Origin of the sequence: Pseudomonas benzopyrenica (assembly GCF_036884265.1) — a bacterium.
Lineage (GTDB): Bacteria > Pseudomonadota > Gammaproteobacteria > Pseudomonadales > Pseudomonadaceae > Chryseomonas > Chryseomonas benzopyrenica.
Window position 1 is genome coordinate 389,261 of record NZ_CP145723.1, and the last position, 55,740, is coordinate 445,000.

A 55,740-nucleotide genomic window follows, 5' to 3' on the forward strand; every position below is an offset into this window, starting at 1 on the left:
GGCTCCGGAAACAAGAAGGCCGCAGGGGATGCCCGCGGCCTTGGGGTTACTGCTTGATCTCGACGTAGGCTTCGTCGCGGATCTGGCGCAACCAGGTCTGCAGCTCCTGGTCGTACTTGCGATTGCGCAGGAGATTCAAGGCCTGCTGCTCGCGCGCCTGCTGGGTATTGTCGGTGGCCCGACGGCCCAGGACTTCCAGGATGTGCCAGCCGAACGGCGTGTGGAACGGCTGCGGCAGCTGGTTGACCGGCGAGCTGTTCATCACTTCGCGGAATTCCGGCACCAGGGATTCCGGATTGATCCAGCCCAGGTCGCCGCCATTGAGCGCCGAGCCCGGATCTTCCGAGAAGCTCTTGGCCAGGGTGGCGAAGCTCTCGCCATTCTGGATGCGCTCGCGCAGGCGCGCGGCCAGCCGCTGGGTCTCGGCGTCGCTGCGTACGGCATTGGGCTTGAGCAGGATGTGCCGGACATGCACCTCGTCGACGATGCTGGCCTCGCCACCACGCTTCTCTTCCACCTTGAGGATCACGAAGCCGCCGGGAACGCGCACAGGCTGGGTGATGCCGCCGACGCCGACGCTGCCGATCAGGCGGTCGAAGGGCGGGGGCAGCTGGGCGGCCTTGCGCCAGCCGATCTCGCCGCCGTCGAGGGCGTTGTCGCCGGCCGAGCGGGCGATGGCCAACTGGTTGAAGTCGGCGCCCTGACGCAGCTGGTTGTAGGTGTCCTGCGCCTGGCGTGCGGCGGCGTCGAGACCGGCGGTGCCGGCATTGTCCGCCACCGGGATCAGGATGTTGGCCAGCCGATACTCTTCGGACAGCTGCAGCTTGCCCAGATCCGAGGCGAGGAAGTTCTGCACCTCCTGCTGGGTGACCTGCACGCGTTGGCCGACCTGACGCTGGCGCACTCGGCTGATCATCATCTCGCGCCGGACCTGCTCGCGAGCGGCATCGTAGGAGAGACCATCACGGGCCAGGGCCTGGCGGAATTCGGCCACGCTCAGGCCATTGCGCTGGGCGATGGTGGCGACGGCCTGGTTGAGCTCCTCGTCGGAGATCTTCACGCCCATGCGTCCGGCCAGCTGCATCTGGATGTCTTCCAGGATCAGCCGTTCGAGCACCTGCTGACGCAGTTCGCTTTCCGGCGGCGCCGAGGCGCCCCGGCGGGTGATGTTCTGCTTGACCTCGTTGAGGCGTTGATCGAGCTGGCTCTGCATGACCACGTCGTTGTCGACGATGGCCACGACCTTGTCCAGCGGAACCACGGCAGCCTGAGCCAGAGGGGAGAGAGCGAGCGCCGCGCCCAGGGCGAGCGGGCGCAGGGCGTTACATAGCTTGGTCTTCACGTTCACGATAGCCTTGAATGCCTCTGTCCAGGAAGCCTTCGGTCTTGCCGCCGAAGACGTTGCCGAGTCCCTTGAGCACGATCTGCAGGAAGATCCCGCGATCGGCTTCGGAGCTCTGGGCGGTGTAGAAGACGTCGTCTTCGCTCTTGAGCCAGTAGCGGCTGATCAGGCGCAGCTTCCAGCAGCAGTTGTCGTACTCGAAGCCACCGAAGGCTTCTAGGGTACGGCTCTTGTTGTAGTCGAACTGCCAGCGGGCGATGGCGGACCACTGGGGCACGATCGGCCAGATGAAGGAAATGTCGTGCTGGTCGATCTTGTAGTCGTCGCTGTTGTAGGTGAAGCGGCCGATGTTCGGATCGAACACCCGGACGTTGTCACGATAGCGGTAGCCGACATTGAGGATCTTGCCCGGCTCGGCTTCCGGCTGATAGTGGAACATGACGCTGCCGGAGTCGGTCTGGTGCAGGGTCGGATCCCAGTTGAATTCGCCGTTCGCGCGCCAGTCGCGGTTGAAGCGATACATGCCGGCCAGGGCATAGGGCGAGCGCGAGGTGGTGGCCTGGGGATTGTCGATGTTCTGCCCCAGGCTGCGGGCGTAGGCCAGGTCGTCCTTGGTCAGGCCGGGCAGCTGCACCTCACGGTCGCGGAAGTAGAACAGCTGACCGAAGCTCACGTTGGCGCGCTCGAAGCCGTTGGGCTCGATGAAGCGGCTGGTGGCACCCAGGGCCAGCTGGTTGGCATCGCCGATGCGGTCGCGACCGGTGAAGCGGTTGTCGCGCCACAGCGAGCTGTAGCTGAAGGTGTATTCGCCGGTATCGAACACCGGCAGATCGTCCTGGTCGCGGTTGGGTACGTAGAGGTACTTGGCGCGGGGTTCGAAGGTCTGCTTGCCACCTTCGCCGAACAGATTCGAGGTGCGGTCGAAGTAGAGGCCGCTGTCGAGGCTGAAGATCGGCACCGAGCGGGTCGGGCTGTCGTTGAAGCTGGTCACGCTGGAACCCGCCGAGGCGCGACGACTACCGCCGACCAGCGGCGAGTTCAGGTCGTTCTGGCCGGTGCTGTCCAGGTCCAGGTCGTAGCGGGTGTAGGCATAGCGCAGCGACGGCGTCAGGAAGCCCCAGGACGCGGTCATCGGGCGGGCGATGCCCGGCTCGATGTGGTAGCGATTGCCTTCGGCGCGGGTCAGGCCGAAGAGGTTGACATCGGGACGGTTGCGTACGTTGGTGCGATTGCCGTTGTCGTCCAGGTCGAAGTAGGTGTTGTCGTCGAAGCTGCGGGTGAAGCGCACCGCCTCGGTGTCGTAGGTGAAGTCCAGACCGCCCGGGTTGTAGGGCAGGGCACCGCTCAGGGTCAGCTGCGGCAGGCGGTTGTAGGGCGTCACGTCGGAGACGGTAGCCAGCTGGTAGGCCTGGGCGTTGAGGCCGGCGACGAAGGTGTCGCCACGGTAGGTCAGGCGACCCTGCTGGTTGACGTAGGTCGGCTTGTTGATGCCGAGGTCGGTGTCCAGGTCCTGGAAGTAATAGGGATCGCTGATGCGGGTGTAGTCCACCTCGGCCATCAGGCGCGAATCCAGGCCGCTGCGGTTCTTCCAGCCGTACAGCCAGCGGCTGTCGGTGGCTTCCGGTTCGCCTTCGTGCTCCGGATCGGTGTCCTTGAGGTAGGAGCCGTAGACCTCGCCTTCGCTGCTGCGGGTCAGGTAGCGGAAGTCGCCCTCGGTCTGCAGGCCGTGCTTGGCCATGTAGCGCGGATAGAGGGTGGCGTCGTAGTTGGGCGCCAGGTTGAAGTAGTAGGGCGTGGTGATCGCGAAGCCGGTGTCGCTGGAGGTGCTGATCGAAGGCGCCAGGAAACCGGACTGGCGACGGTCGTCGATCGGGAAGTAGATGAAGGGCGTATAGAGGACCGGAATGTCCTTGACCCGAAGCGTGGCGTTGGTCGCGTAACCCAGGCCGGTGGCCGGGTTCAGGGTCACGGTGTTGCCCTTGACCTGCCAGGCGTTGCTGCCCGGTTCGCAGGTGGTGTAGGTGCCATCCTTGAGGCGGATGATGGCGTCGTCGCCGCGTTTGGCATAGAGCGCGCTGCCGCGGGCACGGCTCTGGTGCATAACGAATTCGGCGTTGTCGACCTGGACCTGGCCGTTGTCCAGCTGCAGATCGGCCTTGTCGCCGACCATCAACAGGCCGTTGTCGCGGAATTTGACGTTGCCCTTGAGCTCGCCGCGATTTTCCAGCTGGTGCAGGTTGGCTTCCTGGGATTCCACCTGCATGCCGCCCTGGCGCAGCACCACGTCACCGGCCAGGGTGGCGACCTGCTGCTCCTGCTCGTAGCGCGAGGCCTTGGCGGAAACGTAAGTCGGGGCCTTGGCGGTCGGGGTGTCGTCGTACATGCCCGGGCGCTGCGGCTCGACATAGGCGCCGCTGCAGTAGGGACCGGTCTCGGCCAACTGGGCCGGGGTCAGTTGCTCGCGCGGGACCCAGTCCAGGTGGCTGTAGTCGGCGCTGCGGGACTTGAGGGCACGACCCTTGCTCTCGGTGACCAGCACGGCATCGTCGCCCTTGCGTGCGGCAGGCTCGACGGCGGCGACACCCTGGGTCTCGCCCTTGCTGGGGCGGGGCGGGATGGCCGCGGTCGGTGCCTGGGTGTTGCACGACCAGCCACCACCGGCGCCGGCACTACAGCTGAACTGCTCGGCGGGGGCGGCGATAAGGGCGGTGACGGGCTGCATGGCGAGCAGGCTGCCGGTTACCAAGAGGGGAAATTTTCTGCGAAACGCGGGGGTTTTCACGGCCATCCTTAAAGTCGTCCTGCACGCCGGCCATTAAGGGGCCGCGGCCTCTCGATGGGCTCAAAAAGATAGCGGATAATAAAACATGACCTGCGCATCGGCTAGGGCCGAGGGATCCGCTGCAAATGACTGAAGATGTTCGCTTAAACCAGATAGAAGACTGGCTGACCACCGTTCTACCGGAAATTTTCCGGGAGCAGGCCTGGGGCGAGGTGCCCACGGGCAGCCTGACCGCGGCCAGCAGCGATGCCAGCTTTCGCCGTTATTTCCGCTGGGCGGGCGAGGGCCGCAGCCTGATCGTGATGGATGCGCCGCCGCCGCAGGAGGACTGCCGTCCGTTCGTCCGGGTGGCCGGGCTGCTGGCGGAAGCCGGGGTCCATGTGCCACGCATCCTGGCCCAGGATCTGGAACGAGGCTTCCTGTTGCTGAGCGACCTCGGCCAGCTTACCTACCTGGAGGTGATCAACGCGGCCAATGCCGATGATTATTTCCAGGCGGCCATTGATGCCCTGCTGGCTTTCCAGCGCAAGCAGCCGACGAACGGCAGCCTACCGCTCTACGATGAGGCTCTGCTCGCCCGCGAGCTAAGCCTGTTTCCGGAGTGGTACGTTGGGCGGGAACTGGACACGGCCTTCAGTGCCAGCCAGCTCGAACGCTGGCAGGCCGTCTGCCGGCTGCTGATCGACAGTGCCCTGGCGCAGCCCCAGGTGCTGGTCCACCGGGACTTCATGCCACGCAACCTGATGCTCAGCACGCCCAACCCTGGCGTGCTGGACTTCCAGGACGCGGTCATCGGGCCGGTCACCTATGACATCACCAGTCTGTTCAAGGATGCCTTCCTCAGCTGGCCGGAGCCGCTGGTACAGCGCTGGCTGCTGGGCTACTGGGAACAGGCGCGCGCCGCCGGCATACCGGTGCAGGCCGAGTTCGCCGACTTCCAGCGGGCCTCGGACCTGATGGGCGTGCAGCGTCATCTCAAGGTGCTGGGCATCTTCGCCCGCATCTGGCACCGCGATGGCAAGCCGCGCTACGTCGCCGATAGCCCGCGCTTTCTCGCCTACATCCGGACCGTGGTCGCACGGCGACCCGAGTTGGCGGACCTGGGCGCCTTGCTGGACGAGTTGCACGCCGAGCGAGCCCATCCATGAAGGCCATGATCCTGGCGGCGGGCAAGGGCGAACGGATGCGTCCGCTGACGCTGACGCGCCCCAAGCCACTGATCGAAGTGAACGGTCGCCCGCTCATCGAGCACCATATCCAGGCGCTGGCCGCCGCCGGTATCACCGACTTGGTGATCAACCACGCTTGGCTGGGCGACCAGTTGGAAGCCGTCCTGGGTGACGGCAGTCGCCTGGGTGTCTCCATCCGCTTTTCCGCCGAAGGTGAGCCGCTGGAGACCGGGGGCGGTATCTTTCGGGCGCTGCCACTGCTGGGTAGTGAACCCTTCATGCTGATCAATGGCGACATCCGCACCGATGTCGATTTCGCGGCCCTGGCACTGCCCGCCGGCTGCCTGGCGCACCTGGTGCTGGTCGACAATCCCGTTCATCACCCCAGCGGCGATTTTGGTCTGGTGGAGGGGCGGATCACCCTGGAGGCCTCGGAAAAGCTCACCTACAGCGGCATCGCCGTGCTGCACCCGCAGCTCTTCTCCCGCTGCACGGCAGGAGCCTTCAAGCTGGTCGATGTGCTGCGACCGGCCATTGTCGCCGGGCAGGTCTCGGGCCAGCGGTTGGCGGGACGCTGGGTGGACGTAGGCACCCTGGAACGCTTGGCCGAGGCGGAGCAACTGTTCGGGATGGCTTCTTGAAGCTCTGGTTCTGGCCGCTGACGCTGCTGGGTTTCCTGGCCGGTTGGGCGGTGGCCAGTATTCCCGGCGCCCTGCTGGTGGCGTTGCTCGCCCATGCCGGCGAGCGCCAGCTGGGGCTGACCTCCCTGGCGGGCTGGAAGGCACGCTGGCAGGGACGCCCTGGCCGCTTCGAGCACCAGGCACAATTCCAGATGCTCGGTCGGCTGGCCAAGCGTGGTGGCCGGGTACTCACCGCCCATATCCGCCAGGCCGAAGGCGAGATCGAACGGCTGGGGCTGGGGGCGGACGACCGCAAGAAAGCCATCGCCGCCTTCGAGCAGGGCAAGGGTGGCACCCTGCCGTCAGCGGCAGACCTGCAAAGACTCAGCGAGCGCAGTGAGCTGATTCTGCGCGCCTGCTGGCGCATGGTCTGGATCAGCGGCAGCGTACGCCCCGGTGATCGCGATGAAATCCTGGGCTGGGGGCAGGCAATGGGGCTGGCTGAAGCCCAGGTGCTGGCCCTGCAGCCGCCCGTACAGGCGGCGCCGCGGCAGCCCAGCAACGAAGAGAAATACCGCAAGGCCCTGCAATTGCTCGGCGTCACCGACGATGCCGACGCGGCCACGGTCAAGCAGGCCTATCGCCGATTGCTCTCGCGTCACCATCCCGACAAGAAGGCCGGTGCCGGAGCGGGCCAGTCGGCGGTCTATGCCGCTGCCCAGCGTACCGCCGAGTTGCACGCTGCCTACCAGGTGATCAAGAAGCGGCGGGGCTTTCGCTAGCGGCTGGCGGTAGTCGATCCAGCCAGGCGCGCAGGCGGCGGATGGTCTGTTCCTGCTCCGCGGCCCGGTCGCCGGGAATCACCGGCAATTCGATCTGCCGATAGCCTTTGTTAGCCTTTTGCGCTGCGCGCGTCTTGCGCCGCTGGGCGGCCGGTCCGGGTGCGTGCACCAAATCGGCGATCTGCAGGTCGGTCTTGCCCATGGTGGCGTCCAGCCGCGGCGGCAGCCCCTCGGGCTCGCGACCATCGATGAGCACCAGTTGCTTGATCTCGGCTGGCTCCTTTTCGGCGAGATAGCGCGCCGCCCAGTAGGCGCCGGTGCCGTGGCCGACCAGCACGATGGGATTGGCGCCCTGTTGCAGCGCCAGGTCGATGCCAGCGGCGATGCGCGCCAACACCCGGGTGGCCTGGGCATTGGCCGCGGCTTCGGGATCGACCGGCGCGACCGCCGCCTGGGCTGGTTCGCCGCTGCCGGCTTCGGCCTGGGTCGGGGCGGCGGGCGCCGTGCCGCTGCCGCCGGTAACCGGCGGTGCCGCCTGCTCGCTGTTGGCCTGGGCATCGGTATCCGCCGGTGCGGTATCCCGCTCGATCGCCACCACGGGGTCATAGGGATCGGGCAGGCTGAGGCTTATGGTCTGCCAGCCGTAGGTGGGTAGTTCCTGGCGCACGGGGGCTATCACGTTGGGCCAGTCGGCCGATTCGCCAGCGCCCGGCACCAGCACCACCGTGCCGGCGGCCTTGGCGCGGGTAGCGGGCAACAGCAGGGCGAGAAAGGACTCGTCGCCGGCCTGAAGGGTCTTCTGCTGCTCGGCGGGCAGCTGCCGCATGAGCGCCTGCTGCTGCTCCTGGCTGCGCGTCAGCGCTGGCGCCGGGGCTGTAGGAGCCACAGGCGGTTCCGGCGCCGGGCTGGGAGCCTCTTCGGCAAGCACCGGGGCGGCAAGGCCGAGCAGGAGGAGGCAAAGCGGCAGCAGGGCAGGTGACGACATCGACGGGAATCCTCAACAAGGGGATGGTTGACCCTGGCGAGCCTACCGCCGTTCGCCCCGTCGGGGCAGCGGGAACGCCCGAGCCGCAGACGGATCTCCGTTACAATGCCGCCCCTCAACCTTCGCCGAGGCTATCCCATGCAACCCTTCGCCATCGCCCCCTCGATCCTGTCCGCCGATTTCGCCCGCCTGGGCGAGGAAGTCGACAAGGTCCTCGCCGCCGGTGCCGACATGGTCCATTTCGACGTGATGGACAACCACTATGTGCCCAACCTCACCATCGGTCCCATGGTCTGCAAGGCGCTGCGCAACTACGGGGTGACCGCGCCCATCGACGTGCACCTGATGGTCAAGCCGGTGGATCGCATCATCGGCGACTTCATCGAGGCCGGCGCCACCGACATCACCTTCCACCCCGAGGCCTCCGAGCACATCGATCGCTCGCTGCAGCTGATCAAGGATGGCGGTTGCCGGGCCGGCCTGGTGTTCAACCCGGCCACCTCGCTGGATGCGCTGAAGTACGTGATGGACAAGATCGACATGGTGCTGCTGATGAGCGTCAACCCCGGCTTCGGCGGCCAGAAATTCATTCCCGGCACCCTCGACAAGCTGCGCGAGGCCCGCGCCCTGATCGACGCCTCCGGCCGGCCGATCCGCCTGGAGATCGATGGTGGGGTCAACGTCAAGAACATCGGCGAGATCGCCCGCGCCGGGGCCGACACCTTCGTCGCCGGCTCGGCCATCTTCGGCCAGCCCGACTACGCCGCGGTGATCCAGGCGATGCGCGCCGAGCTGGCCAAGGCCCGCTCGGTATGAGCGCCCTGGTGCGGCTCGGTGGCGGGCATCCGCCCGCCCTGGTGATGTTCGACCTCGACGGCACCCTGCTGGACTCGGCGCCGGACCTAGCCGCCGCGGTGGACGCCATGCTCGAACGCCTGGGCCGCGCGCCGGCGGGGCTGGACAAGGTGCGGCTGTGGATTGGCAACGGCGCCCGGGTGCTGGTGCGTCGCGCCCTGGCCGATGACATGCAGCACGACGCCGTGGACGAAGCCGCTGCCGACCAGGCGCTGGCACTGTTCATGGCGCTCTATGGCGGCAGCCACGCCCTGACCCGCGTCTATCCCGGCGTGCTGGACAGCCTGGCGCTGCTGCGCACCCTGGGCGTGCGCCTGGCGGTGATCACCAACAAGCCGGAGCGCTTCGTCGCGCCGCTGCTGGCCGACATGGGCCTGGGCGACTTCGACTGGATCGTCGGCGGCGATACCCTGCCGCAGCAGAAGCCGGACCCGGCCGGCTTGCTGTGGGTCATGCAGCAGGCGGGGGTGGCGGCCGGCCAGGCCCTGTTCATCGGCGATTCGCGCAACGACATCCGTGCCGCCCGCGCCGCCGGGGTGCGCTGCGTGGCCCTGAGCTATGGCTACAACCATGGCGAGCCCATCGCCAGCGAGCAGCCGGATCTGGTGGTCGACGATCTGCGCGAGCTGTTCATCTAGCACGCCGAGGTGGCCGGCCGGTTGCCATGCCGCGCCGGCTAGGCTAACGTGGCCCTTCAACCCCCGCCTCAAGAGCAAGAGATCGCATCGTGGTGGTCACCCGCACAGGCTCCTCGCGAGCATGGATGAAAGTCATCAAGGCCCTGGCCCGTTGGCGCTGGCGCGCCTGATTTCGTCCTGGCCGGTATCTGACCGGCGCGCTGTGCACCCGACCTTTCGTTTTCCTCGCCACGAGGCTGATCATGACCCGCGACGATTTCCTGCGCCTGGCCGCTAAAGGCTATAACCGCATTCCCCTGGCCTTCGAAACCCTGGCCGACTTCGACACCCCCCTGTCCATCTACCTGAAGCTGGCCGACGGCCCCAATTCCTATCTGCTGGAATCGGTGCAGGGCGGCGAGAAGTGGGGGCGTTACTCCATCATTGGCCTGCCGTGCAGCCGTGTCCTGCGCGTTCATGGTCATCGCGTGGTGGTCAGCGATGCCGGTCGCGAGGTCGAGGTGATCGAGCACTGCGACGATCCCCTGGCCTTCGTCGAAGCCTTCAAGGCGCGCTATCGCGTGCCGACCCTGGATGGTCTGCCCCGCTTCAACGGTGGCCTGGTGGGCTACTTCGGCTACGACAGCGTGCGCTACGTGGAACGCCGCCTGGCGGCCTGCCCCAATCCCGATCCGCTGGGGACGCCCGACATCCTGCTGATGGTGTCCGATGCCGTGGTGGTGTTCGACAACCTGGCCGGCAAGATCCATGCGATCGTGCTGGCCGATCCAGACGAAGCCGAGGCCTTCGACGCCGCCCAGGCGCGCCTGGCCGACATCCTCGACCGCCTGCGCCAGCCCATCGTGCCGCGTCGTGGCCTGGATCTTTCCGCCCCGACCGGTCCGGAACCGAGCTTTCGTTCCAGCTTCAGTCGCGAGGATTTCGAAGGCGCGGTGCAGCGCATCAAGGACTACATCCTGGCCGGCGACTGCATGCAGGTGGTGCCTTCGCAGCGCATGTCCATTGCCTTCCAGGCGGCGCCCATCGATCTCTATCGAGCGCTGCGCTGCTTCAACCCCACGCCCTACATGTATTTCTTCAACTTCGGTGACTTCCACGTGGTGGGCAGTTCGCCCGAGGTACTGGTGCGGGTGGAGGACGGCGAGATCACCGTGAGGCCCATCGCCGGGACCCGTCCGCGCGGCGCCACCGAGGAAGCCGATCTGGCCTTGGAGCGTGATCTGCTGGCCGACGCCAAGGAGCTGGCCGAGCACCTGATGCTGATCGACCTGGGGCGCAACGACGTGGGCCGGGTCTCCACCACCGGCAGCGTGACCCTGACCGAAAAGATGGTCATCGAGCGCTATTCCAACGTGATGCACATCGTCAGCAACGTCACCGGCCGGCTCAAGCCCGAGCTGAGCGCCATGGACGCCCTGCGCGCCATCCTGCCAGCGGGCACCCTGTCCGGGGCGCCGAAGATCCGCGCCATGGAGATCATCGACGAACTGGAGCCGGTCAAGCGGGGCATCTACGGCGGCGCCGTGGGCTACCTGGCCTGGAACGGCAACATGGACACCGCCATCGCCATCCGTACCGCGGTGATCAAGGACGGCGAGCTGCACGTGCAGGCCGGGGCGGGGATCGTCGCCGATTCGGTGCCGGCGCTGGAGTGGGAAGAGACCCTCAACAAGCGTCGCGCCATGTTCCGCGCCGTCACCCTTGCCGAACAGTCCGTCTGAGGAGCCTGCCATGTTGCTGATGCTGGATAACTACGATTCCTTCACCTACAACCTGGTGCAGTACCTGGGCGAACTGGGCGCCGAGGTCAAGGTGGTGCGTAACGACGAGCTCCCGGTCGAGGCGCTCGAAGACCTGGCGCCGGAGCGCATCGTCGTCTCCCCCGGTCCCTGCACGCCCAACGAGGCGGGCATCTCCCTGGCCACCCTGGAGCGCTTCGCCGGCAAGCTGCCGGTGCTGGGCGTCTGCCTGGGTCACCAGAGCCTGGGCCAGGCCTTTGGCGGCGAGGTGGTGCGGGCGCGCGAGCCGATGCACGGCAAGACCAGCCCGGTCTACCACAACGGCGAAGGCGTCTTCGCCGGCCTGCCCAATCCCTTCACCGTGACCCGCTACCACTCGCTGGTGGTCAAGCGCGAGACCCTGCCCGACTGTCTGGAGATCACCGCCTGGACCCAGCATCCGGACGGCAGCCTGGACGAGATCATGGGGCTGCGGCACCGCGAATTCATGATCGAAGGGGTGCAATTCCATCCCGAGTCCATCCTCACCGAACATGGCCATGACCTCTTGGCCAACTTTCTCCAGCAGCAGGGAGGACGCCGCTAGATGGACATCAAGCAGGCCTTGAATCGCATCAGTGGCCAACTCGACCTCAATGTGGCCGAGATGCAGGCGGTGATGCGCCAGATCATGACCGGTGGCGCCGACGAGGCGCAGATCGGTGCCTTCCTCATGGGCATGCGCATCAAGAGCGAGACCATCGACGAGATCTGCGGCGCGGTCAGCGTGATGCGCGAACTGGCGACCCCGGTGGTGCTGCCGAGCCTCGACCATGTGGTCGACGTGGTGGGCACCGGCGGCGACGGCGCCAACATCTTCAACGTGTCCTCGGCCTCGGTGTTCGTGGTGGCGGCCGCGGGCGGCAAGGTCGCCAAGCACGGCAATCGCGCGGTGTCCGGCAAGAGCGGCAGCGCCGATCTGCTGGAGGCCGCCGGTATCTACCTGGAGCTGAATCCGGCGCAGATCGCCCGCTGCGTCGAACAGGTGGGCGTCGGCTTCATGTTCGCCCAGTCGCACCACAGCGCCATGCGCCATGCCGCCGGGCCGCGCCGTTCCCTGGGGCTGCGTACCCTGTTCAATATGCTCGGGCCGCTGACCAATCCGGCCGGTGTCCGTCACCAGGTGGTCGGGGTGTTCAGCGCCGCCCTCTGCCGACCCCTGGCCGAGGTGCTGCAGCGCCTGGGCAGTCACCATGTGCTGGTGGTGCATTCCCGCGACGGCCTGGACGAATTCAGCCTAGCCGCGGCGACCCAGGTGGCCGAACTCAAGGACGGCAGCATCAGCGAATACCAGGTGCTGCCGGAGGATCTGGGGATCAAGAGCCAGACCCTGGTCGGCCTGACCGTGGACGGTCCCGAGGCCTCCCTGGCGCTGATCCGCGACGCCCTCGGTCGACGCAAGACCGAAGCCGGGCAAAAGGCCGCCGACATGATCGTGCTCAACGCCGGCGCGGCGCTCTATGCCGCGGATCTCGCCCATAGTCTGCATGAAGGGGTACTCTTGGCCCACGACGCGCTCTACAGCGGCCTGGCCCGGGAAAAGCTGGACGAGCTCGCCCATTTCACATCCGTCTATCGCGAGGAGGGTCGCCCGTGAGTGTGCCAACCGTGTTGCAGAAGATCCTGGCCCGCAAGGCCGAGGAGATCGCCGAGCTCAAGGCCCGGACCAGCCTGGCCGAGCTCGAGGCCCAGGCCCGCGCCGCCGATGCCCCGCGCGGCTTCGCCCGCGCCCTGCAGGCCCAGGTGGCACGCAAGGAAGCGGCGATCATCGCCGAGGTGAAGAAGGCCTCGCCGAGCAAGGGCGTGATCCGCGAACACTTCGTGCCGGCGGAGATCGCCCACAGCTATGCCCTGGGCGGGGCCACCTGCCTGAGCGTGCTCACCGACGTGGACTTCTTCCAGGGCGGCAACGCCTATCTGCAGCAAGCGCGCGCCGCCTGCCAGCTGCCGGTGATCCGCAAGGACTTCCTCATCGATCCCATCCAGGTAGTGGAAGCCCGGGCCATCGGCGCCGATTGCATCCTCTTGATCGTCGCCGCGCTGGACGACGCCCTGATGGGCGAACTGGCCGCCACGGCCAAGGCCATCGGCCTGGACGTGCTGGTCGAGGTCCATGACGGCGCCGAGCTTGAGCGCGCGCTCAAGGTGCTGGATACCCCGCTGGTAGGCGTCAACAATCGCAACCTGCATACCTTCGAGGTCAGCCTCGAGACGACCCTGGATCTGTTGCCGCGCATCCCACAGGATCGCCTGGTGATCACCGAGAGCGGCATTCTCAATCGCGCCGACGTGGAGCTGATGGAGATTAACGAGGTGCGTGCCTTCCTGGTGGGCGAAGCCTTCATGCGTGCCGAGGAGCCGGGCCAGGAGCTGCAGCGGCTGTTCTTTCCTGACCGGCGCTTCCCGCTCATGGATGCCTGACCGTTCAGGCGCCTGAACAAGGCCTCGGGGGCGACCACCGAGGCCTTTTTTTATCTGCAAGGTGACCCAGGTCGACTCACGCCCGCCCCAATCGGCGGGAACGACCTCCGTGTACCCGCTGCCGACGCGGGGCTTTGTTTCCTGACCCCTAAACCCGGTTAATGACCTCCGACCCGCTGAACCGTGGCGGGTCGAGGAGTCGATCGGCCATCGCGAGGTGCGCCGGGGCTCCGCCGCACCAGGCCATCCATAACCAGGGCAAGCAAGAACCATGGCAACGGAAGAAAAAAGCGAAACACTTGATATCAGCGTCACCGATCCCTCCCGGACCGAGGAGTCGCGGCGCGATCGCCGACTCGCCGGTACCACCGACTGGGTGGTCTTCGGCGTCACCAGCATCGCCGCGCTGGCCTTCGTGATCTGGGGCTTCGTCAACCAGGCCGGTCTGGCCAGCAGCGCCTCGACCGCCCAGGGTTGGGTGATCACCCATTTCGGCTGGCTGTTCGTGCTCACCTCCACCGGCTTCGTGGTCTTCGTCATCTGGCTGGCGGCCAGTCGCTATGGGCGGATCCCCCTGGGGCGCGACGACGAACAACCGGAATTTCGCACCCTTTCCTGGGTGGCGATGATGTTCAGCGCCGGCATGGGCATCGGCCTGATGTTCTTTGGCGTCGCCGAACCGCTGTCGCACTATCTCAACCCGCCACCCGGCGGCGCTGCGGGGCAGAGCAGTGCCGCCCTGCAGGTGGCCATGGCTACCACGCTGTTCCACTGGACGCTGCATCCCTGGGCCATCTATGCCGTGGTCGGGCTGGCCATCGCCTATGGCACCTATCGGCGCGGTCGCAGCCAGCTGATCTCGGTGGCCTTTCGCCCCCTGATCGGCGAACACGCCAATGGCCCCGTCGGTCGCGTCATCGACATGATGGCGATCTTCGCCACCCTGTTCGGCTCGGCGGCCTCCCTCGGTCTGGGCGCCCTGCAGATCGCCGGCGGACTCGAACACAACGGCTGGATCGAGCAACCCGGAAAAATGCTGTATATCGGCATCATCACCGTGCTGACGGTGGCCTTCGTCATCTCTGCCGTGTCCGGCGTGGAAAAGGGCATCCAGTGGCTGTCCAACACCAACATGGTGCTGGCGGTGGCCCTGGCCCTGTTCGTCTTCGTCGTCGGCCCGACCCTGCTGATGCTCAATCTGTTGCCCACCGCCATCGGTGACTACATCGACCTCCTGCCGGAGATGATGGCGCGCACCAGCGCCAGCGGCGGCGAGGCCATGGGCAACTGGCTGTCGAGCTGGACGGTGTTCTACTGGGCCTGGTGGATTTCCTGGACACCCTTCGTCGGCATGTTCATCGCCCGCATCAGTCGCGGCCGTACCATCCGCCAGTTCGTCACCGGGGTATTGCTGGTGCCGAGTCTGGTCAGCGTGGTCTGGTTCGTCATCTTCGGTGGCGCGGCGATCGACGCCATGCGCCTGGGCGCCTTCACCCTGGTCGACGGCGCGGTGAACAGCAACTTCGCCCTCTACGATCTGCTGGCCAGCTATCCCTGGGTCTCGGTGACCTCGGTACTGGTCATGGTGCTGGTGGCGATCTTCTTCGTGTCCGGCGCCGACGCCGCGTCCCTGGTGATGGGTACCCTGTCCGAGCGCGGTACCACCGAGCCCTCGCGACGCACGGTGATCTTCTGGGGCGCCCTCACCGGCGCGGTGGCGGCGATCATGCTGGCCATCGGCGACCCGGGCAATCCAGGCGCCGCCCTCAATGGTCTGCAGAATCTGACCATCGTGGTCTCGCTGCCTTTCGTGGTGGTCATGGCGCTGCTGTGCCTGGCGCTCTATCGTGACCTGCGCTGCGATCCGCTGATGCTGCGGCATCTGCGCGGCACCGAGTTGATCGAGAAGGCGGTGCTCTATGGCGCGGTCAAGCACGGCGAAGAATTCCACTTCGTCGTGGGTGAGCCCAAGGCCAAGGGGAACGGCGAGAAGACCGTCGACGAGAAAGCCACGGTGCGGGTGGAGAAGGTACAGCGGAAGGTCGAGATCTGACGCGCTGGAAGGGCGGGGGCAGCGGCCCCCGCCTGCTGGCAGGGGCGCACCGGGCGGGGCTCAGCGGGTGCCGAACACCACCATGGTCTTGCCCTTGACGTGGACCAGTCCCTGTTCTTCCAGGGACTTGAGCACGCGGCCGACCATCTCGCGAGAGCAACCGACGATGCGGCCGATCTCCTGACGGGTGATCTTGATCTGCATGCCATCCGGGTGGGTCATGGCGTCCGGCTGCTTGCACAGGTCGAGCAGGGTGCGCGCCACGCGACCGGTGACGTCGAGGAAGGCCAGGTCGCCGACCTTGCGGGTGGTCTGGCGCAGCCGCTCGGCCATCTGGCGGCCGAGGGAGAACAGCATGTCCGGATCATGCTGGCTCAGTTCGCGGAACTGGCCGTAACTGATCTCGGCGACTTCGCACTCGGTACGGGCACGGACCCAGGCGCTGCGCTCGGGCTCGCTGCCTTCCTTGGAGAACAGACCCATCTCGCCGAAGAAGTCCCCAGCATTGAGATAGGCGATGATCATTTCGCGGCCCTCATCGTCTTCGATAAGGATGGTCACCGAACCCTTGAGGATGAAGAACAGGCTTTCGCTGTTGTCGCCAGCGTAGATGATGGTGGTTTTTGCCGTGTAGCGGCGACGCGAGCAGTGCGCTAGCAGCTTGTCGATGTGCTGTAACTTCGCGGGTGGGATGATAGCGGCCATGCTGATTCCTGAGGTTGAAAGCTAACCTGAGTCGGGGGCACCGATGTCCGAACCGGTGCATGCATAGGCTGCGCCGGTTCCAATTCAAAGACCGGATAAGAACATGCGCAGCTTAAATGCGAGCTGAATAGCCCTTCACTGGTCATCAGTTTACGCCATCCAGCATGTTAAGCTGATCACCATTTGCATATATAAGTAGGACGAAAGCGATGAAAGCGCGCATCCAGTGGGCAGGCGAGGCCATGTTCCTCGGTGAATCCGGTAGCGGTCACGTGGTGGTCATGGACGGCCCGCCGGAAAGCGGTGGGCGCAACCTCGGCGTACGGCCGATGGAAACCGTGCTGATCGGCCTGGGCGGCTGCGCCAGCTACGACGTGGTCAGCATCCTGCGCAAGGCGCGGCAGCCGGTGGAGAGCTGCGAGGCTTTCCTCGAAGCGGATCGTGCCGAGACCGAGCCCAAGGTGTTCACCCGCATTCACCTGAAGTTCGTGGTCAAGGGCCGCGGTCTCAAGGAAGCCCAGGTCAAGCGCGCCATCGAGCTGTCGGCGGAGAAGTACTGCTCGGCCTCCATCATGCTCGGTCGGGCCGGCGTCGAGATCACCCACAGCTACGAACTCGTCGAACTCGCCTGATGCTCTTGCAGGCGACGCCCGTGCAGACGTCGCCCTCCGCGTCATCCCTTCCCGTCGACATCAATTCATCACCTGAGCCCGGCAGACTCTGGCCCCAGCCGCTGCCGATCTGCATAATGCGCCGCTCTTAAGGGGCAAGCCCCCGACAAGTACAGCCAATCGCCATCGCGAAGAGGTGTTCGCCGCCCTACGCAGCTTGCGCAATCCGCAACTGACGGGCACTCAGGACCGCGGTCAGAGACCGCACGACGGGAGCTTTACCACCGTGAAAAGCAAACTCAGGCTTCATGGTTTCAACAACCTGACCAAGACCTTGAGCTTCAACATCTACGACATCTGCTACGCCGAGACGTCGGAAGATCAACAGGCCTATGTCCAGTACATTGATGAAGAGTACGACGCCGAGCGTCTGACCCAGATTCTGACCGACGTGGTCGATATCATCGGGGCCAACATCCTCAACATCGCCCGCCAGGATTACGATCCCCAGGGTGCCAGCGTGACCATCCTGATCTCCGAGCAACCGGTCGAGCCGACCGAGAGCCAGATCGAGGAATCGCCCGGTCCGCTGCGCGAGACCATTCTCGGCCACCTGGACAAGAGCCACATCACGGTGCACACCTATCCGGAGATCCATCCGGACGACGGTATCGCCACCTTCCGCGTCGACATCGACGTCTCCACCTGTGGCGTGATCTCCCCGCTCAAGGCCCTGAACTACCTGATCCACCAGTTCGACTCGGATATCGTCACCGTGGACTACCGGGTGCGCGGCTTCACCCGCGACATCGAAGGGCGCAAGCACTTCATCGACCATGAGATCAACTCGATCCAGAACTACCTGTCCGAGGACACTCGCGCGGCCTACCAGATGACCGACGTGAACGTGTACCAGGACAACCTGTTCCACACCAAGATGCTGCTCAAGGAATTCGAACTGGACAACTACCTGTTCGGTGATGCTTCCCGCAGCCTCTCGACGGAACAGCGCCAGCAGATCACTCAGCGTCTCAAGCACGAGATGCGCGAGATCTTCTCCGGCCGCAACCTGCCGCGCTGATCGCTCGGCTGTTGCTCAAAGAACCCCGCCACGGCGGGGTTCTTCGTTTCCCGATTCAGTGATGCTCGTCGCGCACGACCGGTGCGCCACCGGTGACGCTCTTGACCACCCGGCCGATGGTCAGGCCCTGGCCGAGGATCGAGACCAGCACCACGATGTAGGTCAGGGCCAGGATCAGATCCCGCTCCGGACCGGCCGGCAGACTCAGCGCCAGGGCTACGGAGACGCCGCCACGCAGGGCACCCCAGGTGAGGATGCGCGCCGTGCCGCGGGTCATGTTGCGCCAGTGCGGGCTGAGCAGCACCACCGGTGCCACGCTGATCCAGCGGGCGAAGAGGATCGCCAGGGTCACCAGCAGCGCCGCGCCCAGGTGGGCCCAGCTGAAGGGCAGCACCAGCAGCTCCATGCCGATCAGGGCGAACAGCAGGGCGTTGAGGATCTCATCGATCAACTCCCAGAACCCGTCCAGGTAGCGCCGGGTGAAGTCGTTCATCGCCTTGGTACGGCCCAGGTTGCCGATGATCAGACCCGCGACCACCATGGCGATGGGGCCCGAGACGTGCAGGTGGCTGGCCAGGGTCGAGCCGCCGATCACCAGCGCCAGGGACAGCATTACCTCGATCTGGTGCTGCTCGATGCTCAGCATCAGCCAGTAGCAGATGAAGCCGATCAGCAGGCCGAAGAGGATGCCGCCGCCGGCCTCTTCGAGAAACAGCCAGAGCGCGGCGTTGACCGTGGGCGTCTCGCCCAGCTGGATCACCCCCAGCAGCACCGAATAGACCACCACGGCCACGCCATCGTTGAACAGCGCCTCGCCGACGATGGTGGTCTCCAGCGACTTGGGCGCGCCGGCCGAGCGCAGGATGCCAAGCACGGCGATGGGATCGGTCGGAGAGATCAGGGCACCGAAGATCAGGCAGTAGAGCAGGTCGACGTGCCAGCCCAGCCAGCCGAAGATCAGGTGGCTGAGATAGCCGATCAACACCGTGGAGATGATCACTCCGAGGGTGGCCAGGCCGCCGATGGCCCATTTGTAGTCGCGCAGGTCCTTGAGATTGACGTGCAGGGCGCCGGCGAACAGCAGGAAGCCGAGCATCCAGTTCATCAGCAGGTCGTTGAAGTCGATCTGCCCGAGCAGTTCGCCGATGCGGTGCTCGAGGCCGGGAAAGCCGAGCCAGGACAGGCTCTGCAGGCCGACCGAGAAGATCAGCGCGATGACCATGACGCCGATGGTGGGCGGCAGGCCGACGAAGCGGTAGTTGAGGTAGGTGAGCAGCGAGGTGAAGCAGATGAAGGCAGCAGCGAGTTCGAGCATGGGCGTTCCAGATCCATCAGACAGCGAGTCCCGGCGGAGGCAGGGGCTAGGGTAGGATGGGGTGGAGGCCGCAAAAGTTACATTTTCGATAGCTGCCTAGCCAAGTGTCTGGCGCGACAAGATCAGCAGTCGCCCTGGCCCGCACCTCCAGTGCCGGTGCCAGGGCGACCTCTGAGACGAACGGTCAGGCGCGCTGACGGCTAGAGCGGCGCGGCCATTGCCGGGGTCGTTTCACGCAGCGGCAACGGATGGGGCGCAGCGATACGCGCCTCCAGCGTTGCCACGTAGCTGCGGGCGTCGGCTTCATTGAGAAAGGTGATGGCCTGTTTGTCGAGACAGACCTGCCAGGCACTGGTGGTGGACTTGCGCAGGGGGCGAACCACGATCTTCATACTGGTACCCTCGGGGACAGACGAAAAGTGGAAACCCGATTCTAGAGCGCTTTTGATTGCAGAATGGTGACATTCGTCGGTAAGCGCGCTAGGCACGCGCCCGCTGCCGTTCGGCATACCAGCCTTCGAACTCTTCCGGCGGCAACGGTGGGCTGAATAGGAAGCCCTGGCATTGCTGGCAACCCAGCTTGCGCAAGATATCCCATTGCTCGGTGGTCTCTACGCCCTCGGCCAGGACGTCCAGATCCAGGCCCTGCCCCAGGGCCACGATGGCCGCGGCGATGGCCTGGCTGCTGTGGGTGCCGCTGTCGCTGCGCAATTCGTGCATGAAGCTCTGGTCGATCTTGAGCTTGTCGAGGGGGAAGCGGCGCAGATAGGCCAGGGAGGAATAGCCGGTGCCGAAGTCGTCCACGGCGATGCGTACGCCCAGTGTCTTGAGGGTAGCCAGGGACAGCAGCGCCTCCTCGACATTGTTCATCAGGGTGCCTTCGGTGATCTCCAGCTCCAGGTGCTCGGCCGGCAGGCGACTGCGCGCCAGGGCGCGGGAGATGGTGCTGGCCAGATCGCGCTTGGCGAACTGCCGGGGCGAGATGTTGATCGCCAGGGTCTCCAGTTCGAGTCCCTGGGCGAGCCAGCTGTGCATCTGCTGGCAGGCGGTCTCGATGATCCAGTCGCCCAGGGGCACGATGAGCCCGGTTTCCTCGGCCAGCGGAATGAACTCGGTGGGCGGGATGAGGCCCAGCTCCGGGTCCTGCCAACGCACCAGGGCTTCCACGCCAATGGTCTGGGCGGTGTTGACGCTCATCAGCGGTTGGTAGTGCAGAACGAAGTCACCGCGCTTGAGCGCGGTGCGCAGCCGCGATTCCAGATTCAACCGCCGCCGCGACTGCTCGGTGAGGGCCTGGGTATAGAAGCGGAAGGTGTCGCGGCCCTGGTCCTTGGCCTGGTGCATGGCCGTGTCGGCATTGCGGATGAGGTCATCGGCGGTCCCGCCATCGTCGGGAAAGAGGCTGATGCCGATGCTGGCATTGAGATAGATGTCGTGCTCGCCGAGGTGGAAGGGCTGCTCCAGCTTGCCGAGCATGGCCTGGGCGATCTGGGCGGCGAATTCCGGCCGGTCTATCCGCTCGATGATGACCAGATACTCATCGCCACCGATGCGCGCCAGGGTGATGTCCTCGCTGAGCAGGGCGCGCAGGCGGGCGGCGAATTCCACCAGCAGTTCGTCACCCAGGGCATGGCCATGGCTTTCGTTGACCGTGCGGAAATGATCGAAGTCGAGGATCAGTACGGCGACCAGGTATTCCTGGGGTTCGGCCAGGGCCAGGGCGTGTTCCAGATGGGTGCGCGCCAGCAGGCGGTTGGGCAGGTCGGTCAGGGGATCGTGGTGCGCCAGATGACTCAGGCGCGCCTCGCTCTCTCGCAGGCGGGTGGTATCGCTGACGGTAACCGTGTACTGCCGGGTCTCCCGGGGGTAGAGGGTGTCGATGGCGGTCCAGGCCGGAAAGGTACTGCCGTCGAGTCGTGGCCAGAGCAGCTCGCCTTCCCAGCGGCCCTCGCGGCGCACCGTGCGCCAGAGTTCGCGGTAGAAGCGCTGGTCCTGGCGCCCACCGCCGGGAAGTCCCAGGCGCTGGCCGAGCAGAGTGCCTTCCTGGGCGCCCAGCAGCCGGGCGAAGGCCGGGTTCACCGCCAGGATCCAGCGGCGCTCGTCGAGCAGCAACAGGCCGTCGCGACTGTTCTGGAACATCGCCGCGGCCTGGCGCAGGCTCTCTTCCTGCTGTTTGCGCAGGGTGATGTCCTGGGCGGTGCTGATGAAGTATTGCGGCACGCCCTGATCGTCGCGGATCAGGCGCGTGGTGACGTTGGTCCATACCGGCTGGCCATTGCGATGCAGATAGCGTTTTTCCAGGGTGTAGCGGTCCTGGCCGGTGTCCACCAGCTGCTTGCGCAGCGCGGCGCCCAGCGCGCGCTCGTCCGGATGGGTCACCGACGCGGTGTCCTTCTGCAGCAACTCCGGTTGCGAGTAGCCGAGCATCTGGCAGAAGTGGTGATTGACGCTCAACCAGCGACCTTCCAGGTCACTGAGCATGATGCCGGTGTAGGCCTGTTCGAAGATGCCGCGATAGCGCGCCTCGCTGGCACGTTGCGCCTGGACGACACGCTGCTGCCGGATGGCCAGCACCGCCAGACGGGTGAATTCGGTGATCAGCGCCTGGGTTTCCGCTTCGGGCAGCCGCGCCTCACCGTAGTAGATGCCCAGGGCGCCCACGGCACGTTGCTGCTCGTCCTGCAGCGGCAGGGCCCAGGCGCCGCGAATGCCCGCCGCCTGGGCCGCCGGCAACAGCGGCTGCCAGGCCGGGTCCAGTGCGACATCGATGGTGAACACCGGCGCATTGCCCGTGACGGCGCTGCAGCAGCCCTGGTCGTGACGGCTGCGAGGCATGCTTTCCAGCGCCGCCTGGAAGGCCGGTGGCAGGCTGGGCGCCGCGGCGATCCGCAGATGCTCGCCCTGGTCGTCCAGCAACAGGGCGACGCGCATTTCCGGATAGATCTGCTCCAGCCGCAGGGCGATGCCCTGCTGGATCTCCGCCAGCGGCAGGCCGGTGAGCAGGTCGTCGAGAACGTCGCTACGGGCCTGTTGCAGCAGTTGTGCCTGGTAGTCGTGATGGATGTCGGTCAGGGTGCCCTGGATCTCGCCATCGAGGCCGGCGCGCAGCTCCATCTGCATCCAGCGATGACTCTCCACCGACAGCCGCAACCGCACCACGCCATTCCAATGCAGGCGCTGGCCCGCCGCGAAATCCGCCACCAGCTGGCGCAGGCGGGCACCGTCCTGGGGATGGAAGGCCTGATCCAGGGGATGGTTGAGTTGCTGGGCGGCGGGCTGGCCGGTGAGGCCTTCCCAGGCTGGGTTGAGAAATTGCCAGCGACCGCGGTGATCGCTGGCGAAGATCACCAGCGGCAGGTGCTGGACCAGTTCGCGATAGCGCCGCTGGCTGTCGTGCAGGGCCTGTTCGGCTAGCTTGTGGCTGGTGATGTCGACCAGGGCACCGCGGGTGATGCCGGCTTCGTCGAAATCGCTCTGCCAATTGAGCCAGCGCCAACTGCCTTCGCCATCGTCGAAATGCGCCGAGAAATTTAGCGGGCCCTGCATGTGCTGCAGGCGTTCCAGCATGCTGTGCACATGGTCGCGGTCATCGGCACGGGCGCAGGCGGCAATGGTGGCGAAATCCAGCGGATCGCTGCCCTTGGGCTGGCGCAGCATCACCAGGGTGCGTTCGGAACACAGCAGGCGGCCATCGTCCAGCAACTGCCAGTCACCGGTATTGGTCAGCCGCTGGACGAAATCCTGGGTGGCGCGCTGGCTCTGCAGCTCTTCAATGAAGCCTTCGCGATTGCGGGCTTCGCGCCGCAGCAAGCCATAGAGCACCAGCGATAGCAGGCTCATGAAGGCCAGGCCCTTCAGGGTGTGCCACAGATGGACACTGTCCTGATCGCTGAGCAGCAGATACAACAGCCCATCGGTGCCGATCACCCAGAGGGCGCTCAGCAACAGATAAATCAGGGCAATGCGCGCAGGGGAGAGAGGCCGCATCCCGGATCCTCGAGGCCCGATCGTAGGTGTCGGGTTCAATTCAGCATTGACCGGATAAAGGTGCGGCAGTTCTGGTTTGGCCACCTCGACGTCCGCCTTTCGATGTCTACCCTTATCCCAGAGCGCACGGGAGGCTCCTGCCCCAGACACCGGTGCCAGAGTCGTCTGACCTCGTGCAATTTACCAGACCTTTTTGCGCATTACATGCATTTTGCCCGCCTGTTATTTTTGGTGAATTGATCTAAATCATTGATTTTTAACGTCTTTAATCGGCTTTGGAATTCGGCGCAGCCGTTGCGCTCTACATAGGAGTCGCTGCTGCCAGGACCTGGGCGCAGTACAACCAAGGAAAACAGGAGTCATCTCATGAAAAAGACTTTCGGTACTTTTGCCCTCGCTGCCGTTACCGCTTCCGTACTGAGCCTGCCGCTGGCCGGCGGTGCCTTTGCTGCCACCAGCCAGAACATGACCCTGGCCGCCAACAACACCATGGACAAGACCGAAGAAGCCGCGTCCGACACCTGGATCACCAGCAAGGTCAAAGCTTCCTTCCTGGCCGACGAACACATCAAGGGCACCTCGATCAAGGTCGAGACCAACAAGGGCGTCGTTTCCCTGTCCGGCACCGTGGCGACCGAAGCCCAGCGCGACCTGGCGATCAAGGAAGCCAAGGCCATCAAGGGCGTCAAGGCCGTATCTGCTGATGCGCTGAAAGCCGCTCAGTAAGAACGCCTGGTAACACCCGGCACGATGGCAGCGCTGCTGCCATCACCCTTGCCCTTCACCCCGGAGAACTGCCATGACCAGCACGACCGAAACCCTCAACGATCTGATCGAGATCGCCCGTGACGGCAAGAATTTCTACGAGCATGCCCTCACCGAAGTGAAGAACCCCGAATTGAAGGCCCTGTTCACCGAGATCGCCCAGAGCAAGGCCGAGATCATCAGCGCCCTGAGCAGCCAGGTATCGGCCGCTGGTGAAAAGCCCGCTGAGCAAGGCACCTTTGCCGGCAGCTTCCGCAAGTACTACACCGACGTCAAAACCTCCTTTGCCAGCAAGGAAAAGGAAGAAGTCACCTACGTCAGCGAACTGGAAGAGCAGGAAGACCGCTTGCTGCACGCACTGGAGCGCGCCGTCAACGAACACGCCACGCCGGATGCCCAGGCCAACCTGCGCAGCCAGCTGGAAAAGGCCCGTGCGACCCACGATCGCATGCGTGACCTGAAGCACCGCATGCAAGCCGCCCACTAAGGTTGCCTGCAGAAAAAAGCCCCGCCTAGGCGGGGCTTTTCTTTGGGCTACAGCTAGCCCTGCGGGGCGCGATTGAGCCGGGCATCGATCAGGTTGTCGACCACCGAAGGATCGGCCAGGGTCGAGGTATCCCCCAGGCTGTCCAGCTCGTCGCAGGCGATCTTGCGCAGGATGCGTCTCATGATCTTGCCGGAGCGGGTCTTGGGCAGGGCGGGTGCCCATTGCAGGAATTCCGGCTTGGCGAAGCTGCCGATCTCCTCGGCTACCTGCTGGCGCAGGCGGGCCTTGAGTTCGTCGCTTGGGGTCACCCCGCCCTTGGTAGTGACGAAGGCATAGACCGCCTGGCCCTTGACCTCGTGCGGGCAACCCACCACGGCGGCTTCGGCCACGTCCGCATGTTCGGTGAGCACGCTTTCTACTTCGGCGGTACCGATGCGGTGGCCGGAGACGTTGAGCACGTCATCTACCCGCCCGGTGATCCAGTAGTAGCCGTCTTCGTCCCGGCGGGCGCCGTCGCCGGTGAAGTAGTAACCCGGATAGGCACTGAAGTAGGTGTCGATCAGTCGCTGGTGGTCGCCATAGACGGTACGGATCTGGCTCGGCCAGCTGGCCTTGATGGCCAGCACGCCGCTGCCGGGGCCGTCGATTTCCTTGCCCTGCTCGTCCAGCAGCACCGGCTGGACGCCAAAGAAGGGCAGGGTGGCCGAGCCCGGCTTCAATGCCAGGGCGCCGGGGGGCGGGGCGATGAGGATGCTGCCGGTCTCGGTCTGCCACCAGGTGTCGACGATGGGGCAGCGACCCTCGCCCACTACCCGGTGATACCACTCCCAGGCCTCGGGATTGATCGGCTCGCCGACGCTGCCGAGCAATTGCAGGCTCTGCCGCGAGGTGCGCTGTACCGGCTCGTCGCCTTCACGCATCAGGGCGCGCAGGGCGGTGGGAGCGGTATAGAAGATATTGACCTGATGCTTGTCCACCACCTGCCACAGGCGACTGGCGTCGGGATAGCTCGGCACGCCTTCGAACATCAGGGTGGTGGCGCCATTGGCCAGGGGGCCATAGACGATGTAGCTGTGGCCGGTGACCCAGCCGACATCCGCGGTGCACCAGAAGACCTGTCCCTCGTGGTAGTCGAACAGGTACTTGAAGCTCAGGGTGGCGCCCAGCAGATAGCCGCCGGTGGTGTGCAGCACGCCCTTGGGCTTGCCGGTGGAACCCGAGGTGTAGAGGATGAACAGCGGATCCTCGGCATCCATGGGCTCTGCCGGGCAGTCGGCCGCGGCCGCGGCCACGGCCTGGGCATAAGACAGATCACGGCCCTCCTGGCGCGCCACGGCGGCGCCGGTCCGCTCGACCAAGACCACGGTGTGGACGTCCGGGCATTTGGCCAGGGCCTTGTCGACATTGGCCTTGAGCGGCACGCGCTTGCCACCACGTACGCCCTCGTCGGCGGTGATCACCACCCGGCAGTCGGAATCGAGGATACGGTCGCGCAACGCCTCGGGCGAGAACCCGCCGAACACCACCGAATGCACCGCGCCGATGCGGGCGCAGGCCAGCATCGCATAGGCGGCCTCGGGAATCATCGGCAGATAGAGGCAGACGCGGTCGCCCTTCTTGACCCCTCGCTCCTTGAGCACATTGGCCAGACGACAGACGTGCTCGTGCAACTGGCGATAGCTGATGGCCTGGCTGTCGGCGGGATCGTCGCCTTCCCAGAGGATGGCGGTCTGCTCGGCTCGGCCACCGAGGTGGCGATCGATGCAGTTGTAGGCGACGTTGAGCTGGCCGCCGCTGAACCAGCGGGTCTGGCCCTGGCGCATGTCGCCGCTATGGACTTCGTCCCAGGTGCGCGACCAGTCGAGTAAAGCGCTGGCCTGTTCGCTCCAGAAGCGTTCCGGCTGTTCCACCGAGCGCTGGTAGAGCTCGCGATAACGGGCTTCGTCGAGGTGGGTGCGGGCACTCAGACTCTCGGGCACGGGATAGCGGTGGCTCATGGCCGGCTCCTTCTTGGTGTTGTTGTGCTCCTAGTTTAGGCCGCGGATGGCCTGTCGGGGTTCAGCGAGGCGATAAAACGAAAAAGCGCCGCAGAGCGGCGCCTTTCGGAACGGACCGAGATCGATCAGCCGCGGTGACGACCGCGGAAGTAATCGATCAGGCCCTGAGTCGAACCATCGTCGGCCTTGCCTTCGCTGCGGCCGATGATGTGCTGATAGACGTCCTTGCCCAGCTCCTTGCCCAGCTCGACGCCCCACTGGTCGAAGCAGTTGATGCCCCAGATGACGCTCTGCACGAACACCTTGTGCTCGTACAGGGCTACCAGCGCACCCAGGCGTCGGGGCGAGATGCGTTCCAGCACCAGGGTGTTGCTCGGACGGTTGCCCGGGATCACCTTGTGCGGCGCCAGCTTGGCGATCTCGGCTTCGCCCAGGCCCTTCTCGCGCAGCTCGGCCTCGGCTTCCTCGCGGGTCTTGCCCAGCATCAGCGCCTGGCTCTGCGACAGGCAGTTGGCATAGAGCCATTGCTGGTGGTCGGCCACCGGATTGTGGCTCACCACCGGCACGATGAAGTCACCGGGGATCAGCTGGGTGCCCTGGTGCAGGAGCTGGTGGTAGGCATGCTGACCGTTGCAGCCGACGCCGCCCCAGATCACCGGACCGGTTTCCATGCTCACCGGCGAGCCGTCCTGACGCACGCTCTTGCCGTTGGACTCCATGTCCAGCTGCTGCAGGTGCTTCACAAAGTTACGCAGGTGGTGGTCGTAGGGCAGGATGGCGTGACTGGTCGCGCCCCAGAAGTTGCCGTACCAGACCCCGAGCAGGCCCAGCAGCACCGGCATGTTCTCTTCGAAGGGGGCGCTGGTGAAATGCTGGTCCATGGCATAGGCACCGGCCAGCAGGTCCTTGAAGTTGGACATGCCGATGGCCAGGGCGATGGGCAGGCCGATGGCCGACCACAGCGAGTAGCGCCCGCCGACCCAATCCCACATGGGGAAGATGTTCTCTTCGGCGATGCCGAATTCCACCGCCATCTTGACGTTGCTGGAGACGGCGATGAAGTGCTTGTGCAGCTCCGGCTCCGGGCAGCCCTGGGCCAGGCACCAGGCGCGGGCGGCCTGGGCGTTCTTCAGGGTCTCCAGGGTGCCGAAGGACTTGGAGGAGACGATGAACAGGGTGGTGTCGGCGGCGAGCTTGGAAGTCACCTCGCGGAATTCGCTGCCGTCGATGTTGGCCAGGTAGTGGCAACGCACGCCGCGCTGGGTGAAGGGCACCAGCGCCTCGGACACCAGCTGCGGACCGAGGAAGGAACCACCGATGCCGATGTTGACCACATCGGTGATCGGCTTCTCGGTGTAGCCGCGCCAGAGGCCGTTGTGGATGCGGGTGACCAGCGCGGTCATCTGGTTCAGGACCCGGTGCACCTCGGGCATGATGTCCTGGCCATCGATCTGCACACTGTCGCCCACCGGGCGGCGCAGCGCGGTATGCAGGGCGGGACGGTGCTCGGACGAGTTGACGTAGGCACCGTCGAACAGGGTGCGGATGGCGCCTTCCAGACCCGCTTCGCGAGCCAGGTTCACCAGCAGCTCACGGGTCTGCTCGGTGATGAGGTTCTTGGAGTAGTCGAGGAACAGACCACTGCTGCTCAGGGAGAACTGCGAGAAGCGCTGCGGATCGGCGGCGAAGGCGTCGCGCATGCGGAAATTCTGCATGGCCTTGCGGTGTTCCTGCAGGGCTTTCCAGGAGGCGAGCTGGGTCACGTCGAGGGGGTGTTGATAGTACTCCATGGCTAGGCTTTTCCTTGGTGGCTCTTGTTTGCTGTTGTGCCCCACAAGCCGCTGGCTTGCAAGGGAAAGTCGGCGACCGCGCGACGCCTGACGTGGCGTCGCGCTTCGAGCATGAAAAAGCCCGGTATGTTCCGGGCTTCCAGGATTCAGACGGGTTTGGGTGAGCTAACCTTCGGTTGCATCACACTCCGGGCCTGCGGCGAAAGCTCAGGTTGTCGATCAGGCGGGTCTGGCCCAGATAGGCCGCCACCAGCAGCACCAGCGCGGTGGTGGCCGGCCCGGCCGGTTGCAGGCTCAGCTGCTCGCGTAGTTCCAGGTAGTCGACTCTAAGCCCCTGGGCTTGCAATTCGGCGACACCGGACGCCAGGGTCGGCTCGACCGCTGCGCCGGCGGCTAGCTGATCGGCGAGCCGCCTGAGCAGGCTGTACAGGCAGGGCGCGCTGGCGCGCTGGCCGTCATCGAGATAGCCATTGCGCGAGGACAGCGCCAGGCCGTCGGTGGCCCGCACCGTGGGTTGGGCGACGATCTCGATGGGCATGTCCAGGTCCTGGACCAGCTTGCGGATCACCGCCAACTGCTGATAGTCCTTTTCGCCAAACACCGCCACGTCCGGTTGCGCCATCTGGAACAGCTTGGTGACCACCGTGGCCACGCCTTCGAAATGGCCGGGCCGACGGGCGCCGCAGAGACCTTCGGACACCTCGGGGACGTTCACCCGGGTCAGGCCGTCCATGCCCTTGGGATACATCTCGGCCACCGCTGGTGCGAACAGCAGGTCGCAGTGGGCCTCGTTCAGCTGGCGGCTGTCTTCCGCCAGGGTGCGCGGATAGGTCGCCAGATCCTCGCTGGGGCCGAATTGCAGCGGATTGACGAAGATGCTCGTCACCACGAAGTCGGCGTGGCGGCGCGCGGTCTCCACCAGGGCGATATGACCGGCGTGCAGATTGCCCATGGTGGGCACCAGGCCGATGCGCAGGCCCTGGCGGCGCGCAGCGGCAACGGCGGCGCGTAGTTCGCGGACGCTATGGACCGTCTTCATGCGGAAAATCCGTGTTCGGGAGTGGGAAAGCTGCCGTCCTTGACGGCGGCGACGTAGGCCGCCAGGGCAGCCTGGATGCTGTCCTGACCGGCCATGAAATTGCGCACGAATTTCGGCGTGCGCCCGCGCAGGGCCAGGCCGAGCATGTCGTGCAGCACCAGCACCTGGCCATCGGTGGCGGCACCGGCGCCGATGCCGATCACCGGCACCCGGGCGGCGCGGGTGATTTCCTCGGCCAGCGCCGAGGGTACGCATTCCAGCAGCAGCATGGCCGCGCCGGCTTCCTCCAACTCGCGCGCCGCCTCGCGCAGCTGCTGCGCCCGGACTGGATCGCGGCCCTGCACCTTGAAGCCGCCGAAGACATTGACCGATTGGGGCGTCAGGCCCAGGTGGGCGCAGACCGGTACGCCATTGGCGGCCAGCCGACGAATCGGCTCGGCCAGCCAGGCGTCGCCCTCGAGCTTGACCATCTGCGCGCCCGCCTGCATCAGGCGGCCGGCGCTGGTCAAGGTCTGCTCCAGGGTGGCATAGGTCATGAACGACAGGTCGGCGACGATGAAGGCACCGGCCTGGCCGCGTTTGACGCAGGCGGTGTGGTAGACCATGTCGTCGAGGGTCACCGGCAGGGTGCTGTCGTGACCCTGCAGCACCATGCCGAGGGAATCGCCGATGAGCAGCATCTCGACGCCGGCCTGACTGGCGGCCTGGGCGAAGGTGGCATCGTAGGCGGTTAGCATGGCGATCTTTTCGCCACGCTGCTTGAGCCCCTGAAGGGTCGTGAGGCTGATATCAGGCATGCAAGAGGTCCTCGTGGGACGGCGCTATGGTTATTGTCTGGGCGCCGCGGGCGCGGGTTGGCCGCGCGCAAACGGCTGCTATAGTCCCGGCGCATCCGACACAAGTCAATGTTCGGTGTTACGGCAGTGTTACCGCGCAGGTGACGACGGTACCAGTCGTTCCAGGCCCTCGAAAGGACAGGCGGACAGCAGGTCCGGCAGCCGGCGGCCATCGGGCAGGTGCAGCTCGGGGGCCAGGTCGGCCAGGGGATAGAGCACGAAGGCGCGCGCCTGCAGGTGGTAGTGCGGTACCTGCAGGCGCGGCTCGTCGATCAGCCGCTCACCGAACAGCAGGATATCGATGTCCAGGGTGCGCGGACCCCAGCGCTCGTCCTTGCGCACGCGCCCCTGCTGCTGCTCGATGGCCTGGGTGGCATCGAGCAGCGCCAGGGGGGCGAGGGCGGTGTCCAGCTCGGCGACGGCATTGACGTAGCGGGGCTGTTCGGGCGGCCCCAGGGGATCGCTGGCATAGAAGGCGGAGACCGCCACCAGCTGGCTGTCAGGCAGCTGGGCCAAGGCATCCAGGGCGGCGTCCAGCTGCCGCCGCGGCTCAGCCAGGTTGCTGCCCAGGCCGAGATAGACCCTTTCCATCATTCGTCGCCGGACGTGGGCGCATCCGAGGTGCGCCGCTTGCGATTGCTGCCGCCACGGCGCCGCCGCTTGGCCGGCGCGCCGTCTTCCCGGCTGAGGTTCTTGATCATCTCGCGTCGCTGGCTGTCACCGACTTCCTGGTAGCGCGTCCACCACTCGCCCAGGCCACCGGTTTCCTCGCCGGCGCTCTCGCGCAGCAGCAGGAAGTCGTAGCCGGCGCGGAAGCGCGGATTTTCCAGCAGTTGATCGGCGCGCTTGCCCTGACGGCGCGGCAGGCGCTCTTGCATGTCCCAGATCTCGCGCATGGGCATGGTGAAACGCTTGGGGACGGCGGTGCGCTGGCACTGCTGCTGGGTCAGGTCGTGGGCGGCTTCCTGCATGGCCGGAATGGGCGGCAGGCCGCGATCCTGGTGATAGCGGACGCGCTCGGGCAAGGCCGGCCAGAGCAGGGCGGCGAACAGGAAGGCCGGGGTGACCGGCTTGCCTTCGCGGATGCGGGTGTCGGTGTTGGCCAGGGCCTGGCGGATCAGGCTGCCGGCGTATTCCGGGTCGCGCTCCAGGGCCTCGCCACTGGCCGGGAACAAGGGGGCGAACAGGCCGTACTGGCAGAGCAACTCGAAGGTGCGCTCCGCCTTGCCGCCCAGGAGCAGCTTGATGATCTCGTCGTACAGCCGCGGCGCGGGTATGTCGCGCAGCAACGGCGCCAGACGGCTGATGGGTTCGGCGGTGGCGGTCTCGATCTCGAAATCCAGCTTGGCGGCGAAACGCACGGCGCGCAGCATCCGCACCGGATCTTCCAGGTAGCGCTGCTCCGGATCGCCGATCAGACGGATCTGCCGCAGGCGGATGTCCTGGGTGCCATTGGCATAGTCGAGAATGCGTTCGCCGCTGGCATCGTAGTAGAGCGCGTTGATGGTGAAGTCGCGCCGCTGAGCATCCTGTTCCTGGTTGCCATAGATGTTGTCGCGCAGGATCCGGCCGCTTTCATGGCGCGAGCCCTGGGCTTCGTCTTCGGCATCCCCGGTGGGGTGATTGGCGCGGAAGGTCGCCACCTCGATGATCTCACGGCCGAAATGCACATGGACCAGCTTGAAGCGCCGGCCGATGACCCGCGCATTGCGGAATTCGGCCCGCACCTGCTCGGGCGTGGCACTGGTGGCGACATCGAAGTCCTTGGGCTCGAAACCCAGCAACAGGTCCCGGACGCAACCGCCCACCAGGTAGGCCTGATAACCCGCCTTTTCCAGCCGGTCGACCACGCTCAAGGCGTAACGACTGATCCGCTCTCGTTCCAGAGCATGCTGACTGCGGGGCAGTTCGATGGGCAAGGCAGGCGCGGGCGGGGTACGCCGCAGGGGCGAGCGCAGAGTCTGGATCAGCTTCTTCAGCATGCGAGTTTCTGTTCGGAGAGACGGCTATACGCAATCTGGCCCATAGCAGGAACCGTTGCGCAATAGATAAGGAGGGGATCTTGAACGAGGGAGGGGAGGCTGTCAAAGGCACTGGGGGAGCCGAAGCTCCCCCCCAAAGTGGTACGTGCTTTGTTTTTATTGTCTATCCAGACCTCTTGTTTTTCTTGTGTGGTCTGTCCCGTGCGGATACCGGCCGCCGGAAAGGCTCTGAAGTCTAGAGCCAAGAGCAAACGGATTACTTTGGAAGCTGATGCCGTCAGGATCATTCCTGCTCTGCCTGGTACGGGTGCTGCCTCGGGGCAGTTTTGTTGTTCTCTGGCCTGACATCGCGCGGACCATCCCGCTAGACGACTCTTCTCCAAAATGATCAGTTAGCTACGCCTCCGCCTGCTTGTTCTTGTTGTGCTGGAGTCGCTACGTCTTGTTTTTATTATGGAGGGGGTACGTTGTTATTGTTCTTGTACGAGAACATAAAGCAGATGCCGTGCCAGTTTTGAAAAATGCATTGAAATCAGTGGCTTGCGAAAAATGTAGCCTGTTTGCTTGGAGGCTACAGGGAAATTTTCGTTACCTCTGAACCCGCCGCCTGTTACGGCGGTAACACATTGCAAAGGATGAGGAGGCGGAGGGAGAGGGTGTTACCGCGGGACGTATCGGCTGTCACGTCCCGGCGCGGATCAGCTGGCGTCGCTGCTGGCACTGGCCTTGCGGCGCGGGATGCCCAGGCGCTGACGACGTTCCCACAGGCACTTGCGGCTGACGCCCAGCTTGCGGGCCAGCTCGGTCTCGGTCATGTGGTCCTGGTGTTCGAGCACGAAGTGCTGGAAGTAGTCCTCCAGCGACAGGTCCTCAGTGGGCTCGTGGGCGCCATTGCCGTTACCCAGCCCCGAGCTGGGCAGCGGATCCAGATAGCTGTCGGCCAGCTCCAGCTCGCCGAGCTCGACGTCGATGCCCAGCTGATCGGCATTGATCTCCTGGCCTTCGCTGAGGATCACCGAGCGCTCGATGGCGTTCTCCAGCTCACGCACGTTGCCCGGCCAGCTGTAATGTCGGATGGCCGCCTCGGCTTCGGCGCCGAACTTGAGCCCTGGGCGACTCATGCGCGCCGATTGCCGCGCGAGGAACACCCGGGCGATCTCCATGACGTCGCCGCCGCGCTCGCGCAGGGCGGGCAGGCGCAGGGAGATGACGTTGAGGCGATAGAAGAGGTCTTCGCGGAACTGGCCGATCTTGGCCAGGCCCTTGAGATCCCGGTGGGTCGCGGCGATCAGGCGCACATCGACCTTTTGCGACTGCACCGAACCGACCCGGCGGATCTCGCCTTCCTGCAGCACGCGCAAGAGACGTGCCTGGGCTTCCAGCGGCAATTCACCGATCTCGTCGAGAAACAGGGTGCCGCCGTCGGCAGCCTCCACCAGGCCGGTGCGGCTGGCGCTGGCGCCGGTGAAGGCGCCCTTCTCGTGGCCGAAGAGTTCGGATTCGATCAGGGTTTCGGGAATGGCCGCGCAGTTGACCGAGATCAGCGGCGCCTTGGCCCGGCGCGACAGGTTGTGCAGCGCGCGCGCCACCAATTCCTTGCCGGTGCCCGATTCGCCCTGGATGAGCACGGTGGAGTCGGTGGGGGCGACCTTGCGGATCTTGCCGAAGAGGTCCTGCATCGGCGCGCAGTTGCCGATGATGCCGATCTCGCCAGTGGCCGGCGGCGGTGTGACGCTTTCCTCGGCGGCTACCGGCGGGCGCTGCTCGCGCTCCACCAGGATGCGCGCCACGGCCTGCAGCATCTCGTCGTGATCGAAGGGCTTGGCGATGTAGTCCACCGCGCCCTGCTTCATGGAATCGACCGCCGATCTCAGGCTGGCGTAGCTGGTCATGATCAGCACCGGCTTGCCCTTGGCGAGATCGATCATCTCGGTGCCGGGGGCGCCGGGCAGGCGCAGATCGCTGATGACGAGATCGAAGCTGGGGACGTCGTAGAGATCCTGGGCTTCCTGGACGGAGCCGGCTTCGCTGACGCGGAACTGGTTGCGCTCGAGCAGGCGGCGCAGCGCCGAACGGATGATCTTCTCGTCTTCGACAATCAGGATATGGGCCATCAAGTGCGCTCTCTTACGGGAAGGCAAGACGACCCACGCCAGGCAGCGTGTCTTGTCGCGGTCGTCTGGACTTCCGAATGCTTTAGCAGATCCATCCAGCAGGCGGATGGGTCCGTCACGGCGCCTCCGGCAACCCGAGATAGCGCGGCAGCAGTACCCGAATGCGGGTGCCCTGGCCGGTCACGGGGGCGGTAGGACTATCGATCATTATCTGACCATAATGCTCTTCTACGATGGAATAGACCAGCGCCAAGCCAAGCCCCGTCCCCTTGCCCGGATCCTTGGTGGTGAAGAAGGGTTCGAACAGGCGACTGACGATGGCCTTGGGGATGCCGCTGCCCTCGTCCTCGACGCTCAGGGTCACCGTCTGGCCATGGGCCTCGCTGCGTACCCGGATCGGCGCGCCGGCCGGAGAGGCGTCGCGGGCGTTGGATAGCAGGTTGATCATGACCTGCACCAGGCGCTGGGGATCGCCCTGCACATAGTGCTCGGGGTCGCAGAGATTGAAGAAGTCGACGTCCACGCTCTGGCGGTTGAGCGAGAGCAGGGCGATGGCTTCCTGGGCCGCCTCGGCCACGCACACCGGTTCATGGGCCTGCTGGCGGCCACCGGCATGGGCGAAGCTCATCAGCGACTGGACGATGCGGGTGATACGGCGGGTCTGCTCGATGATCTGGCTGCTGATCTCGTCGATCTCTTCGTCCGCTTCGCGTTCCTCGCGCAGATTCTGCGCCAGGCAGGCGATGCCGGTGACCGGGTTGCCGATCTCATGGGCCACGCCAGCGGCCAGGCGGCCGATGGAGGCCAGGCGCTCGGAGTGGATCAGGCGGTCTTCCAGCAACTGGGTCTCGCTGATGTCTTCCACCACCAGCACGGTGCCGTTGCTGCCCACCGCCAGGGGTTCGTCGATGGTCGCCTTGTGCAGGTTGAGCCAGCGCTGCTCGTGTTCCTGGGGCAGTCGCTGTTTGTAGAGGTGCTGCTGCGCCGGCTCGGCGAGAAAGCGTTCGAACAGGTTCTGCCAGGGATCGGGCAGGGCGCTTAGGCGCGAGCCCACCACCCGAGCGCCGTCGATGCCGGTGAGGTCTTCCATGGCGCGGTTCCACATGAGAATTTCGCGGTCCCGGGCCAGGGAGCAGACGCCCATGGGCAGTTCCTGCAGGGTCTGGCGGTGATAGCGGCGCAGGGCGTCCAGCTCGGCGGCGAGACCGGTCAGGCGCGACTGGTAGTCTTCCAGGCGGTTCTCGATGAAGTGGATGTCTTCGGTGGCATAGGCCTCGCTTTCCGCCTTGAACGGCAGAAAGGTCTCGACGATGTCCTGGGCGACCCGCGGGCCCATCAGGCCGGACAGGTTGGCCTCGATGCGATCGCGCAGGCGGCGCAGGGCATAGGGGCGGCGCTCGTCGTAGGGCAGCAGCAGATCGGCCAGGGCGCGCTCGACCTCCTTCTGCGCGGTCTTGGCACCGAGTGGCTTGGCCAGCTGGGCGGCGAAGTCCTGGGGCGAGCCGGCCGCCAGTTCGCGGCGTTGCGGGCGGCGGACGTTGTCCACCGCGCAGGCCTCGGCGGCGCTCTTCTCTTCTTCGCTGGCTTCGGTGAACAGCGAGACCAGGGCGAACACCAGCACGTTGACGGTCAGCGAGGCCACGGCGGCGAGGTGCCAGTTGCTGGCGCTGATGCGATAGCTGAAGACGCCGATGTGCAGCGGATTGATGTCGGCCACCAGCGGCATGAGCATGCTCAGGAACCACAGGCCCAGGCCGCACAGCAGGCCGGCGATGAAGCCCTTGCGATTGGCCGTCTGCCAGTAGAGCACCGACAGCGCGCCGGGCAGGAATTGCACGGTGGCGACAAAGGAGACGATGCCCAGGCTGGAGAGGTCGCCATGGCCCTGCAGCAGACGATAGAAGCCATAGCTGCCAAGGATGATGGCGGCGATCAGCATGCGCCGGGTCATGCGCAGCCAGCGATAGATGTTGCCGTCGGTGGGCGGCTGGTAGAGCGGCAGCACGATGTGGTTGAGCAGCATGCCCGACAGCGCCATGGTCACCACGATGATCAGGCCGCTGGCCGCCGACAGCCCGCCGACGAAGGCCACCAGCGCCAGCAGCGGATTGTCCAGCGCCAGGCCCACGCCGAGGGTGAAGTACTCCGGCGGCGTCGGCGAACCCAGCGCCAGGCCACCCCAGAGAATCGGCGGCACCGCCAGGCTGATCAGCAGCAGGAACAGCGGCAGCCCCCAGCTGGCGCTGACCAGCGCCTGGGGACTGAGATTTTCGGTGAAGGCCATGTGGTACATGTGCGGCGTGACGATGGCCGCGGCGAAGAACACCAGCAGCAGGATCCGCCAGGGGCCTTCCTGCAGCGGGGTGTGCAGGGTGGAGAGGGCGCTCTGGTTCTGCTGCAGCCAGGTCTCCAGGCCGTTGGGCCCACCGAACACGGTATAGAGGGTGACGCCGCCGACGATGCCCAGGGCCAGCAGCTTGACCAGGGATTCGAAGGCGATGGCCACCACCAGACCTTCGTGGCGCTCCTTGGAGTTGATCTGGCGCGCGCCGAAGAGCATCGCGAACAGGGTGATCAGCAGGCAGAAGCCCAGCGCCGGGGCGTCCTGAGCGCGGGCCTGTACCAGGATGCCGGTGCTGGTGGCCACCGCCTGAATCTGCAGTGCCAAGAGCGGCAGCACGGCGATCAGCATGCCCAGGCTGGTCAGGGCGCCGGCCCAGGTGCTGCGGAAGCGGAAGGCGAAGAGGTCGGCCAGGGACGCCAGCTGGTAGGCGCGGGTCAGCCGCAGGATGGGATAGAGCAATACCGGCGCCAGCAGAAAGGCGCCGCACAGCCCCAGGTAGTAGGCGAGAAAGCCGTAGCCGTAGTCGTAGGCCAGGCCCACGGTGCCGTAGAAGGCCCAGGCGCTGGCATAGACGCCCAGCGACAGGGTGTAGATCAGCGGATGCCGCACCAGCCGGCGCGGCACCCAGCCCTTCTCGGTCATCCAGGCGACACCGAAGAAGATCAGCAGGTAGCCGGCGCTGATCAGGACCAGTTGGGACAGACTAAAGCTCGTCGGCATCGCGCTGGCTCTGCAGGATGAAGGTCACCACGATGAGGATGAGCCACAGCAGGTAGGGGCGATACCAGGCGCCGCTGGGAGCGATCCACCAATCCATGATGGCGGGGGAGAACAGATAGATGCCTACCACGAGGAGCAGGACCAACCGGTAGATGTACATGCGCGGTTCCCGAACGGCGATGGCGCCATGGTAAAGCAAAAGCGCTATACCCCGGAGCGCCACGGTTCTACCGTGAAGGCCTCTTTATCCACTGGAGATCGATGATGACCAGGCCTCGCCTCGCCGCCGTGCTGGAAACCGCGCTCTATGCCGCCGATCTGCCCAGCGCCCGGCGCTTCTACGAGGAGGTGCTGGGACTGGCCCCGATGTTCGCCGATGAACGCCTGGCCGCCTATGCGGTGGGCGCCAGCGTGCTGTTGCTGTTCCAGCGGGGCACCACCGAGCAACCGGTCCGGCTGCCGGGCGGCTGCATTCCGCCCCATGGCGCCCAGGGCTGTCAGCACCTGGCCCTGGCGATCGGAGCGGACGAGCTGGAGCCCTGGATCGCGCACCTGGCGGCGGCCGGGGTGCCCATCGAGGCGCGCACCCAGTGGCCACGTGGCGCGATCAGCCTGTACTTCCGCGATCCGGACGGGCATCTACTGGAGCTGGCCACGCCTGGACTTTGGCCCAACTACTAGGCGGGCAGCTGGGCTTCGGCCAGGTGCGGAACCCGCGGAATCAGCGCGGCATCCCAGTGGGCGACGCCCCAGGCCAGCACCTTGGCCGGGGCTTCCTCGGCCAGCTCCGCACGGGTCGGCTGGCCCAGGGTGCGCAGGGCGCGTACCAGCAGGGCCCCGGCCTGCTCGGGGGGTAGCGGCGGCGAGCGGTAACTTTTGCCCAGCTTGTGGCCATCGGGCTGGATCAGCAGCGGGACGTGCAGATAGCGCGGTGCCGGATGGCCGAGCAATTCCTGCAGGTAGAGCTGGCGCGGCGTGGAGTCCAGCAGGTCGGCGCCGCGCACCACGTCGGTCATGCCCTGCAGGGCATCGTCCATCACCACCGCCAGCTGATAGGCGATCAGGCCGTCGCGGCGCTGGATGACGAAGTCGCCCACCGCGCGACCCAGGTGCTGGCGGAATTCGCCCTGGACGCGATCGACGAAGCGGTAGTCCAGCTCCGGGACACGGATGCGGATAGCGGCGTCCGTCGCCGGCAGGCCGCGATTGCGGCAGTGCCCGGGGTAGAGGCCGCCACTGCCTTCGAGCTGCTTGCGCGAACAATCGCAGGCATAGGCCAGGCCGCTGGCCAGCCACTGCGCGATGACCGCCCGGTAGGCGTCCAGACGTTCGCTCTGGCGCAGCACCGGACCGTCCCATTCGAAGCCGTAGGCTTCCAGGGTGGTGAGAATGGCCGCCTGGGCGCCCGGGACCTCGCGCGGCGGGTCCAGGTCTTCCATGCGCACTAGCCAGCGTCCGCCTACGGCGCGGGCATCCAGGTAGGAGGCGAGAGCGGCGACCAGCGAACCGAAATGCAGATAGCCGCTGGGGGTGGGGGCGAAACGGCCGACATAGGGGCGCCTGGACATAGCTCATCCTGTGAATGCCGGAAAGAACAAAGGGCGCCGTAGCGCCCTCGTCGGTGAGGCAGCGGGACTCAGGTCCCGGTCTGCTTCTCGCGGATCTCGGCCAGCGTCTTGCAGTCGATGCACAGACTGGCGGTCGGGCGGGCTTCCAGGCGACGGATGCCGATTTCCACGCCGCAGGAGTCGCACCAGCCGTATTCGTTGTCTTCGATCAGCTGCAGCGTCTCGTCGATCTTCTTGATCAGCTTGCGCTCGCGGTCGCGGGCACGCAGTTCCAGGCTGAATTCCTCTTCCTGGGTGGCGCGATCGGCCGGATCGGCGAAGTTGGCCGCTTCTTCCTTCATGTGGTGCACGGTGCGATCGACTTCTTCGCGCAGTTCCTGCTTCCACTTGTTCAGAATGCCGGTGAAGTGGGCGCGCATGCGCTCACTCATGTATTCCTCGCCCTTGCTGGGCTGGTAGGGTTCGTAGCCACGGGCCAGATGATTGTTCTGCTGATTTGCTTCGCTGGGCATGATTGACCCTCTCACTTTCGCTGATCCTGTCCACAGGCTGGATGCGTTTCCAGGCCTCTCCATGTTGGAACGCCTGGGGGCTGTGGCTGCCGATGGCGTCCCGCGCAATGCCGACGCCAGGCTGAATATGTTCTCGACTGGCCAGTCGCCCTGCGGATGCAAGCCGGCGAACTTACCAGAAGCTTCCAGGGGGCGCTACTACCGGCCTCCCGCTCCTTGCCGACGCGGCGGATGCCGGTCTGCGAAGCCTTGGTTAGAATCCCGCCTTCGCCACAAGTTCGGACCCCTTCCATGTCCAATTCCTACAGCGCGCGCAGCCAGGCCATCGAGCCCTTCCATGTGATGGCCTTGCTGGAGCGCGCCAACCAGCTCCAGGCCGCCGGACACGACGTCATCCACCTGGAGATCGGCGAGCCCGATTTCACCACGGCCGCCCCGGTGGTCGCCGCTGGCCAGGCGGCCCTGGCGGCCGGTCAGACCCGCTACACCGCGGCCCGCGGCCTGCCGGAATTGCGCCGTGCCATCGCCGGCTTCTATGGCGAGCGTTATGGCGTCGACCTGGATCCGGAGCGGGTGCTGATCACCCCTGGCGGCTCGGGCGCGCTGCTGCTGGCTAGCGCCCTGCTGGTCGATCCCGGGCGTCACTGGCTGCTGGCCGATCCCGGCTATCCCTGCAATAGGCACTTCCTGCGCCTGGTGGAAGGCGCGGCCCAGCTGATTCCGGTCGGCGCCGACACCCGCTATCAGCTCACCCCCGAGCTGGTCGAGCGGCACTGGCAAGCCGACAGCGTCGGCGCCCTGGTGGCCTCGCCGGCCAATCCGACCGGCACCCTGCTCGATCGCGACGAACTCGCCACGCTGTCGGCCGCGCTCAAGGCGCGTGGCGGCCATCTGGTGGTGGATGAGATCTACCACGGCCTGACCTACGGCCTGGACGCGCCCAGCGTGCTGGAAGTGGACGACACGGCCTTCGTGCTCAACAGCTTCTCCAAGTACTTCGGCATGACCGGCTGGCGCCTCGGCTGGCTGGTGGCACCGCGCGCCGCGGTGCCGGAGCTGGAAAAGCTGGCGCAGAATCTCTACATCAGCGCCTCCACCGTGGCCCAGCAGGCCGCCCTGGCCTGTTTCACCCCTGAAGCCATGGCCATCTTTGAAGCGCGTCGCGCCGAATTCGCCCGCCGCCGCGACTACCTGCTGCCGGCGTTGCGTGCCCTGGGCTTCAGGATCGCCGTCGAGCCCCAGGGCGCCTTCTATCTCTATGCCGACATCTCCGCCTTCGGCGGCGATGCCTATGCTTTCTGCCAGTTCCTGCTGGAGACCGAGCACGTGGCCATCACCCCGGGCCTGGACTTCGGTCGCCATCGCGCCGACACCCATGTGCGCTTCGCCTACACCCAATCGCTGCCGCGCCTGGAAGAGGCCGTTGCCCGCATCGCCCAGGGCCTGCAGCGCTGGAGTACCCGGTGAGATTCGAGCCGCCCCTGGAAGAGGGTCGCCTGCTGCGCCGCTACAAGCGCTTTCTCGCCGACATCGAGACCGCCAGCGGCGAGGTATTGACCCTGCATTGCCCCAATACCGGTTCCATGCTCCATTGCCAGCCGCCGGGCGCCCGCGTCTGGTTCAGCCGTGCCAGCGGCCCCAAGCGCAAGCTGCCCGGCACCTGGGAGCTGGTCGAGACGGATCATGGGCGACTGGCCTGCATCAATACTGCCCGTGCCAATCGCCTGGTGGAGGAGGCCTTGCTGGCCGGCGGCATTCCCGAACTGACCGGCTTCACCGCCCTGCGCCGGGAGGTAGCCTACGGTCTGGAAAACAGCCGCGCCGATTTCCGCCTGGAGTATCCCGCGGGGCCGCTGTACCTCGAGGTGAAGAGCGTCACCCTGGGCTTCGCCGATACCGCTATCGCCGCCTTTCCTGATGCGGTGACCACCCGCGGTACCCGCCATCTGCGTGAGCTGGCGGCACTGGCCGCGGCCGGCGAGCGGGCGGTGCTGCTCTATTGCGTGCTGCTCGACGGCATCGAGGCGGTACGCCCGGCGGCTGAAATCGATGCCGCCTATGCCCTGGCCCTGGGCGAGGCACGCCGGCAGGGCGTGCAGGTGCTGGCTTATGGGGCACGGCTCTCGCCCGTGGGTCTGCAACTGGACCGACCCCTGCGCCTGGCTGACCATTAGGTCAGCCAAAAGCTGATCGGTCGGACAGCTTCTGGCAGGCGCCTTGCTTGCGCTTGTCGCCCATCGATCGCCGCTACCAGGCGATCCTGTTAGGAGTCTCTTGATGATCTCTGTGTTGGGCATGCTGTTGCTGGTGGCCATCGCCATCCTCTTCTCCCGCCAGCGGCGCGCCATTCGCGTGCGTACCGTGCTCGCGGCCTTTCTGTTGCAGGCGGGGCTCGGCCTGTTCGTCCTCTACATTCCCTGGGGCCAGCAGGTGCTTGGCAGCGTCTCCGGCGCCGTCTCGTCGCTGCAGCTCTATGCCGACAAGGGCATCGAGTTCCTCTTCGGCGGCCTCGCCGGACCCAGGATGTTCGAGTACTTCGGTAACGGCGGCTTCGTCTTCGCCGTGCGGGTGCTGCCCTTGATCGTGTTCTTCGGCAGCCTGATCGCGGTGCTCTACTACCTGGGCATCATGGGCTGGATCATCCGTCTGGTGGGTGGAGCGCTGCATGCCCTGCTCGGTACCAGCCGGGTGGAGTCCACCACCGTTACCGCCACCCTGTTCCTCGGCCAGTCGGAAATGCCGCTGGTGGTGCGGCCCTTCATCGCCGAGCTCACCCGCTCGGAGCTGTTCGCCATCATGGTCGGCGGTTTCGCCGCGGTGGCCGGCTCGGTGCTGCTGGGCTACGCCGGCATGGGCGTGGAGCTCAAGTACCTGATCGCCGCCAGCTTCATGGCCGCGCCGGGTGGATTGCTGATGGCCAAGCTGATGGAGCCGGAGACCGAGCAGCCGCGCGACCAGGCCATGAAGACCCTGGGGGAGGGCGAGGAGCGCCCGGCCAACGTCATAGACGCAGCCGCCGAAGGCGCTCAGGTCGGTTTGCGCGTGGCCCTGGCGGTCGGTGCCATGCTGCTGGCCTTCATCGCCCTGATCGCCTTGCTCAACGGCATCCTCGGCTGGTGCGGTGCCTGGTTCGGCCTGCCGCAGCTGAGCATGCAGCTGGTGCTGGGCTATCTACTGGCGCCGGTCGCCTTCCTGATCGGCGTGCCCTGGAGCGAGGCGGTGCAGGCCGGTGGCTTCATCGGCCAGAAGCTGGTGCTCAACGAATTCGTCGCCTATGCCGACCTCTCGACCTACCTGGATCCGCTCAAGGCGGCGGCAGCGGGGGTGCAACCCCTGTCGGCGCACACCCAGGTCATCGTCACCTTCGCCCTCTGTGGCTTCGCTAACCTGTCCTCCATCGCCATCCAGCTCGGCGGCCTGGGCGGCATCGCCCCCCAACGGCGTCACGAACTGGCCCAGTTGGGCCTGCGCGCCATGCTCGGTGGCACCCTGGCCAACCTGATGAGCGCGGCCCTGGCCGGCTTCTTCGTCAGTCTCTAAGCCCCGCTGGCCCGGTCGCACGACCGGGCTAGACTCAGCTCGCTCCTTTCGTTTTCCGAGGTACTCCCGATGTCCGCTGTCCCTGCTGCAACCCTCGAACACCTGCTGGCCGAAGCCGTCACCGCCTCCCAGCGCGCCTATTGCCCGCATTCCGACTTCCCCGTGGGCGCCGCCCTGCTGACCGCCGAAGGTGCGGTCGTCCATGGCTGCAACGTGGAAAACATCTCCTATGGCCTGACCAACTGCGCCGAGCGCAGCGCCCTGTTCGCTGCCGTCAGCCAGGGCTTGCTTCCGCGCAGCTTTACCGCCATGGCCATCCATGCACCGGGTGTGCCCCTGATCAGCCCCTGCGGCGCCTGCCGTCAGGTGCTGCTGGAATTGATGGCGCCCGACGCGACCATCGTCTGCAGCGGCAGTGAGCCCGGCCGCACCCGGACCTGGACCCTGGCCGAGCTGCTGCCCGGCGCCTTCGAAGACTTCTAAGGAGTCCGCCAATGTGGCTCGCCCAGGAAGTGATCCGCCAGAAGCGCGATGGCCTGGAGCTGTCCGCTACGGATATCCGGCGTCTGGTCGGCGGCATCGCCGATGACAGCCTCAGCGAAGGCCAGATCGCCGCCTTCGCCATGGCCACCCTGCTGCGCGGCATGACCGCCGCCGAACGTACCGCCCTGACCCTGGCCATGCGCGACAGCGGCCAGGTGCTGCACTGGGACCTGCCGGGGCCGGTGGTGGACAAGCATTCCACCGGCGGCGTGGGCGATCTCACCAGCCTGGTGCTAGCGCCGCTGCTCGCCGCCTGTGGCTGCCATGTGCCGATGATCTCCGGGCGCGGCCTGGGCCATACCGGCGGCACCCTGGACAAGCTGGAGAGCATCCCCGGCTATCGTATCCGCCCTGGCCTGGCGCGCTTTCGCCAGGTGGTGGCCGAGGTGGGTTGCGCCATCGTCGGTCCGGACGCCGATCTGGCCCCGGCCGATCGCCGCCTCTATGCCATCCGCGACGTGACCGCCACGGTGGAATCGGTGGACCTGATCACCGCCTCCATCCTGGCCAAGAAACTGGCTGCCGGCCTGGACGTGCTGGTGATGGACGTCAAGACCGGTGGCGGCGCCTTCATGGCCGGGAGGGAAGCGGCCCTGCGTCTGGCCGATAGCCTGGTCGAGGTCGCCGAGGCCGCGGGGGTGCGTACCCGCTCCCTCATCACCGACATGAGTCAGCCCCTGGCGCGCAGCGCCGGCAATGCCCTGGAAGTGGAGGAGGCCATCGCCCTGCTGGCCGGCGAGGTGCGCAGCGAACGACTCTGGCAGGTGATTCAGGCCCTGGCCGAGGAGACGCTGCAACTGGCCGGACTGGCAAGGGATGCCGCCACCGCCGAGCGCCTGGTGCTGGAGGCCTGGCAGAGCGGCGCCGCCCTGGCGCGTTTCGCCGCGATGAACCTGGCCCTGGGCGGCCCGTCCGACTTGACCGAGCGGCCCTGGCAGCATCTGCCCCGGGCTCAAGAGGTACGCGCCGTCCATCCGGCACGCCCGGGCTGGGTGCAGCAGGTCGATACCCGCGCCCTTGGCTTGCTGGTCGTCGAGCTGGGTGGCGGGCGGCAACGTCCGGAAGATGAAGTGGATCCCGCGGTGGGCCTGGCCGGCCTGGCGCTGCCAGGTGAGCGGGTGGACGAGAATCGGCCCCTGGGCCTGATTCATGCCCGTGACGCTGACAGTGCAGCGCGAGCTGCCCGGCAGTTGCAGGCGGCCTATGTCTTGGGGGAAGAGCGACCGGCTGATCCGGTGCCGGCCTTGCTGGATCGGCGCTAGCGCCAGATTTCAGGCAAAAAAAAGACCCGGCAGAGCCGGGTCCAAAACCGTGATTAGCCTGATGAGGAGATAACCCGAAAGACCACTGCTGGACCTCCAGTTATCGACCGATCTCGCGACCGGCTGAGTTGAATAATAACAATTCTCATTCCATCGTCAAGCGTATTCGAGAATATTTCTTAATTACTGGCGATTGGCCGCTCCGAGACGCTGCGCAGGCGGGTCACTTCCTTGTTCAGCGTGTCGATATGGCGCGCCATGTTCTCGATCAGGCTGTGGGCAATGCGCGGGGTGGTCTCCATCAGCGAGACGAACTGATCCTGGGGAATCACCAGCACGGTGCAGACCGTCTTGGCGATCACGCTGGCGGTACGCGGCGTATGGGTGAAGACCGCCAGGGCACCGACGATCTCGTCCTGGCAGACCTCGCCGACCTTGCAGCCGTCCACCCAGGCCTCGGCATGTCCTTCGGTGATGACGAAGACATGCTCGGCCGAATCGCCCTGGCGGATGATGACCTCGCCGGCGGCATAGCGCCGGAAGCCGGTGGCCGGCTGGGTGACCGGCGGCTTGAGGCGGATCAGCGCCTGCGCCAGCAGCGATTGCTGGCCCAGCAGGTACCTCAGCAGGGCATCGCGCTGAGCCGGGGTGGCGGTCGCCGCCGCGAGAAAGGTCTCGCGGTCATAGGGCAGCACCAGGACGTCGGCCTCGCTCTCGTAATTGAGGATCGGCAGATCCAGGGTGCGCCCGAGGCCGATCAGGTCGCCTTCGCCGAGCTGGAACAGCGCCCGCTGATCCAGGACCACCCGCAACGGGCCACGCTGGATCAGATAGACCTCGTCGTTGCGCATCCAGTCCTGCAACAGGGCGGCGGGAGTCAGCTGCAGCGGCTGCCGACTCGGCGCCACACCACTGACCAATTGCGCCGGAATGGCCTGCAGCGCCTGACGCAATTGATCGACATAGGGAGGCTGATCGCCGATGAGGTACATGGTGCCAATTCCTTCTTGTTACGCAGAGGTTGTGACGTGGGTCGCACGATAAGCCGCTCGTCGGCGACCGTAAATCCACAACTCCACGGGCTGTGACGGAACGCTTGTTCTGCCCCCCAGGAGGTCGTGGTCAGGCCTGGGCGCGACCCAGTCGGCGCAGCAGGCGAGCCGGCAAGGCCTCCAGTTGCCCGGCGCGTCCCAGCTCCACCACCAGCGCTCGATCCTGCTCGGCTGGTTCGAGCAGATCCTGGGCCTGGCGCTGGGCCGCTACCACCGCGAGGGTAGCTTCGGAAGGATCGGTCCCCTCGGCCTGGCGCTCCTGCAGCCAGCGGGCGATGAGTTCATCGTCCGCCTGGCAGTCGATGATCAGCAGGGGCGCGGCCTGGGCCTCGGCGAGTGCCTGGGCCGCGGCGCGCTGGCCCTGCTTGAGGTAGGTGGCGTCGAGCACCAGCGGATAGCCAGCCGCCAGCACCTGGGCGCCGATCTCATGCAGCCGCGCATAGGTGGCTTCGCCGGCCGCCGCGCTGTAGCGGGTGGCCTCGTCGCTGTCGGCATAGAGACGCTGGCGCTCGACATCGGATCTCAGGCGAACGGCGCCAAGCGCCTCGACCAGGGCCAGGGCCACGGTGCTCTTGCCGATGCCCGAGACGCCGTGCATCACCGCCGCGAAGGGCTGGGGCACCTGGGTGTAGCCCTCGGCCAGCGCCGTGTAGCTGCGATAGCTGGCGAGGATCTCGGCTCGCAGTGCCGGCTCCTCGGCCTGGCCCAGGCGGAAGAGGGCGATCTTGGCGCGCACCATGGCGCGGTAGGCCTTGTAGAAGTCGAGCAGGGCGAGGCCGCTGTAGTCGCCGGTCGCCTCGAAGTAGGCGTTGACGAATCTGTTGCTCAGCGTCTTGAGTCCGCGGTCTTCCAGGTCCATGGCCAGGAAGCCGGCATCGCCCATGGTGTCGGTCAGGCGGAAGGGCTCGTTGAACTCGATGCAGTCGAACAGCACCACCTCGCCATCGAGCAGGGTGGCGTTGGCCAGGTGGATGTCGCCGTGGCATTCGCGGATGAAGCCGTCCCGGCAGCGGGCCTCGAACAGCGGCAGCAGGCGCGCGTAGCTGGCTTCGGCCCAGGCTTCGAGCTGGTCGAGCTGCTTGAGATCGGCCGCCTCGTTGAGCATGGCGCGGATCTGCTCGAAATTCTGCCGTACCGGCGCCATGGCGGCGTCCGGGGTGCACAGCGGATGCGTGGTCGCCACCTGGGGCGCCGACAGGTGGAAGCGGGCGATCTGAGCGGCCAGGGCGTCGATATGCGCCTGGGTCAGTTCGCCGCGCTGCTGCACCTCGCTGAGCAACTGGCTCTGCGGGAATTCGCGCATGCGCAGGGCGTATTCGATGACCGGACCGCTGCCGCCCAGTTCGGGGGCGCCTTCGCTGCCGGTGATGGCCACCACGTCCTGATAGAGGTCGCGGGTCAGACGCTGATTGAGTCGCAGCTCCTCGCGGCAGAAGTGGCCGCGGGCCTCTAGGTCAGTGAAGTCGAGGAAGCCGAAATTCACCGGCTTCTTGATCTTGTAGGCGACCTCGCCGGTCAGCACGACCCAGGAAATATGGGTTTCGATGACCCGGAACGCCGAGGTGGGATGGGGATAGAGCGCCGGGTTCTGCAGGGCGGAAATCAGGAGCTGGCTCACGGGCGGTCCTTGTAGGGAATGGATGGCGGCATTATCGCTGCCAGGGCTGCCTGCGCAAGCCGCGACACCGGGAAGGGGCGTCCTTGAACCCCAGCTGACGAAGCGCTGGCGCGCCGCTGTCGGCCACCGGGCAAGTGCGTATAATGCGCCGCCATGAAGCGACCCCGATCCTCTCGTTCCCGCAAGCGCAAGACCTTTGACTGGCGCCGCCTGTCCGGCTGGGCAGTCAAGCTTGGTCTGGTCGCGCTGGTAGCCCTGGCTGGCGTATGCATCTATCTGGATGCCGTGGTCCAGGAAAAATTCTCCGGCAAGCGCTGGACCATTCCGGCCAAGGTCTATGCCCGGCCGCTGGAGTTGTTCAACGGCGTCAAGCTCAGCCGTGACGACTTCCTCACCGAACTCGATGCCCTCGGCTATCGCCGCGAAAAGACCGTGGATGGCCCTGGCAGCGTTTCCGTGGGTGCCTCCACGGTCGAGCTGAACACCCGCGGCTTCCAGTTCTACGAAGGCGTCGAGCCGGCCCGGGCGATCCGCGTGCGTTTCGCCGGCGGCACCGTCTCCGGCATCAGCGCCCTGGATGGCAGCAATCTCGCCGTGGCTCGTCTCGAACCGCTGATGATCGGTGGCATCTATCCGGCGCACAACGAGGATCGCATCCTCATCAAGCTCGACCAGGCGCCACCGCATCTGGTCGATGGCCTGGTGGCCGTCGAGGACCGCGAGTTCTGGCATCACCATGGCGTCTCGCCCAAATCCATCGCCCGGGCGGTCTGGGTCAATGCCACCAGCGGCCAGGTGCGCCAGGGCGGCAGTACCCTGACCCAGCAGCTGGTCAAGAACTTCTACCTCACCAACGAGCGCAGCATCACCCGCAAGGGCACCGAAGCCCTGATGGCGCTGCTCCTGGAACTGCACTACAGCAAGCAGGAGATCCTCGAGGCCTATCTCAACGAGGTGTTCCTCGGTCAGGACGGCTCGCGGGCCATCCACGGTTTCGGCCTGGCGGCCCAGTACTTCTTCGGCCAGCCCTTCAGCGAACTGAAACTGCATCAGGTCGCCCTGCTGGTTGGCCTGGTGAAGGGCCCGTCCTACTACAACCCGCGCCGCTACCCCGAGCGCGCCATGACCCGCCGCAACCTGGTACTCGACCTCATGGCCGAGCAGGGCGTGGTCAGCGCCACCGAGGCCGAGGCCGCCAAGGCCCGCCCGCTGGGTATCACCAAGGCCGGCAGCCTGACCAACAGCTCTTTCCCGGCCTTCGTCGACCTGGTCAAGCGCCAGCTCAAGCAGGACTACCGCGACGAAGACCTCACCGAGGAAGGGCTGCGCATCTTCACCAGCTTCGATCCGATCCTGCAGACCAAGGCCGAAGCGGCCATGGCCGAGGCTTTGAAGCGCATCGATGGTCGCAAGGGCGCGGAAAACGTCGAGTCGGCCATGGTGGTGACCAATCCGGAAACCGGTGAGGTCCAGGCGCTGCTGGGTGGCCGCGATCCGCGCTTCGCCGGCTACAACCGCGCCCTCGATGCGGTGCGCCAGGTCGGTTCGCTGATCAAGCCGGCGGTCTATCTCACCGCCCTGGAGCGCCCCAGCAAGTACACCCTGACCACCCTGATCCAGGACGAACCCTTCTCGGTCAAGGGCGCCGACGGCCAGGTCTGGCGGCCACAGAACTACGAGCACAAGGCACACGGCACCATCTTCCTCTACCAGGGGCTGGCGCATTCCTACAACCTTTCCACGGCACGCCTGGGCCTGGACCTCGGGCTGCCCGAGGTGCTCAAGACCGTCGAGCGGCTGGGCGTGAGTCGCGCCCTGCCGCCCTATCCGGCGACCCTGCTCGGGGCCGGCGCTCTGACGCCCATGGAAGTGGCGACGATGTACCAGACGTTGGCCAATGGTGGCTTCAATACGCCGCTGCGCAGCATCCGCAGCGTGCTCGATGCCAATGGCGAGCCGCTCAAACGCTATCCCTTCCAGATCGAGCAGCGCTTCGATACTGGCGCCATCTACCTGGTGCAGTACGCCATGCAGCGCGTCATGCGCGAGGGCACTGGCCGCTCGGTCTACAACCAGATCCCCACCAGCGTGAATCTGGCGGGCAAGACCGGTACCACCAACGATTCCCGCGACAGCTGGTTCTCCGGCTTCAGCCAGGATCTGCTGGCGGTGGTCTGGCTGGGTCGTGACGACAATGGCAAGACGCCGCTGACCGGCGCCACCGGTGCGCTGCAGGTCTGGAGCAACTTCATGCGCCGCGCCGATCCGGTCTCCCTGGACATGCCGGTACCGGACAACATCACCCAGGCCTGGGTCGATGCCACCACTGGCCGCGGCACGGATCCTTCGTGTCCCAATGCCGTGCAGATGCCTTATATTCGCGGCAGTGAGCCGCCACCGGGTGCCTCCTGTGGCGCACCGGCCGCGCCCGCCACGGGCGGGAACGGCAAAGGGGGCAATCCGGTCATGGATTGGGTCAAAGGCTGGTTGAATTGAGAGGTCGCAAGGTGACGAAAGCAGTCTGGCCGGTGGTGATCGCCGGTGTTCTCCTCGCGGGTTGCGCCGCGCCGCAACGTGGTGCCATCCCCGTGGTCGATTCGGGCGGTCCGGTGTCCAACGGCGAACTCTATCGCCAAGGCAACAACCGACCCCTGCCGGCGCAACGCCAGGCCCCGGTGGCGGCAGCGCCCAGCGCGCCGGCCGATACCGGGGTGACCGTCATGGTACCGGGCGGCAGTTCTGCGCCCCTGGAAACCTATGCCGCGCCAGCGGCCTCGGCGCCGCTGATCACCTCGTCCAGCCCCAGCGCCCCGCCCACCCAGGCGCCGGTGCAGCCGAGCTATTCGCAGCCGGTCTATCCGCCCGCTACGCAAAACGGTTCCACAGCGGCCAACAGGGCGCCGACCGGAATTCCGTCCGCGAGTAACTCCAGTGGCGGCGGTCTCGCCGCCGACGAACAGCTCGATGGTCCGGTGCTGGCGCTGCTGACCACCGCCCAGCAACAGCAGAGCGGCGGCGATCTCAACGGCGCTTCTTCGAGTCTGGAACGAGCCCAGCGTATCGCTCCGCGCGAGCCCCAGGTCCTCTATCGCCTGGCCCAGGTACGCCTGGCCCAGAACGATCCCGCCCAGGGCGAGCAACTGGCCAGGCGCGCCCTGACCTATGCCAACGGGCGGCCGGCCCTGCAGGCCAGTCTCTGGCAGCTGATCGCTCAGGCCCGCGAGGCCCAGGGCGATGCCTCCGGGGCCGCTCTGGCCCGGCAGAAGGCCCAGGTGGGTACCTGATGGACGAGCGCCTGCCTGCCCTGGCCGATCAGCTGCTGCAGATCGAACGTGAATTGCGCCTGCTCGGCTGGTGGTCGGCGCAGGCGCCCAGCGCGGAGGCCCTGGCCAGCCAGGAGCCCTTCTGCGTGGATACCCTGAGTTTCGCCCAGTGGCTGCAGTGGATCTTCGTGCCGCGGATGAAGCTGATCATCGAAAGCGATGCGGTCCTGCCGGCGCGCTCGGGCATCCGGCCGATGGCCGAGATGGTCTATCAGGGCAATCTCGATCCGGTCCTGCCCCTGCTCGCGTCCCTGGCCGAATTCGACCGCATCATCGAAAGCGCCTGAGCTACTTGCCGCAGTTCTGCTCGATGGACAGCTGGGTGTCGGCCAGGCGCTGCTGACGCTCCTCTTCGCTCAGCCGCCGCGTCTCGCCCCGACCGGACTGCACCAGGATGCGCGGGTTGTTGCGCAGTTGCGCCAGATTCTGCCGCGCCTGATCGCACTGCTCCTTGAGCTTGTTCTGTTCCTCGCGCACCTGGGCCTTCACCCGGCGATCCAGTTCCTGTTGCTGGGCATCGTTGGACACCGACGGTTGCTGGGTGCCGTTGGGCATCTTGTAGGTGGGCGCGCTGCCCCCGCCATTGATCTGCGGCGCCGTCTTCACGTCCACCTCCTTGGCCTTCTGGCCCTCGGGCGGCTGGGCACTGAAATGGGTGATGCCCTTGTCGTCGGTCCACTTGTAGACCTGCGCGGCCTGGGCGGACAGGCTGCAGGCGAAAGCCAGGGCGGAAAGCCAGAAGATCGAGCGCATGAGAATCCTGGAAGGGCAGAGGACAGGACTTCACTATAAGAGGAGACGTCGACCTTTTCATCACGGCTGATCGCCGACGACCGATTGCGCCCGGTTGCACCTTTCGGCTTGACTTGCACCGGACGAATGCGAACAATCCAAAATTCGCTGTAGCGAGTCGGCCCAAAGCTGACTGCTCGGCAGACCATGAGGTGCCTACCCGCGCCGCCACAGTCAAATACCCTGCACCGCGTTACCTCGCGTCGGGTGGAAGCTCCAGCATTCATCGGAATCTTCCAACAAGGCTTTCTAGGCAGCTGAATCGTCGGTGACCACCGTCGCCCATGCTCTGCCTTGCAGTCAACCGAACCTTGAGCGTCCACCGATGGGCGCTCGCCATGCGTGGAATGAGGTGATACGTGGAGCTATTAACTGGCGCTGAGATGGTCGTCCGCTTCTTGCGCGACGAGGGCGTGAAACACATCTACGGGTACCCGGGCGGTGCCCTGCTGCACATCTACGACGCCCTGTTCAAGGAACCGGCGCTCAACCACATCCTGGTTCGCCACGAGCAGGCCGCCACCCACATGGCCGACGGCTATGCCCGCGCCACCGGCAAGGCCGGTGTGGTCCTGGTGACCTCCGGTCCCGGTGCGACCAATGCCATCACCGGCATCGCCACCGCCTACATGGACTCCATTCCCATGGTCGTCCTGTCCGGTCAGGTGCCGAGCAACATGGTGGGCACCGACGCCTTCCAGGAAACCGACATGGTCGGTATCTCCCGGCCGATCGTGAAGCACAGCTTCATCATCAAGCACCCCTCCGAGATCCCCGAAGTCCTCAAGAAGGCCTTCTACCTCGCTGAGTCCGGCCGTCCCGGTCCGGTGGTGGTCGACATCCCCAAGGACATGGGCGATCCGACCAAGAAGTACGAGTACGTCTATCCGAAGAAGATCAAGCTGCGCTCCTACAATCCGGCGCAACGTGGTCACTCCGGGCAGATCCGCAAGGCCGTCGAGATGCTGGTGGCGGCCAAGCGTCCCATCCTCTACGCCGGTGGCGGCGTCATCCTCGGCGGCGCCTCCGCGGCCCTTACCGAGCTGGCACGCCTGCTCAACCTGCCGGTCACCAACACCCTGATGGGTCTCGGCGGCTATCCGGGCAGCGATCGCCAGTTCCTCGGCATGCTCGGCATGCACGGCAGCTACCCGGCCAACCTGGCCATGCACCACAGCGACGTCATCCTCGCCGTGGGCGCGCGTTTCGATGACCGCGTCATCAACGGCGCCACGCGCTTCTGCCCGAACGCCAAGATCATCCATGTCGACATCGACCCGGCGTCGATCTCCAAGACCATCAAGGCCGACGTGCCCATCGTCGGTCCGGTCGACAGCGTCCTCGCCGAGATGGTCGCCGTGGTCCGCGAGCTGAGCGAGAAGCCCCATGCCGAAAGCCAGGCCGCCTGGTGGAAGCAGATCGAGGAGTGGCGCGGCGGCCGCGAGATGTTCCCCTACAACAAGGGCGACGGCAGCATCATCAAGCCGCAGACCGTCATCGAGACCCTGTACGACGTCACCGCGGGCGATGCCTACATCACCTCCGATGTCGGCCAGCACCAGATGTTCGCCGCCCAGTACTACCGCTATGACAAGCCCAATCGCTGGATCAACTCCGGCGGCCTCGGCACCATGGGCTTCGGCTTCCCGGCGGCCATGGGCGTCAAGCTCAACTTCCCGGACGCCGATGTCGCCTGCGTCACCGGCGAAGGCAGCGTGCAGATGAACATCCAGGAGCTCTCCACCTGCATGCAGTACGACCTGCCGGTGAAGATCGTCTGCCTCAACAATGGCGCCTTGGGCATGGTCCGCCAGTGGCAGGACATGCAGTACAGCAGCCGCTACTCCCACTCCTACATGGAATCCCTGCCGGACTTCGTCAAGCTGGCCGAGGCCTATGGCCACGTCGGCATGCGCATCGAGCGTCTGGAAGACCTCAAGCCGATGATGGCCGAGGCCTTCGCCATGAAGAATCGCCTGGTCTTCCTCGACATCGCCGTGGACAACACCGAACACGTCTACCCGATGCAGATCAAGGATGGCGCGATGCGCGACATGTGGCTGAGCAAGACGGAGCGGACCTGAACATGAGACACATCATCTCCCTGCTGCTGGAAAACGAGCCCGGCGCCCTGTCCCGCGTGGTCGGCCTGTTTTCCCAGCGCAACTACAACATCGAAAGCCTCACGGTCGCCGCGACCGAGGACCCGACCCTGTCGCGCCTGACCCTGACCACCATCGGCCAGGAAGAGACGGTCGAGCAGATCACCAAGAACCTCAACAAGCTCATCGAGGTGGTGAAACTGGTCAACCTGTCCGAGAGCGCCCACATCGAGCGCGAACTCCTGCTGATCAAGGTCAAGGCCACCGGCGCCCAGCGCGCCGAGGTCAAGCGCACCACCGATATCTTTCGTGGCCAGATCGTCGATGTCGGCAGTAGCGTGTATACCATTCAGCTGGCGGGCACCAGCGAGAAGATCGACAGCTTCATCCAGGCGATCGGCGCCGCGTCCATCCTCGAGGTGGTGCGTAGCGGCGTGACCGGAATTTCCCGTGGCGACAAAGCCCTGAGCATCTGATACCCCCTTTTCCAGGAGAACCTGCAATGCGCGTTTACTACGACAAAGACTGTGACCTTTCCATCATCCAGAGCAAGAAGGTCGCCATCATCGGCTACGGCTCCCAGGGCCACGCCCACGCCTGCAACCTGAAGGACTCCGGCGTCGACGTCGTCGTCGGTCTGCGCAGTGGCTCGGCCACCGTGGCCAAGGCCGAGGCCCATGGTCTGACCGTCAAGCCGGTCAAGGACGCCGTCGCCGCCGCTGACGTGGTCATGATCCTGACCCCCGACGAATTCCAGTCCAAGCTGTACAAGGACGAGATCGAGCCGAACCTGAAGCAGGGCGCCACCCTGGCCTTCGCCCACGGTTTCGCCATCCACTACAACCAGGTCGTGCCGCGCGCTGACCTGGACGTCATCATGATCGCCCCCAAGGCGCCGGGTCACACTGTGCGTTCCGAGTTCGTCAAGGGCGGCGGCATCCCTGATCTGGTCGCCGTCCACCAGGACGCTTCCGGCAATGCCAAGAACGTTGCTCTGTCCTACGCCTGCGGCGTCGGCGGCGGCCGTACCGGCATCATCGAAACCACCTTCAAGGACGAGACCGAAACCGACCTGTTCGGCGAGCAAGCCGTGCTGTGCGGTGGTGCGGTCGAGCTGGTCAAGGCCGGTTTCGAAACCCTGGTCGAAGCCGGCTACGCGCCGGAAATGGCCTACTTCGAGTGCCTGCACGAGCTGAAGCTGATCGTTGACCTCATGTATGAAGGCGGCATCGCCAACATGAACTACTCGATCTCCAACAACGCCGAGTACGGCGAGTACGTGACCGGCCCCGAGGTGATCAACGCCGAGTCGCGCGCCGCCATGAAAAATGCGCTCAAGCGCATCCAGAACGGCGAGTACGCCAAGATGTTCGTGGCCGAGGGCGCGTCCAACTACGCCTCCATGACCGCCTACCGTCGCAACAACGCGGCTCACCCGATCGAGCAGGTCGGCGAGAAGCTGCGTGCCATGATGCCCTGGATCGCGTCGAACAAGATCGTCGACAAGACCAAGAACTGATCGGGCAGGGCGCTTGCCCTGAAACGAACGGTAAAAGACGCGGCCTCGGCCGCGTTTTTCATTGCACTGCCCACGACCCCGGCAATGCCTTAGCATGGGAGGTTAGGCTGAACCCTATCCTCAAGAGGTCAGTCCAATCCGTCAGGTAATGCCCAAGGAAAATCCATGAGCGAGCGTCCCGAAGAAACCCCGTCCAACACCAACACCGACGGCCTCATCCCCGTGGATGAACACATCGAGGAGACGCAGGACGCCCAGGGTCGCAAGATCAGACGCCGTGGCGTGTACCTGCTGCCCAATCTCTTCACCACCGCGGCGCTCTTTGCCGGCCTTTATTCCATCATCAAGGGTGTCGCGGCGCAGACCGCCTTCATCCAGGGGCAGTACGAGATTGCCTCCGCCGGCTTCTCGGCCGCCGCCGCCGCCATCTTCATTGCCATGGTCCTCGATGGCCTGGATGGCCGCGTCGCCCGCATGACCAATACCCAGAGTGCCTTCGGCGAACAGTACGACTCGCTCTCCGACATGGTCGCCTTTGGTGTCGCGCCGGCCATCCTGGCCTTCCAGTGGGCCCTGAGCGGCCTGGGCAATGTCGGCTGGGCCGTCGCCTTCATCTATGTAGCGGGCGCCGCCTTGCGCCTGGCTCGCTTCAACACCCAGATCGGTTCGGTGGACAAGCGCTACTTCATCGGCCTGGCCAGTCCTTCCGCG

Annotated in this window: 47 protein-coding genes and 1 pseudogene (1 of these 48 running past the window's edge); 27 read left to right on the forward strand and 21 right to left on the reverse strand. The window is 65.7% G+C overall.

The annotated features are described in order from the left end of the window. Positions 1 to 46 precede the first annotated feature (46 nt). A complete protein-coding gene (locus V6W80_RS01870; protein WP_338545729.1) occupies positions 47 to 1,342 on the reverse strand; it encodes a peptidylprolyl isomerase in 1,296 nt (431 codons plus the stop codon). Then, positions 1,323 to 4,130 carry an LPS-assembly protein LptD gene (locus V6W80_RS01875; RefSeq protein ID WP_338545730.1) on the reverse strand — a complete coding sequence of 936 codons (2,808 nt, stop codon included), beginning with the start codon at positions 4,128 to 4,130 and terminating at the stop codon, positions 1,323 to 1,325. Before V6W80_RS01875 ends, V6W80_RS01870 begins: the two co-directional genes overlap by 20 nt. Positions 4,131 to 4,249: 119 nt before the next feature. Between V6W80_RS01875 and V6W80_RS01880 the strand changes: the two genes are divergently transcribed. From V6W80_RS01880 to V6W80_RS01890, 3 genes are read left to right on the forward strand one after another with little or no spacing between them, the layout of a single operon-like run. Beyond that, positions 4,250 to 5,272, forward strand: a complete 1,023-nt coding sequence (locus V6W80_RS01880; protein ID WP_338545731.1) for an aminoglycoside phosphotransferase family protein — start codon at positions 4,250 to 4,252, stop codon at positions 5,270 to 5,272. Further along, the gene (gene murU / locus V6W80_RS01885) at positions 5,269 to 5,934 is read left to right on the forward strand and encodes an N-acetylmuramate alpha-1-phosphate uridylyltransferase MurU (RefSeq protein WP_338545732.1); all 666 of its coding nucleotides are present in this window, start codon (positions 5,269 to 5,271) and stop codon (positions 5,932 to 5,934) included. The genes V6W80_RS01880 and murU overlap by 4 nt, the downstream gene beginning before the upstream one ends. Next, on the forward strand, positions 5,931 to 6,695 hold the full coding sequence (locus V6W80_RS01890; protein ID WP_017640360.1) for a DnaJ domain-containing protein: 765 nt from the start codon (positions 5,931 to 5,933) through the stop codon (positions 6,693 to 6,695). Before murU ends, V6W80_RS01890 begins: the two co-directional genes overlap by 4 nt. On the opposite strand, the gene V6W80_RS01895 is transcribed toward V6W80_RS01890, so the two are convergent. Further along, positions 6,670 to 7,680, reverse strand: coding sequence for a DUF3530 family protein (locus V6W80_RS01895; RefSeq protein WP_338545733.1), 1,011 nt, complete (start codon positions 7,678 to 7,680; stop codon positions 6,670 to 6,672). The two genes, V6W80_RS01890 and V6W80_RS01895, sit on opposite strands and share 26 nt — an antisense overlap. A 138-nt stretch (positions 7,681 to 7,818) precedes the next feature. Here V6W80_RS01895 and rpe point away from each other — a divergent pair, with 138 nt between their 5' ends. From rpe to V6W80_RS01930, 7 genes and pseudogenes are all read left to right on the forward strand, one after another. Then, positions 7,819 to 8,496 (forward strand): ribulose-phosphate 3-epimerase, encoded by a 678-nt coding sequence (gene rpe, locus V6W80_RS01900; RefSeq protein WP_027600735.1) that lies wholly within the window; start codon positions 7,819 to 7,821, stop codon positions 8,494 to 8,496. Further along, positions 8,493 to 9,343, forward strand: a pseudogene (locus V6W80_RS01905) (phosphoglycolate phosphatase). The gene rpe and the pseudogene V6W80_RS01905 overlap by 4 nt, the downstream one beginning before the upstream one ends. A gap of 72 nt (positions 9,344 to 9,415) precedes the next feature. Then, complete coding sequence (trpE, locus tag V6W80_RS01910; RefSeq protein WP_338545736.1) at positions 9,416 to 10,894, forward strand: anthranilate synthase component I; 1,479 nt, start codon at positions 9,416 to 9,418, stop codon at positions 10,892 to 10,894. 10 nt (positions 10,895 to 10,904) lie between these two features. Continuing rightward, positions 10,905 to 11,498 (forward strand): anthranilate synthase component II, encoded by a 594-nt coding sequence (locus tag V6W80_RS01915; protein WP_017640365.1) that lies wholly within the window; start codon positions 10,905 to 10,907, stop codon positions 11,496 to 11,498. Further along, entirely contained in the window at positions 11,499 to 12,548 is a 1,050-nt protein-coding gene (gene trpD / locus V6W80_RS01920) for an anthranilate phosphoribosyltransferase (RefSeq protein ID WP_173149694.1), read from the forward strand. Then, positions 12,545 to 13,372, forward strand: a complete 828-nt coding sequence (trpC, locus tag V6W80_RS01925; protein WP_338545737.1) for an indole-3-glycerol phosphate synthase TrpC — start codon at positions 12,545 to 12,547, stop codon at positions 13,370 to 13,372. Before trpD ends, trpC begins: the two co-directional genes overlap by 4 nt. 271 nt (positions 13,373 to 13,643) lie before the next feature. Further along, positions 13,644 to 15,425, forward strand: a complete 1,782-nt coding sequence (locus V6W80_RS01930; protein WP_338545738.1) for a BCCT family transporter — start codon at positions 13,644 to 13,646, stop codon at positions 15,423 to 15,425. 60 nt (positions 15,426 to 15,485) lie between these two features. Here the strand turns inward: V6W80_RS01930 and crp are convergent, their stop codons facing one another. Further along, positions 15,486 to 16,130, reverse strand: a complete 645-nt coding sequence (crp, locus tag V6W80_RS01935; RefSeq protein ID WP_017640369.1) for a cAMP-activated global transcriptional regulator CRP — start codon at positions 16,128 to 16,130, stop codon at positions 15,486 to 15,488. A 209-nt stretch (positions 16,131 to 16,339) separates the two neighbouring features. Between crp and V6W80_RS01940 the strand changes: the two genes are divergently transcribed. Together V6W80_RS01940 and speD are read left to right on the forward strand one after the other, a co-directional pair. Further along, the gene (locus V6W80_RS01940) at positions 16,340 to 16,762 is read left to right on the forward strand and encodes an OsmC family protein (RefSeq protein ID WP_017640370.1); all 423 of its coding nucleotides are present in this window, start codon (positions 16,340 to 16,342) and stop codon (positions 16,760 to 16,762) included. Between the two features lie 265 nt (positions 16,763 to 17,027). Further along, entirely contained in the window at positions 17,028 to 17,822 is a 795-nt protein-coding gene (speD, locus tag V6W80_RS01945) for an adenosylmethionine decarboxylase (RefSeq protein ID WP_026083764.1), read from the forward strand. 55 nt (positions 17,823 to 17,877) lie between these two features. On the opposite strand, the gene V6W80_RS01950 is transcribed toward speD, so the two are convergent. From V6W80_RS01950 to V6W80_RS01960, 3 genes are all read right to left on the reverse strand, one after another. Then, positions 17,878 to 19,137 (reverse strand): cation:proton antiporter, encoded by a 1,260-nt coding sequence (locus tag V6W80_RS01950; RefSeq protein ID WP_017640372.1) that lies wholly within the window; start codon positions 19,135 to 19,137, stop codon positions 17,878 to 17,880. A 200-nt stretch (positions 19,138 to 19,337) separates the two neighbouring features. Then, on the reverse strand, positions 19,338 to 19,529 hold the full coding sequence (locus V6W80_RS01955) for a hypothetical protein (RefSeq protein WP_017640373.1): 192 nt from the start codon (positions 19,527 to 19,529) through the stop codon (positions 19,338 to 19,340). A gap of 88 nt (positions 19,530 to 19,617) precedes the next feature. Next, entirely contained in the window at positions 19,618 to 23,124 is a 3,507-nt protein-coding gene (locus tag V6W80_RS01960; RefSeq protein WP_017640374.1) for a bifunctional diguanylate cyclase/phosphodiesterase, read from the reverse strand. 366 nt (positions 23,125 to 23,490) lie between these two features. Between V6W80_RS01960 and V6W80_RS01965 the strand changes: the two genes are divergently transcribed. Beyond that, positions 23,491 to 23,850: a BON domain-containing protein gene (locus V6W80_RS01965; RefSeq protein ID WP_017640375.1), complete on the forward strand. Its 360-nt coding sequence runs from the start codon at positions 23,491 to 23,493 to the stop codon at positions 23,848 to 23,850. 73 nt (positions 23,851 to 23,923) lie between these two features. After that, positions 23,924 to 24,376, forward strand: a complete 453-nt coding sequence (locus tag V6W80_RS01970; RefSeq protein ID WP_007159716.1) for a PA2169 family four-helix-bundle protein — start codon at positions 23,924 to 23,926, stop codon at positions 24,374 to 24,376. A 53-nt stretch (positions 24,377 to 24,429) separates the two neighbouring features. Here V6W80_RS01970 and acs read toward each other — a convergent pair whose 3' ends face one another. The 9 genes from acs to V6W80_RS02015 all read right to left on the reverse strand — a co-directional run bounded on the left by acs (position 24,430) and on the right by V6W80_RS02015 (position 37,358). After that, complete coding sequence (gene acs / locus V6W80_RS01975) at positions 24,430 to 26,373, reverse strand: acetate--CoA ligase (protein WP_338545739.1); 1,944 nt, start codon at positions 26,371 to 26,373, stop codon at positions 24,430 to 24,432. Between the two features lie 125 nt (positions 26,374 to 26,498). After that, complete coding sequence (gene pgi, locus V6W80_RS01980) at positions 26,499 to 28,163, reverse strand: glucose-6-phosphate isomerase (protein WP_017640377.1); 1,665 nt, start codon at positions 28,161 to 28,163, stop codon at positions 26,499 to 26,501. 181 nt (positions 28,164 to 28,344) lie between these two features. Beyond that, positions 28,345 to 29,202, reverse strand: a complete 858-nt coding sequence (gene panC, locus V6W80_RS01985; protein ID WP_064306795.1) for a pantoate--beta-alanine ligase — start codon at positions 29,200 to 29,202, stop codon at positions 28,345 to 28,347. Next, positions 29,199 to 29,999 carry a 3-methyl-2-oxobutanoate hydroxymethyltransferase gene (gene panB, locus V6W80_RS01990; protein WP_338545740.1) on the reverse strand — a complete coding sequence of 267 codons (801 nt, stop codon included), beginning with the start codon at positions 29,997 to 29,999 and terminating at the stop codon, positions 29,199 to 29,201. Before panB ends, panC begins: the two co-directional genes overlap by 4 nt. A gap of 129 nt (positions 30,000 to 30,128) precedes the next feature. Next, on the reverse strand, positions 30,129 to 30,632 hold the full coding sequence (gene folK / locus V6W80_RS01995; protein ID WP_338545741.1) for a 2-amino-4-hydroxy-6-hydroxymethyldihydropteridine diphosphokinase: 504 nt from the start codon (positions 30,630 to 30,632) through the stop codon (positions 30,129 to 30,131). Next, a complete protein-coding gene (locus V6W80_RS02000) occupies positions 30,629 to 32,020 on the reverse strand; it encodes a polynucleotide adenylyltransferase PcnB (protein ID WP_017640381.1) in 1,392 nt (463 codons plus the stop codon). The genes folK and V6W80_RS02000 overlap by 4 nt, the downstream gene beginning before the upstream one ends. A gap of 698 nt (positions 32,021 to 32,718) precedes the next feature. Then, positions 32,719 to 34,134: a sigma-54-dependent transcriptional regulator gene (locus tag V6W80_RS02005; RefSeq protein ID WP_338545742.1), complete on the reverse strand. Its 1,416-nt coding sequence runs from the start codon at positions 34,132 to 34,134 to the stop codon at positions 32,719 to 32,721. Between the two features lie 115 nt (positions 34,135 to 34,249). Beyond that, entirely contained in the window at positions 34,250 to 37,198 is a 2,949-nt protein-coding gene (locus V6W80_RS02010) for a sensor histidine kinase (protein ID WP_338545743.1), read from the reverse strand. After that, positions 37,182 to 37,358, reverse strand: coding sequence for a hypothetical protein (locus V6W80_RS02015; RefSeq protein WP_007159707.1), 177 nt, complete (start codon positions 37,356 to 37,358; stop codon positions 37,182 to 37,184). The genes V6W80_RS02010 and V6W80_RS02015 overlap by 17 nt, the downstream gene beginning before the upstream one ends. Before the next feature lie 101 nt (positions 37,359 to 37,459). Between V6W80_RS02015 and V6W80_RS02020 the strand changes: the two genes are divergently transcribed. Then, entirely contained in the window at positions 37,460 to 37,879 is a 420-nt protein-coding gene (locus V6W80_RS02020; RefSeq protein WP_430707779.1) for a VOC family protein, read from the forward strand. Here the strand turns inward: V6W80_RS02020 and gluQRS are convergent. Both gluQRS and dksA read right to left on the reverse strand, forming a co-directional pair. Continuing rightward, a complete protein-coding gene (gene gluQRS, locus V6W80_RS02025; protein ID WP_338545744.1) occupies positions 37,876 to 38,766 on the reverse strand; it encodes a tRNA glutamyl-Q(34) synthetase GluQRS in 891 nt (296 codons plus the stop codon). The genes V6W80_RS02020 and gluQRS overlap by 4 nt on opposite strands. Before the next feature lie 68 nt (positions 38,767 to 38,834). Then, a complete protein-coding gene (gene dksA / locus V6W80_RS02030) occupies positions 38,835 to 39,278 on the reverse strand; it encodes an RNA polymerase-binding protein DksA (RefSeq protein WP_017640386.1) in 444 nt (147 codons plus the stop codon). Between the two features lie 291 nt (positions 39,279 to 39,569). On the opposite strand from dksA, the gene V6W80_RS02035 reads away from it, so the two are divergent. The 5 genes from V6W80_RS02035 to deoA all read left to right on the forward strand — a co-directional run bounded on the left by V6W80_RS02035 (position 39,570) and on the right by deoA (position 44,623). Continuing rightward, entirely contained in the window at positions 39,570 to 40,745 is a 1,176-nt protein-coding gene (locus V6W80_RS02035) for a pyridoxal phosphate-dependent aminotransferase (protein WP_338545745.1), read from the forward strand. Then, positions 40,742 to 41,452 carry a DNA/RNA nuclease SfsA gene (sfsA, locus tag V6W80_RS02040; protein WP_184288741.1) on the forward strand — a complete coding sequence of 237 codons (711 nt, stop codon included), beginning with the start codon at positions 40,742 to 40,744 and terminating at the stop codon, positions 41,450 to 41,452. Before V6W80_RS02035 ends, sfsA begins: the two co-directional genes overlap by 4 nt. A gap of 103 nt (positions 41,453 to 41,555) precedes the next feature. Then, on the forward strand, positions 41,556 to 42,818 hold the full coding sequence (locus tag V6W80_RS02045; RefSeq protein WP_017640389.1) for a NupC/NupG family nucleoside CNT transporter: 1,263 nt from the start codon (positions 41,556 to 41,558) through the stop codon (positions 42,816 to 42,818). 69 nt (positions 42,819 to 42,887) lie between these two features. Continuing rightward, entirely contained in the window at positions 42,888 to 43,301 is a 414-nt protein-coding gene (locus V6W80_RS02050; RefSeq protein ID WP_338545746.1) for a cytidine deaminase, read from the forward strand. Between the two features lie 11 nt (positions 43,302 to 43,312). Next, positions 43,313 to 44,623 (forward strand): thymidine phosphorylase, encoded by a 1,311-nt coding sequence (deoA, locus tag V6W80_RS02055; protein WP_338545747.1) that lies wholly within the window; start codon positions 43,313 to 43,315, stop codon positions 44,621 to 44,623. Positions 44,624 to 44,802: 179 nt separating this feature from the next. On the opposite strand, the gene V6W80_RS02060 is transcribed toward deoA, so the two are convergent. After that, positions 44,803 to 45,615 (reverse strand): cyclic nucleotide-binding domain-containing protein, encoded by an 813-nt coding sequence (locus V6W80_RS02060; RefSeq protein WP_173149674.1) that lies wholly within the window; start codon positions 45,613 to 45,615, stop codon positions 44,803 to 44,805. A gap of 130 nt (positions 45,616 to 45,745) precedes the next feature. Further along, positions 45,746 to 47,293 (reverse strand): AAA family ATPase, encoded by a 1,548-nt coding sequence (locus V6W80_RS02065; protein WP_338545748.1) that lies wholly within the window; start codon positions 47,291 to 47,293, stop codon positions 45,746 to 45,748. Between the two features lie 153 nt (positions 47,294 to 47,446). Between V6W80_RS02065 and mrcB the strand changes: the two genes are divergently transcribed. Genes mrcB through V6W80_RS02080 form a run of 3 tightly spaced genes read left to right on the forward strand, consistent with a single transcriptional unit; the run spans position 47,447 to position 50,903 of the window. Then, positions 47,447 to 49,789 carry a penicillin-binding protein 1B gene (gene mrcB, locus V6W80_RS02070; RefSeq protein WP_338545749.1) on the forward strand — a complete coding sequence of 781 codons (2,343 nt, stop codon included), beginning with the start codon at positions 47,447 to 47,449 and terminating at the stop codon, positions 49,787 to 49,789. Then, positions 49,777 to 50,577 (forward strand): tetratricopeptide repeat protein, encoded by an 801-nt coding sequence (locus V6W80_RS02075; RefSeq protein ID WP_430707832.1) that lies wholly within the window; start codon positions 49,777 to 49,779, stop codon positions 50,575 to 50,577. Before mrcB ends, V6W80_RS02075 begins: the two co-directional genes overlap by 13 nt. Continuing rightward, entirely contained in the window at positions 50,577 to 50,903 is a 327-nt protein-coding gene (locus tag V6W80_RS02080; protein WP_007159693.1) for a YqcC family protein, read from the forward strand. The genes V6W80_RS02075 and V6W80_RS02080 overlap by 1 nt, the downstream gene beginning before the upstream one ends. A gap of 1 nt (position 50,904) precedes the next feature. On the opposite strand, the gene V6W80_RS02085 is transcribed toward V6W80_RS02080, so the two are convergent. Beyond that, entirely contained in the window at positions 50,905 to 51,369 is a 465-nt protein-coding gene (locus tag V6W80_RS02085; RefSeq protein ID WP_017638578.1) for a DUF4124 domain-containing protein, read from the reverse strand. 398 nt (positions 51,370 to 51,767) lie between these two features. On the opposite strand from V6W80_RS02085, the gene V6W80_RS02090 reads away from it, so the two are divergent. The 4 genes from V6W80_RS02090 to pssA form a co-directional block, all read left to right on the forward strand. Continuing rightward, complete coding sequence (locus V6W80_RS02090) at positions 51,768 to 53,492, forward strand: acetolactate synthase 3 large subunit (protein ID WP_026083550.1); 1,725 nt, start codon at positions 51,768 to 51,770, stop codon at positions 53,490 to 53,492. Between the two features lie 2 nt (positions 53,493 to 53,494). Next, positions 53,495 to 53,986 (forward strand): acetolactate synthase small subunit, encoded by a 492-nt coding sequence (gene ilvN / locus V6W80_RS02095; protein WP_007159690.1) that lies wholly within the window; start codon positions 53,495 to 53,497, stop codon positions 53,984 to 53,986. Between the two features lie 26 nt (positions 53,987 to 54,012). Next, the gene (gene ilvC / locus V6W80_RS02100; protein WP_338545751.1) at positions 54,013 to 55,029 is read left to right on the forward strand and encodes a ketol-acid reductoisomerase; all 1,017 of its coding nucleotides are present in this window, start codon (positions 54,013 to 54,015) and stop codon (positions 55,027 to 55,029) included. A gap of 165 nt (positions 55,030 to 55,194) precedes the next feature. Further along, a protein-coding gene (gene pssA / locus V6W80_RS02105; RefSeq protein WP_017638575.1) for a CDP-diacylglycerol--serine O-phosphatidyltransferase crosses the window boundary here: on the forward strand, positions 55,195 to 55,740 show its 5' portion. 309 nt of this gene lie beyond the right edge of the window; 546 of the gene's 855 nt are visible here — the first part of the coding sequence; the start codon lies at positions 55,195 to 55,197; its stop codon lies off the right edge, out of view.

Bases quoted from the DNA above. Each gene is read 5' to 3' on its own strand.
- V6W80_RS01875 (WP_338545730.1), bottom strand. From the start codon at position 4,130: ATGGCCGTGAAAACCCCCGCGTTTCGCAGAAAATTTCCCCTCTTGGTA.
- V6W80_RS01880 (WP_338545731.1), top strand. From the start codon at position 4,250: ATGACTGAAGATGTTCGCTTAAACCAGATAGAAGACTGGCTGACCACC.
- murU (WP_338545732.1), top strand. From the start codon at position 5,269: ATGAAGGCCATGATCCTGGCGGCGGGCAAGGGCGAACGGATGCGTCCG.
- V6W80_RS01895 (WP_338545733.1), bottom strand. From the start codon at position 7,680: ATGTCGTCACCTGCCCTGCTGCCGCTTTGCCTCCTCCTGCTCGGCCTT.
- rpe (WP_027600735.1), top strand. From the start codon at position 7,819: ATGCAACCCTTCGCCATCGCCCCCTCGATCCTGTCCGCCGATTTCGCC.
- trpE (WP_338545736.1), top strand. From the start codon at position 9,416: ATGACCCGCGACGATTTCCTGCGCCTGGCCGCTAAAGGCTATAACCGC.
- V6W80_RS01915 (WP_017640365.1), top strand. From the start codon at position 10,905: ATGTTGCTGATGCTGGATAACTACGATTCCTTCACCTACAACCTGGTG.
- trpD (WP_173149694.1), top strand. From the start codon at position 11,499: ATGGACATCAAGCAGGCCTTGAATCGCATCAGTGGCCAACTCGACCTC.
- V6W80_RS01930 (WP_338545738.1), top strand. From the start codon at position 13,644: ATGGCAACGGAAGAAAAAAGCGAAACACTTGATATCAGCGTCACCGAT.
- crp (WP_017640369.1), bottom strand. From the start codon at position 16,130: ATGGCCGCTATCATCCCACCCGCGAAGTTACAGCACATCGACAAGCTG.
- V6W80_RS01940 (WP_017640370.1), top strand. From the start codon at position 16,340: ATGAAAGCGCGCATCCAGTGGGCAGGCGAGGCCATGTTCCTCGGTGAA.
- V6W80_RS01950 (WP_017640372.1), bottom strand. From the start codon at position 19,137: ATGCTCGAACTCGCTGCTGCCTTCATCTGCTTCACCTCGCTGCTCACC.
- V6W80_RS01955 (WP_017640373.1), bottom strand. From the start codon at position 19,529: ATGAAGATCGTGGTTCGCCCCCTGCGCAAGTCCACCACCAGTGCCTGG.
- V6W80_RS01960 (WP_017640374.1), bottom strand. From the start codon at position 23,124: ATGCGGCCTCTCTCCCCTGCGCGCATTGCCCTGATTTATCTGTTGCTG.
- V6W80_RS01965 (WP_017640375.1), top strand. From the start codon at position 23,491: ATGAAAAAGACTTTCGGTACTTTTGCCCTCGCTGCCGTTACCGCTTCC.
- V6W80_RS01970 (WP_007159716.1), top strand. From the start codon at position 23,924: ATGACCAGCACGACCGAAACCCTCAACGATCTGATCGAGATCGCCCGT.
- acs (WP_338545739.1), bottom strand. From the start codon at position 26,373: ATGAGCCACCGCTATCCCGTGCCCGAGAGTCTGAGTGCCCGCACCCAC.
- pgi (WP_017640377.1), bottom strand. From the start codon at position 28,163: ATGGAGTACTATCAACACCCCCTCGACGTGACCCAGCTCGCCTCCTGG.
- panC (WP_064306795.1), bottom strand. From the start codon at position 29,202: ATGAAGACGGTCCATAGCGTCCGCGAACTACGCGCCGCCGTTGCCGCT.
- panB (WP_338545740.1), bottom strand. From the start codon at position 29,999: ATGCCTGATATCAGCCTCACGACCCTTCAGGGGCTCAAGCAGCGTGGC.
- folK (WP_338545741.1), bottom strand. From the start codon at position 30,632: ATGATGGAAAGGGTCTATCTCGGCCTGGGCAGCAACCTGGCTGAGCCG.
- V6W80_RS02000 (WP_017640381.1), bottom strand. From the start codon at position 32,020: ATGCTGAAGAAGCTGATCCAGACTCTGCGCTCGCCCCTGCGGCGTACC.
- V6W80_RS02005 (WP_338545742.1), bottom strand. From the start codon at position 34,134: ATGGCCCATATCCTGATTGTCGAAGACGAGAAGATCATCCGTTCGGCG.
- V6W80_RS02010 (WP_338545743.1), bottom strand. From the start codon at position 37,198: ATGCCGACGAGCTTTAGTCTGTCCCAACTGGTCCTGATCAGCGCCGGC.
- V6W80_RS02015 (WP_007159707.1), bottom strand. From the start codon at position 37,358: ATGTACATCTACCGGTTGGTCCTGCTCCTCGTGGTAGGCATCTATCTG.
- V6W80_RS02020 (WP_430707779.1), top strand. From the start codon at position 37,460: ATGATGACCAGGCCTCGCCTCGCCGCCGTGCTGGAAACCGCGCTCTAT.
- gluQRS (WP_338545744.1), bottom strand. From the start codon at position 38,766: ATGTCCAGGCGCCCCTATGTCGGCCGTTTCGCCCCCACCCCCAGCGGC.
- dksA (WP_017640386.1), bottom strand. From the start codon at position 39,278: ATGCCCAGCGAAGCAAATCAGCAGAACAATCATCTGGCCCGTGGCTAC.
- V6W80_RS02035 (WP_338545745.1), top strand. From the start codon at position 39,570: ATGTCCAATTCCTACAGCGCGCGCAGCCAGGCCATCGAGCCCTTCCAT.
- V6W80_RS02045 (WP_017640389.1), top strand. From the start codon at position 41,556: ATGATCTCTGTGTTGGGCATGCTGTTGCTGGTGGCCATCGCCATCCTC.
- V6W80_RS02050 (WP_338545746.1), top strand. From the start codon at position 42,888: ATGTCCGCTGTCCCTGCTGCAACCCTCGAACACCTGCTGGCCGAAGCC.
- deoA (WP_338545747.1), top strand. From the start codon at position 43,313: ATGTGGCTCGCCCAGGAAGTGATCCGCCAGAAGCGCGATGGCCTGGAG.
- V6W80_RS02060 (WP_173149674.1), bottom strand. From the start codon at position 45,615: ATGTACCTCATCGGCGATCAGCCTCCCTATGTCGATCAATTGCGTCAG.
- mrcB (WP_338545749.1), top strand. From the start codon at position 47,447: ATGAAGCGACCCCGATCCTCTCGTTCCCGCAAGCGCAAGACCTTTGAC.
- V6W80_RS02080 (WP_007159693.1), top strand. From the start codon at position 50,577: ATGGACGAGCGCCTGCCTGCCCTGGCCGATCAGCTGCTGCAGATCGAA.
- V6W80_RS02085 (WP_017638578.1), bottom strand. From the start codon at position 51,369: ATGCGCTCGATCTTCTGGCTTTCCGCCCTGGCTTTCGCCTGCAGCCTG.
- ilvN (WP_007159690.1), top strand. From the start codon at position 53,495: ATGAGACACATCATCTCCCTGCTGCTGGAAAACGAGCCCGGCGCCCTG.
- ilvC (WP_338545751.1), top strand. From the start codon at position 54,013: ATGCGCGTTTACTACGACAAAGACTGTGACCTTTCCATCATCCAGAGC.